We start from the raw sequence: 57671 nt of genomic DNA, 5'->3' as shown, positions 1-57671 counted from the left end.
CTCGGCGATCAGGCGCCGCATGTTGTGCAGAGACGCCAGCATCAGGTACGCGCCTTCCAGATACCCGGCGCGGTTGAGGTCGGCGAGCGCGGAACCGTCCAGCTGGGCCAGGCGGTCACGGTCGATCGCATGCAGGCCGTTGATGCCCACCCGATGACCGGTGTCGATCGTCACATCAAGCGAGACCGGCTGGATGAGTCCGTTCGTATCGAGCATGGAAAACATGTGTGCGCCAAAGGCATGGCCATCGTGGATGCCGCGCAGCACGCCAGCGATATGGTCAAGATAGGGGCTGTTCCCCCCCTGCGGCAGGAACACCGGCTCACCCTGCATCGCGTTCACGCGCGGGTGGTCGAGGTCGACGTGCAGCACCGCTTCCTGGACAGGTGCGCCATCGATCCGGTTCTCCTGGAAGCCGATGAGGAACGGCCCCTTGGCCGCGGCCCCCGGCAGATAGGTGGCATTCCAGCGCCCATCGTGCAGAAACAGATTCTCGTGCTGCTCGAATCCGAGCAGCGCAACGGACTGCCAGTCCCCCGTCGCCGGGTCCCTGCGCAGAAAAATGGGGTACTCGCGCTGCAGCTCGGCGAACTCGCTCGGGTAGGCCGGCACCATGCCCACCGCGTCGCCGAACTCGGGCCCGAAACCGGTGGCCACGCGCAGGTCGCGGTGGGCGATGTTGTTGAGCATTTCGTAACGCGGCATGGTGGTGTCCAATCCCATCAGGAGCCTGGAACGGGTGCCGCTGGCCAAGCAGCGGCACCCTCACGGTTCAGAACCTGTAACGCACGCCAAGCATGTAACGCGGACTCTGATCGGCCAGCTTCACGATCATCTGCGAGGTGCGCGAACGCCAGCGAACGTCCTCACCGGTCAGATTGATCGCCTCCAGGCCGAACGACCAGTGATCATCCAGAGTGTAATTCACGCTGAGATCCCACTGCTCGTACGCTTCCACGTAGTACGGATTACGGCTTGCTCCCTGGTTGGCCAGGATCAGGTACTGGTCACGCCAGTTCCAGGCCAGGCGGACAGACCAGCCGTACTTCTCGTACATCAGCATCGCATTGGCCGTGTCGCTGAGTCCAGTCAGCGAGAACTGGTCGATGCCCGGATCGCCGCCGTTGTTGAACCCCACGTCGCCATTGACAATGGTGTAGTTGGCGAGGATGCCAAACCCCGTGTCGCCGAAGAAGTACTGCCCACCCAGCTCCCAGCCATGCAGCTTGGATTTGTTCTGGTTGATGGGGCGGTTGACGTTGAACAGGTACAGCGGATCGGCCGCGGTGCCGTACAGATCGTACGCGGCCTCGGTGGCCAGCACCTGAGCATCCGTGCCGTTGTAGGCGCCCAGCCCGGCCGGGTTGTTGCGCAGCAGGGCCAGCGCGGTGAACAGCGAGGTGTCGTTGGCCGAGCAGGCTGCCGCATTGGCCGCCCCAACCTGGGTGATGCAGGCTCCGCTGGTCAGGAACGCCAGTGCCGCCTGCGCATCCGGTCCGGAACTCGGGTCGCGCAGGCCGTACAGGTTCTCCTGCACCACGGTGTTGCCCACGAAGTTGTCGACCTGCTTGTTCCAGAAGGTGACCGATACGTAGCTGGCGTCAGCGAAGTACCATTCCAGCGCCAGGTCCAGGTTGTCCGATTCCAGGGGCTTCAGCGCCGGGTTCTGCGCGGTGCCGCTGGCCCTCGACGACGGGTCGATCAGCACCGAACCGAACGGCTGCTGTGCCGTTGGACCGGCGTAGAGATTGCCGATCGGCGCGCGGGCGATGCTCTTGCCGAACGACACGCGCCCCTTGAGGTCGTCCATCAGGTCGATGCTGAAGTCCAGGTTGGGCAGGACGTAGCTGTACGTGGTCTTCTCGGTGAAGGGTTGCTGCTCATCGGACAACAGCACGCGGAAGTCGTTGTTCGACTGCCACTCGATGGCTTCCGGAATGGCGATGATCGAGGTCGACACCACATCGGTGGTCTCATAGCGGACGCCCAGCCGCGTGCTGGTGCGCAGGCCGCCCAGGTCGCCGTCCAGCTCGACCTGGAAGTACGCCGACCGGGTCTTCTCCTCCACCCGGTTGTCGGCGGCGAGCTGCGGGCTCACCCCCAGGCTGGCGCCGTAGTTGTCGGCCGCCCACTGCGCGATCCGGCCGGCATCGCCGCGCCAGGCAGTGAAGCTGTTGGCACTGTAGTCCTTGAACAGCCCGACGATGTTGACCGGCTGCAGCAGGTCCATCAACCCGTTCGCGACGTCCCCGTCAACGTTGGCCACGCCCCAGTCGCCCAGGGTGTTGTAATTCTCTGCGGCCTGGATGCGGTGGGTGGTCTGCTTGCTCGAGTCCACACCAAACTGGAAGCGGCCCTTGTCGAAGCTCCACTCGCCGTCGACGCGCCCCTGCTTGATCTCGCTGACCTGGGTCTGCGAATTGATGCGCAGCACCTGCGAGCCGATCTCGCCTGGCACGAATCCCGGGTTGACCACGCCGTTGGTCTTGGCGATGGCGTCGGCCGTGCTGGGGTACCAGACCTGCGTGCCTACCGGCAGCCCGTTGTTGAAGACCATCTCCTGTACCCAGGACCCGCCGCAATGCGGTCCGGTGGTGCAGTTGTTGGTGCCGGCGATACTGCTGAAGATGGAGCCGCCGCCGGTCAGCGGATCGTTCGGGCGGCTCTCGTTCTTCGAGTCGTGCGCATCGAAGCTGAGCTTGAACCGGTCGGTGACATTCCACACCGCGTTCAGACCCAGCGAGCCCAGCTTGTACTTCTGCATGCTGCGCTGCTGCTCGAGGCCGAAGTCCTTGGTGCCCGCGATCTCACGGATGTAGATCGGCGTGGCAACCGCTCCGCTGGTATCGAACGTGACGTCGGTGTAGTTGCTGTTCTGCAGCCACATGCCCTGTTCGCCACGATTCTCGGTGATTTCGTTGGTCGAGTACGTGTAGTCAAGGGTCAGCGTGATCGCGTCTGTCGGCGCGAACTGCAGCACGGCCTGGCCGTTGATGCGCTCACGTTCGAACTCGGAGAAGGCGTAGCGCAGGTCGTTCGGCCGTGCGTACAGCGCGCCGATCGCCGGGGCGTTGACCACCGTCGGGTTGCCGGGCATCGTGCCGGTCCACGGCTGGATGTTCCAGTAGTTGTCGGTGGCCTGGACCGAGCCGCCCTTGCGCTTCTGGTAGCTCGCACTCACGCCGACGCCGAGGGTCCTGTCGGGGTTGGTGTAGCTGAAGATACCCGACAGTTCCGGGGTCAGGTCGTTGTCGAACGGCTGGCTCCTGTCGGAGACGACTTTGGCCCCGGCACTGGCAACCACGCCCTCGTGGTCGAACGGACGCGACGTCAGGATGTTGATGGTGGCGCCGATACCACCGCTGGGCACGTTCGCCTGGCTGGTCTTGTAGACCTCGATGCCGTTGATCGCTTCTGCGGCAAGCTGGGCGAAGTTGAACGCGCGGGTACCGCCGTCGACACCGCCGATGGCGACCTGCCCCGCTGCACCGAAGGCATCGGCACCGGGCATCTGGCGACCGTTGAGCGTCACCATGTTGAACTGCGGGCCAAAGCCGCGCGCCGTCACCTGGGCACCCTCGCCGTCGCGGCGCTCGATGGAGATGCCGGTGATGCGCTGAAGCGACTCGGCCAGGTTGGTGTCGGGGAACTTGCCGATGTCCTCGGCACTGATTGCATCCACCACACCGGCCGAGTCGCGCTTGATGTCCATCGCCTGGCTGAGGCTGTTGCGGATGCCGGTGACCTGGACGGTATCCAGCTGCGTCGGACTTGGCTGAGCCTGCGACTGGGCGCTGGACGCCGGCGTCGGTGCGTCCTGCGCGAATGCGGGATTGATGACCAGAACGCCGCCTACAAACGTAAACATGGCCCTGGATGTGAACTTCGCCAGCGTCCGGCTCATGAACGAGCCCTCCGGCCTGGGGTACGACGGAAAGCAGCAGCGCTCATGACTCTCCCCTCTGACATACGATCGAATGGATGTACCGCCCCTCCTGGGGGCACGTACGGGCGATGCCCGTCTTCCACACCGAACATCGCAGTGCGCGTTGCGCTCACTGCGACGCCAACTCGCTTTCAGACTTGCCAGAACAGCCGCGTGGTAAAGGGGGGGGGTACCTGGCGGCCTTACTCCGGCCGAGTGGTAGCGCTACCATCACGTCACGGGCGCAGCCTAATCATCCAGGGTTGCGCTTGTCATCATGCAGCGCAGCAAAGGAATCCATGCCGTGAAAAACAGCCACAGAGCGGTCCGTCGAAAGGCAGGCGCAGTCACCATCGATGACGTCGCGGCGCACGCCGGGCTTTCCGCCATGACGGTGTCACGCGTCATCAACGGCCATGCCGGCGTACGCGACGACAACCGCGAGCGCGTCATGCGCAGCGTGCGTGAACTTGACTACCGGCCCAACCTGGCGGCGAGCGCCTTGGCTGCGGCGCAGCACACCTGCATCGCGTTGATCTATACCAATCCAAGCTCCAGCTACCTGCGCGAGCTCCTGGTCGGTGCGTTGCGCGGATCCACCCGTGCAGCGGCGCAGCTGGTGATCGCCACCTGGGATGACCTGGGCGCCCAGGCACGTCGCCACGCGGCACGGCAACTTTCAGGCAGCGTGGCAGGCGTGATACTGCCGCCGCCCCTGTGCGAGTCGCAGGCCATCGTCGACGAGTTCCTTGCCGCAGGCGTGGCCGTCGTGTCCATCGCGTCCAGCCATTTCAGCGACAGGATGTCCTGCGTGCGCATCGATGACCGGCAGGCAAGCCACGACGTGGTGTCGCATCTGATCGCCCACGGACATACCCGCATCGGCTATATCAAGGGCGATCCAAATCAGACCGCCAGCGCCCACCGATGGCAGGGGTATCGGGATGCGCTGGCCGACGCCGGCATCGGCTACGACGACGCACTCGTCCATGCCGGCTATTTCACGTACCGCTCCGGGCTGGACGCCGCAGAACGGTTGTTGAGCGTGGACGCGCCGCCCACTGCGATCTTCGCCAGCAACGATGACATGGCATCGGCCGTGGTGTCGGTGGCGCATCGCCGCGGCCTGGTGGTGCCGGGTGACCTTTCGGTGGTGGGGTTCGACGACACCTCCGCGTCGACGATGGTATGGCCGGAACTCACCACGGTGCATCAACCGGTGGCGGACATGGCCGACACCGCCATCGACATCCTGTTGCGTGAGATCCGGCGCCCCGCGTCTTCGGGGCACCGCACGGTGAACCATGTGCTCGCGCACCGGTTGATCACGCGCGCGTCCGTAGCGCGACCGCGTCCAGTCCCGGCCATCGCGCCCTCGCGCGACCGTGACGCGTCACGCAAACAGCCCTGATGGCCCCTGCCCCCTCAGCGCGCTACGCGCCTTGGCGGGACAACCCGGCCACCCTCTCCCGCGCGGCAATCCGTTCGACCAGCGTAGTGATGGCCGCCTCCATCGCGCGCGCCGTCTGGTCGCCGCTCTGGTTGGTGATGACGAATATGCCAAGGTCGTACTTTGGCAGGATGTACACGTAGCACTGCGATCGGGGCACGCCGCCATGATGCGCGAAGTAGGTGCCCTTCAACCGGTCGCCGCTGACGATGTTCCAGAAATAACCGATGCTGAACCCGGGATCGAATTCGACGAGCGCGCGACGCGACTCCGTCACGACAGACCCGCCAGACAGCTGGAACCGAAGGTACTTCACCATTTCCGGCACGGTCACCTTCGCGTTCCCGGATGCGCCCCAAGGCAGTTGCGGCATCGGCGTGGTGGGCACCGGGTTGTCACTGTGATAGCCGATCGCAAGCCGGCGGGCCTCCTCGTCGCTCAGCCGGATCCTGACGTCCGTCATCCCTGCGGACTCGGCCAGGTAGCCGCGCAACAATGACTCATAATCCCTCTTGTAGACCGTCTCCAGAACATGCGCGGCCAGTTCCGTGCCGGTACTGGAGTATGCGTACTGCTTCCCGGGCATGCGGGGAATCCGGGCGCCATGCAGGTCCCTGAAAAAGTCGGCCTTGCCGTAGTGCGCGTAGATGGCATTGAGCTCGCCGGGCGTGCGCTGGTCCGTGAAGTCCGCGAGCACTGTGTTCGCCTCCGCCGGCAGCATGTTCGGCAAGCCGCTCGTATGCGACAGCAGGTGACGGATGCGGATGGGGTCGCCCTTGTACGCCAGGTTCGGATAGGCGTCGTCGAGATACATCCGGATATCATCGTCCAGACGCACCTTGCCCTCCAGAACGGCATTGGCCATCAGGGTGCCTGCCAGTGTCTTGCTCAACGAGCCGATCTCGTAGAGCGTCGCATCGGTTGGCGGACCCGGCGTCCCCGCCTCCATGTCGCCGCGATGTCGAATGAATGCCTTGCCCCTGTACACCACGGCGATCGAGGTCGAGTGGAGCAGCGGCTGCTCGATCAGCGTCGCGGCGACCTCGTCGATGTCCGCGCCGAGGTCCTTCGCCGGGGTCGTCGTGCCCGTGCATCCCGCGACCAGCAGCGCGGCGGACAGCACGATGCAGTACCGCCGCCGAACACGCTTCGAAGTGGGTTTCATGCGTGGCGCTCGAAGGAAGAGGTGGCAGGGGCGCTTACGATAGCCGATCGTCGGTGGCGCCGCTTGCGCCGGCACGTGCGTGCAACCGCCACGGTTCCCGCGGCGCCTTCGGCCCGTTCCACGGCCAGAATCCTTCGACATCCAGCACCACCGATCAGCTCAGGAAGGTGCGGATGATGCCCAGCAGGCCCAGCGACAGAATCGCCCGGCAGAGTTGCAGGCCCCAACCGTCGGTTGGGGCCTGCAACTCTGCTGGCCCCCTCAGCGGTGGGCCAGTGCGAAATCCAATGCCGCGCACACTGCGGCAACCTGCGCGTCATTGCACTGCGCCGGGGTGGTGAGCGGGCTGTCCGGGTACACCTCGGTGGTGGTGGCAAAGCGCGCATCAGTGAAGCCGGCGCAGGCACCGATCGACCGCGACGCCCCCCACACCACGCCCGGGGACTGCAGCGGCATGCCGACGAGATTGCCATCGGCATCGGCCTGGGCGATATGGGTGATCTTCTCCACCGCTGCGATCAGCGCCCGCTGGAACGCCGGCTCGGGATTCTCGCTGTTGCCGATCACATAGAAGCCATCGGGAATGGTCTCCGGCACCAGCAGCCTGCCGTCGCGCGCCGCCAGCGCCGGGTCGAATTCGTTGGCGTCGCTGTCGGTGGTTTCGTGCAGATCCACGTGGACCAGCAGCGTGTCGCCACGCGCGGCGATCCAGCGCATCAGCGCACCGGCCTCCTCGGCGGTCTCGCCGGGGCGGAAGGCCCGGTTGGTATCCAGTGCATCGGGATTCCAGCGCTGGATGCGTTCGTAGCCCCACGGGCTGACGCAGGGCGCCACCAGCAGGTTGATGCGCCCGGCATAGTCGGCCGCCTTCTGCTCCAGGAACAACAGGGCGCCATGCACGCCACTGGTTTCATAGCCGTGCACGCCACCGGTGACCAGCGCCGACGGCAGCGCGGGGTCCCAGTCACTGCTGATGGCGGCGAACAGCGGGTAATGGTCCGGCGGGTAGTCGAGCTGCCCGTACTGGACGATCTCAATACGATCGCCAAGCCGCTCCAGTGCCGCCACGACATCGTCGTGATAGCTGCGCTGGCGCTGCTGGCGTGCACGCCAGGCGGCGCGCTCGACGTCACCCCACGGCTGGCCGGGAGTCCCGATCGGATAGAAATGCGCGCTGCTCATCGAAGGCTCCCGTACGTTGGACGCGCATTGTATCCGCGCACCACGATCCAGGGCGTGGCCGTGACCAACGCCGCCCGACGCGGCAAAGGCGGGCCGCCACAAAAAAAAGGAGGCCGGTGGTCCGGCCTCCTGTTCTGTACTGCGCAATGGCACCCTACGCGACCTGCACTTCCTCATAGCCATTGAAGCGCATGTCGCTGGACGCGCGCCCCTGGGTCAACGAGCGCAGGGCCGTGGTGTAGCCGGACAGCTTGGCCAGCGGTGCATACCCGAGCACCTCGACCTGGGCGCCGCGGTCTTCGATGGACGCGACCCGGCCATTACGGCGATTGAGATCGCCCACCACGTCGCCGACGTTGGCCGACGGGGCATGGATGGCCACTTCCATCACCGGCTCCAGCAGACGTGTGCCCGCCCTCGCCAGCGCGGCCTTGATCGCCTCGCTGCCGGCGCGATGGAACGCCATGTCCGAGGAATCCTTGGCATGGGTCTGGCCGTCGGTCAGGGTCACCTCGAGCCCCACCACCGGATGTCCACGCGGGCCCTCTTCAAGCGCCGCACGCACACCCTTCCCCACCGCTGCCACGAACGTCTTCGGGATCACGCCACCGACCGTCCGGTCGATGAAACGGATCTCGCCGCCGTCGATGGGCACCACGTCGATCAGCACCCGCGCGAACTGGCCCTGGCCGCCGGTCTGCTTGGCGACCTTGCCTTCCACGCCCTGCACTGCCTGTGCAGGGGTTTCCTGGTAGGCCACCCGTGGCGCCCCGGTGCGTACCGGCACATTCCACTCGCTGCGCAGTCGTTCGACCATCACCTCCAGGTGCAGCTCGCCCATGCCCCAGATCAGGGTTTCCCCGGTCACCGCGTCGGTGGAGACGTGGAACGAGGGGTCTTCCTGCGCCAGGCTCGACAGGCCCTGGCTCATCCGGATCAGGTCCGACGCCTTGTCCGCATTCAACCGCCAGGCCAGTACTGCGTGCTGGGCCTGGATGGCATCAAGCAGCAACGGCGCGGACGGGGCGCTGAGCGTTTCTCCGCTCACCGCATCCTTCCACCCGATCACCGCCACGATGTCGCCGGCCACGGCTTCCTTGATGTCATGGGTCTGGTCGGCCTGCACACGCACCAGCCGGCCGATCCGACGCCCCTGCGCATGCTGCGAACTGGCCACGCTGTCACCCACCTTTACCGTGCCCGAGTACAGCCGGATGAAGCTCAACGCCCCGTGGCTCTGGTGCGTGATCTTGAACAGCAGCGCGGCCAGCGGACCCTTCGGATCCGGCGGCAACAGCACCTCGCTGCCGTCACGCATGGCCACGACCGGCGGGCGATCCAAGGGCGACGGCAGGAAATCGACGACCGCATCCAGCAGCGTGTCGATGCCTTTGCTCTTGAATGCCGCACCGGCCAGCACCGGCACGCCGGCACCGGCCAGCGTGGCCCGGCGCAGGGCCGCGCGCAGCTGCGCATCGTCTATCTCGCGTCCTTCCAGCCAGGCTTCACCGAGCGCGTCATCGTGGTCGGCGACCGCTTCGATCAGGTCCAGCCGGCGGGGCTGCCACTGCACGGCCTGCTCGGCCGTCCAGGCAGTCCGCACCGGCGTGCCGGTGTCGTCCCATTCGACGATCTCGCGGGCAATCAGGTCCACCCAGCCGTGGAACCGGCTTTCCACGCCCAGCGGCCAGCCGATCGCCCACGGACGCGCCTGCAGCTTGTCCTGCAGCTGCGCCAGCACGCGCTCGAAGGACGCACCGATGCGATCCATCTTGTTGACGAACGCAATCAGCGGCACGCCATGACGGCGCGCCTGGTGCCAGACAGTCTCGGACTGCGGCTGCACGCCGTCCACCGCAGAAAACACGGCCACGGCGCCGTCGAGGACGCGCAGCGAACGCTCCACTTCGATGGCGAAATCGATATGGCCGGGCGTGTCGATCAGGGTCAGGCGATGGTCGCCCTCGCCGCGGGGAGACCAGTGCGCCTGCACGGCGGCCGCACCGATGGTGATGCCCCGCTCGCGTTCTATCGCCGAGAAGTCGGTGGTGGCAGCGCCGTCATGGACTTCGCCGACGCGGCGGATCTCGCCGGTTTTCCACAGCAGGCGTTCGGTAAGTGTGGTTTTGCCGGCGTCGATGTGGGCGATGATGCCCAGGTTGCGCCAGTGGGAAAGAGAATGGGTGTTCATGGGGTGTGCTCTCGTCGCCAACATCAAGGAGCCGCACGCCGCCGTTGGCTAACGGGCGTGCGGCCAGGTTTGGGGCTCGGCGGTCTGGTGCATGACACGTTCTCCTTTGCATCGGTTGTGTAACGCGGAAACGAAAAGAGCGCCCGATGGGCGCTCTCTCTGGGGGTCTTCAGGTGACCGGAAACCGGTCAGCCGCCTGATGAGCCGCAGGGCAGACGCGCCCGTCCCGCGTGTTCGCGGGTCTGGGTAAAAAACGTCAGGAGCGGCATCGAGGTCATGGCAGCGGCGGGTGGGGTGCGTGCGCGCATTGTAGGCCTCTGCCCGCGACACGCAAGTGAGTTTTGCGCGCGCCACTGGAACAATGAGTGCAGCTCAACTCATACATTGATCCAGGTGGAACAAATGCGACCCCTTCCGGTCCGCATATGCGAATGGGTCGCAATTGCATATCTTTCCCAACAACTTAAAATGGCAGGGTGACCGCGTCATCCGACGACGGCATCGATGCTGGTGGCGGCCGCTGGCCGTGTGCGTATGGCCAGCGTCTGCGCCCTCTCCTTCCGTGTCCCGAGTTCCGTCCATGTCCCCCACCCCCGTCTCGCCCCGCAGACTGCGTCCCGATCTGCTCGCCCTGGCCTGCGTCTTTGCCTGCCTGCCCGTCGCCTCCGCGTTGGCGCAGAGCGCCACTGAGCTCGATGCCGTCCGCGTCAATGCCTACCGTGCCGCCAACAGCACCAGCGGCGCCACCAAGACCAGCACCTCCCTTGCCGAGACACCCCAGTCGGTGTCGGTGATCGAGCGCGCCGAGCTGGATGCGCGCGGCGTGCAGTCGCTCAACGATGCAATGCGCTATGTGGCCGGTGTCAGCCTGGAAAGCAGCGGCATCGACAATCGTGTCGACGATTTCCGCATCCGCGGTTTCGACGCCGGCAGCTGGGCCAACAACGTCACCCTCGACGGGATGCGCGCGCCACAGGGCAGCCAGTGGAACCGCAGCATGTTCGACAGCTGGAACCTCGAGCGTGTTGAAGTGCTCAAGGGTCCTTCGGCCGTGATGTACGGCCAGGTGGCCCCAGGCGGCATGGTCAACCAGGTGAGCAAGACGCCCACCCCCGACCAGGTGCAGCAGCTGCGTCTCGGGCTGGATGCCCACGGCCAGTACAGCGCCGCGTTCGACGTCGGCACCGGCAGCACCGGCAACGATCACCTGGTACGCCTGGTGGGCCTGTACCGCGACGGCGATACGCAGATCAAGCACACCGCACAGGAGCACTGGTTCCTGGCACCGAGCTACACCTGGCAGATCGCCGAGCACACCCGCCTGACCCTGCTCGGGCTGTATCAGAAGGACAACGGCGGCTCGACGTACCAGTTCCTGCCGATGGCGGGCACCCTCGACGCCACGCGCTACGGCCACATGAAGAACAGCACCTTCATCGGCGAGCCCGACTGGAACACCTTCAACCGCACGCTGTGGACGGCTGGATGGATGGTCGAGCACCGGTTCAACGACCACATCACGCTGAGCCAGAGCGCGCGCCGGACCCATGTCGATTCGCTGTACCGCGGCGTGGTCACCTTCGGCGCGCTCAATGCCGATGGCCGCACGCAGAACCGCCGTGGTGTGCAGGGCACCGGCGATTCCGACGGCGATACGTTCGACACCCGCCTGCAGGCACGCTTCGCCACGGGCGGCGTGGACCACACCCTGCTGTTCGGCTGGGACTGGCAGCGTGCGGACTGGGAGGGCGTGCGTACGGCCATGTCCAGCCCGCGCCCGATCGACATCTTCAACCCGGTCCATTCCCCCTACCGGCCCACTGCCACCACGGAAACGCCGACGGCCGGCGTCAACCGCCAGAGCGGTGTATACCTGCAGGACCAGATGTCACTGGGCCAATGGCGCCTCACGCTGGGCGGCCGCTACGACTGGACCAAGGACGACGCCACCAGCGCCAATCGCAACATCGCCACCGGCATCTCCCAGCCCGGCGGGCGCAACGTGATCAAAAGCGAGGCGTTCACCGGCCGTGCCGGCGTGCTGTATGTGTTTGAGAACGGCCTGACGCCGTACATCAGCTATGCCGAGTCCTTCCAGCCCTCGACCAAGTCGCCGCTGGACAGCTTCACACACACCGCCTTCGAGCCGGTGACCGGTTCACAGTGGGAAGCGGGCGTGAAGTACCAGCCGGCAGCCGTGGATGGCCTGGTGACTCTGTCGGTGTATGACCTGCGCCAGCAGAACATGATCGTTGACGATCCGATTGCCAGCCATCGCAACTGCGGTGCAACCGGCACCGCGACCTGCTCCATCCAGGGCGATGAAGGACGTGTGCGCGGCATCGAGCTGGAGGGCCGCATCACGCCGATCGAGGGCTTCAGTCTGATCGGCGCGGCATCGCGCATGGATTCGGAGATGATCCGTTCGGCGCCCTACAAGGGCAGGCAGCTGGCGATGGTGCCGGACTACACCGCCTCGTTCTGGGCCGACTACACCGTCCAGGGCGGCGCGCTCGCCGGGCTGAGTCTGGCGGCGGGCGCGCGCTACAACGGAGCCAGCTACGGCGACAGCGCCAACCTGTACCGGATTCCGTCGTACACCCTGTTCGATGCGGCGATCCGCTACGACCTGGGTCAGGTTGGCAGCACCCGCGTGCTGCTCGCGCTCAATGCGAGCAATCTGGCCGACAAGCGCTTCGTGTCCACGTGCACCGGAGTGTCCTCGTGCTACTACGGCAGCGGACGCAGCGTGATGGCCACAGCCACGTTCGGCTGGTAACCGCCGCGCTTCCGGTAGCGCCGCCCTCTGGTCGGCTGCTCTGGACGGTGATCGTGTGTCGGTAGCCGCAGCCGGGCAGAGCCCGGCTCTACGGGGTGACGGTGCGTCGCGCTGGTGTAGAGCCGGCCTCTGGTCGGCGGCTGTGGACGGTGATTGTGCGTCGGTGGCCGCAGCCGGGCAGAGCCCGGCTCTACGGGGTGACGGCGCGTCGCGCTGGTGTAGAGCCGCCCTCTGGTCGGCTGCTGTGGACGGTGATTGTGCGTTGAAGGCCCCAGCCGGGCAGAGCCCGGCTCTACGGGGTGGCGGCGCGTTGCGCTGGTGTAGAGCCGCCCTCTGGTCGGCTGCTGTGGACGGTGATTGTGCGTTGAAGGCCGCAGCCGGGCAGAGCCCGGCGCTACGGGGGTGGCGGTGCGTCGTGCTGGTGTAGAGCCGCCCTCTGGTCGGCTGCTGTGGACGGTGGTCGTGCGTCGGTGGCCACAGCCGGGCAGAGCCCGGCTCTACGGGGTGACGGCGCGTCGCGCTGGTGTAGAGCCGCCCTCTGGTCGGCTGCTGTGGACGGTGATAGTGCGGCGGTGGCCGCAGCCGGGCAGAGCCCGGCTCTACGGGGTGACGGTGCGTCGCGCTGGTGTAGAGCCGCCCTCTGGTCGGCTGCTGTGGACGGTGATAGTGCGGCGGTGGCCGCAGCCGGGCAGAGCCCGGCTCTACGGGGTGACGGTGCACCGCACTGGTGTAGAGCCGCCCTCTGGTCGGCTGCTTTGGACGGTGATCGTGTGTCGGTGGCCACAGCCGGGCAGAGCCCGGCTCTACGGGGTTGGCGGCGCGTCGCGCTGGTGTAGAGCCGCCCTCTGGTCGGCTGCTGTGGACGGTGATCGTGCGGCGGTGGCCCCAGCCGGGCAGAGCCCGGCGCTACGTGGGGTCTGCTACTACTACCAGGGGTACGCCGCGCTGCGGATGCTGCAGCACGATCACCGGTTGCTGGTAGACGCGACCCAGCGTCGCCTCGGTCAGTACGTCGGCCGGGGCGCCATCGGCCGCCACCCTGCCCTGCTCCAGCAGCACGATGCGGTCGGCATGGCCCGCCGCAAGATTCAGGTCGTGCAACACCACGATCACGCACGCACCGGCGTCGGCCAGGGCGCGCACGCTGCGCAGCGTGCGCTCCTGGTGGCGCAGATCCAGTGCCGCGGTAGGTTCGTCCAAAAGCAGCAACGGCGTCTGCTGGGCCAGGACGCGCGCGAAGGTGGTGCGTGCCGATTCGCCGCCCGACAACTGCTGCACCTCGCGCAGGCGGAGGGCCTGCAGTTCGGCGGCGTCGATGGCCTGCTCCACCTGCGCATCATCCACCACGGGATCCGGCGGATGCGGCAAGCGCCCCATCGCCACCACCTCCTCGACGCTGAAGGCGAACCGCACGCCGTGCTCCTGCGGCATCACTGCACGCTCGCGGGCCAATGCGCCCGCCGTATAGCCGGCCAACGGCCGACCCTGCAGCAGCACCTCCCCCGCGTCGGGCCGCAGGTCGCCTGCCGCCACCGCCAGCAATGTCGATTTGCCGGCGCCGTTCGGACCCACCAGGGCGGTCACCGTGCCTGGCACGAAATCCAGCGCGATGCCGTGCAGAATCTCCCGCTGCTGGCGGCGCACGATCACTCCGCGCATCCGCAGCAGCGCGCTCATGGGGTGTCCTTGCGGCGCTGCTGCAGCACCAGCCACAGGAAGAACGGCGCGCCCAGCGCGGCCGAGAACAGTCCAAGCGGAATCTCCGCCGGCGGATCCAGCGTGCGCGCGGCGGTATCGGCAATCACGATCAGCACCGCGCCGAGGATGCCCGATACCGGCAACAGCCAGCGATGCCCCGGACCCACCAGCATCCGCGCCACGTGGGGCACCACCAGTCCAACGAAGCTCACCGAGCCCGCGAAGGCGACCGCCGCGCCAACCAGCAGTGCGCTGAAGGCCACCAGGCGCCGCCGCGTGCGTGCCACGTCCAGCCCCAGGTGCTGCGCCTGGCGCTCACCGAGAGCCAGCATGTCCAGCGGCGTCGCCAGACGTTGCAGGGCCAGCGCACCGATCGCGAAGAACGGCACCACCGCCACCACATCAGGCCAGCTTGCGCGCGCCAGTGAACCCATCTGCCAGAACACCAGCGACTGCAGCTCGCTTTCGCTGGCGATGTACGTAAGGAATCCGATCAGTGCCGAGCAGAACGCCGCCATCGCGATGCCCACCAGCAACAGCGTGGCATTGCCACTGCCCTTGCCCGGCCGCGCCAGCGCGTAGGTCAGACCGATGGCCAGCGCGCCACCGACAAAGGCGGCTACCGGCACGATCCACCCCGCCGCCCCGGCCGCGCCCAGCACGATGGCGGCCACCGCGCCCAGCGCCGCGCCCTGGCTGACACCCACGATGCCCGGATCAGCCAGCGGGTTGCCGAACAGGCCCTGCAGGCTCGCGCCGGCCATCGCCAGTGCCGCGCCGACCATCGCGCCGAGCAACGCGCGCGGTATGCGCAGTTGCCAGACCACCGCGAGATCCCGGGCGCTGACCGATTGCGGGTCCGCCAGCCCCAGCTTCACGCCGATCGCCTGCAGCACCTCCAGCGGCGGCAAGCGCAACGGCCCCACCGCGAACGAGGCCAGCACGGCCAGCAGCAGCGCCGCGGCAGCCAGCAGCAGCATGCCGCGGCCCCGGCGACGACGGCGGTCGGCAGGACTCATGCCGGCGGCAGCGCCGCCAACGCCTTGGCCAGCGCAAGCGCCCCGACGCCGGACCCGACGCTCGCGTACTTGAGCTGCACGTCCGGCATCACCCAGACGCGATTGGCCTGCCCGGCCGGCGTCTGCCTGAGCGTGGGATACGCCTTCCACAGGCCCTCGGCGCCGCCGAACAGGGCCAGATCGTGCCCGGTCACCAGAATCACCTCAGGTGCCGCCGCGAGCACGCCTTCATTGCTCAATGCCGAGTAATTCGCCACCCCGGCCTCGGTGCCGATGTTGACCCCACCGGCCAGCGCGATCAGTCTGGCCGACGCGCTGTCCGCACCGGCGACGGTCGGTGCGCCACCGGCACCGGTCGCCGATACATGGATGACCCGCGCGGCGCGGCCGCTGGCCGTGCCGATGGCGGCGGCCTCGTCCAGCTGCTGCTGCACCTGACCGGCCAACTGCACACCCGCGTCGGCCAGACCGACGGCGGCGGCAATCTTGCGCACCTTGTCCGGCGCGGCCTGCAGATCGTCCACCACCACCGCCGGCTCACCGACCGCACGCAGCTTCTGCGCCAGTTCGGTATGGCGGCGCAGACTGTTGCCCAGGAACAGCGAGCCCTGCAGGCTCAGCACGCCCTCCACACCCGTGGTGCGGTTGAACAGGAACTGATGCGGCGCGGCGCGACCGCTTTCCGTGGTGGTGTTCTTCGGTGCGGCAAACACCTGCTTGCCCAGTCCCAGCGCATCGAGCACCGCGATCACGTCGTCGCCGCCCACAATGATCCTGCTGGTGTCGTCGACCGTGACCGTGGCACCGTCGTCGGACTGCACCGTGGCCGGCAATACGGCGGCCTGCCCCGCCAGGGTCGGCAGCGCCCCGCCGTCCACACGCGTCCAGCCCGCCGGCAAGGCGCCGGCATCTTCGGCCGTCGTCGCCTGGGGCGTGGCGGCAGCCGTATCGGCCGCCGGCGGCGTCGCCGTTCCACCACAGGCCGTCAATGCGACTGCCAGTGCAAGCGGCAGCAGCCGCATGGAACCCATCGTTTTCATCATTGCTCCTTCGGCAGGGCGGCCGGCGGCCGCCCTGCACGGTAGTTACTGGCTGCGCAGAGCAAGGCGCGTGATGCGGTCGCCCTTGGGGTCTTCGGCGCCACGCGACTTGTTCACAGCGAACACGTTGCCCTTGCCATCGGCACGCACATGGTTGGGGAAGGTGCCACCGTCGAGGTTGCCGACGATCCTGCCCTCGCCATTGACCACGGTCACCGTGCCGGCACCGCGATTGGTCACATAGGCCAGGCCGGAAACCGGCTCGAAGGCCACGTTGAGCGCGCCTGCACCCACCGGCACGTCATGCAGCACCTTGCCACTGGCGACATCCACGATCAGCAGGTTGTCGCTGCCCTGCGAGGCCACGAACAGGCGATCGTGCCTGGCGTCATAGGCGACACCGGAGGCGCTGATCGAATTGCCGAGCGCGATGACCTTGTCGACCTTGCCGCTGGCCACATCGATGACCGCCGCTTCCGGCGTGCCGATGCTCACGGTGAACAGCTTGCCGCTGGCCTCGTCGAGCACCAGACTCATCGGCACGAACTTCGCGTCGTCCACGCCAGAGGCCAGCGTGATCGGCTCCAGCGCCTTGAAGGTTTTCGCATCGAACACCGACAGATGGTCTTCGCCGGTAGCCGAGGCGATCACCTTGCCGCGTTTGGTGTCCACGACCACGTCGCGGGCGTGCGGCACGGTGCCGACCGGGAACTGGTGCACCAGGCCCAGATCCGACTGCCGGTACACCGCCACGGTATCCTGGCGGGTATTGGTCACCCAGACATGTCCATTGGCATCGTCCACGCCCACGCCGTACACGGCGAACACGCTGCCGCCCTTGGCGTCGGGCACCTGCGCCGGGGTGATCGCCTTGATCACGTTCAGACGCGTCGGGTCCACCTTGAGCAGCTGCGACTGGGTGACCGGCGGGCGGCCGACTGCCGACGTGACGAACACGGCGTTGCTGGCCGGGCTGTATGCGCTCTGATACAGCCCCTGCACGAGCTTCGCCGACGACTGGTTGAATGCCTGCTGGCCACTCAACGGCAGGTTCGGCGACACCCGCAGCGACAGCACGGCCGCCGCATCGGGCTGGCTGGCGCGCACCACCACCGGGTGCTGGCCCGGCACTGCGTCGGCCGGGATGGCGATGGTGGCCTTGAAGTTGCCCTGCTCATCGACCACGTACGGGGTTGCGTTGAGCACGGTGTCGCCGCGCAGCAGGGTCACCCGCTGGCCCGGCACGAACTGGCGACCGGTCACATCGGCCTGGGTGCCAGGCACCACATTCTCGCCGCGGCTGCTGACCTGGCCGCGGAAGCCATTGGCAGGCGTGTCGAACACCGGCTGCGCGAATGCGCTGCTGGTGGCCATCGACAGCGCGAGCGCAAGGGTGGCCAGGCGCGGCAGGGAGTTGGGTTTGTACATGGCAGTAACCTTCTGTTGGGGGCGCGCATCCGGCGCGTTGTCACAGGGATTGCCTCGGCGTGGCCGCGATCCGTTGCGGCGGTGGCACGGGGCCACGGGTCTGCCTGGGTAGGAAAGACTCAATCGTCGGTGTGCGTCGCCGGCGTCGCCGCAGGCATCGCGCTGCGGTCGGCGATGCCGTACAGCGCGGTGAGCGCGGCCTTCAGGGATGCCGGCAACATCGGGCCGTGGCCGAGACCGGCGAACTCGCGATACGTGACGTGAAGGCCAGGCACCTCCTCCAGGCGTCGGCTCAACTGGTACGCCGCGTCCGGCGCGGCCCCCCCGATGCGGCGCAGATGCGCCACCACGCGGGGGTTGGTGAGATCGCGCACACCGCGGTTCCCGCGGCGCTCATCACCGCCAAGCATCAGCGTGAGCTGCGCCGGCGTGCCGCGATAGCTCCCCAGGAACTGCTGCTCCATCGCACCCTGCGGTGCACCCTGGCTCCACCACAGCGAGGGGCTGGCACTGATGTAGTGCTGGAATGCGGTCGGGTGCGTGTACAGCGTGCTGAGCACGAACAGGCCGCCCAGCGAATGGCCCCAAAGCGACTGCTGCTGCGTATCGATCGGCGTGCGGCGCTGCACCTCGGGCTTGATGCGCTGCGCGATCACGTCGTAGAACGCGGCCGCGCCTCCCCCAACGGATTGCACGCTGCCGTTCCCGTCGTCGGCCGTATCGACCCAGGCCGTGTAATCGAGCGTGCGTGCCTGTGAATCGATGCGCAGGTCGTTGTCGTAGCCGATGAACACCAGTACGGGCGCCTTGCCCGCGGCCAGCTCGCTGAGAATGCCCTGGTCGAACACCATCGCTGCAGCGTTGCCGTCTAGCATGTACAGCACCGGCGCGGGTGCGGTCGACGATGCCGTCGGCACCCCCAGATGGATACGCCAGCGACGGGTGTGGTCGGCGTTGTCGATCACGAAACGCTCGAAACGATAGCTCTGCGCCGGCTCGTCCAATACGGTGTGGCCGACCTTCTGCAGCGGATTGCGCTGCTGGGCCGCAGCGGGGGTCGAAACCGACAGGCCGATGGCGCACGCCAGCACGGCAAAGCAGTGCCATGCGGCCAACGGGGCAATCAGGATTCTGGACACGACAGGACACTCGTTCAGGGGCGCGGATCGCACCGCCCGCCGTGACGCGCGAGCGGAATTCATGACGCCAGTGTAACCCAAATGCGAATGGGTATCACTGGCATCGATGCAATCACGGTGGCGGCGTCATGCCGTGTTCACCCGTTCATCACGACGACGCGCGCATTAGTCTTCGCGCCTGCCGGGGGGAGGCGTGCCACACCTCGCTCATCTTCGAGCGACGCGGCACAGCATCGCGTCGCCGACATCACTGTGCACCGGTCGTTCTTGTCATCAGGAGCCCGTCGTCATGGTACCAGCGCACCCCCGTTCCCCCACACGCTCAATCACCCGGGACCTTCGCCCCATGCGCGGATGCACCGCGCTTGCCTCGGCCATTGCCCTGAGCCTCGTCTTCGCACACAAGGCAGCCGCCCAGGCAGTGGTGGTGCAACCCGGCCAGACGGTCACGCTGGTACCGGGCAGCGCGAATGAAGGGCGCGACTTCAACGTGCTCGGCACCCTCACCGTTCGTGGCGCACGCGTCGGTGCGATCGAAACCATCAACGGCAGCGGCGCGGTTGTGACCCTCGATGGAGCCACTGCCAGTGGCAGGGTAGCGTCCTATCAGGCCACGGTGACCGTTCGGGATTCGGTCATCACCACCACCGACACCAGTCCCGGGATCAGCGGCTATGCCACCATCACCCACGGCCTGGCAAGCGGCGGCGCCGACGCGCCCAGAAGCGTCCTCACGCTGGTCAACAGCCAGATCACCGGCGGCACCGGCGGGCTGCAGTTCGCCGCCGGCGGAATCGTCAACGTGGCGGGCAGCACGCTGACCGGCGGCGTCAACGGCGCCCGTGCCATTGCAGGCTCCGCCGAGTTCCGCGCGGGCTCCAGGGTCATCGGCGGCACCAACGGCCTGCTGATGACGGTCACGGCCAGAAACCAGCCCATCAATTCCACGCCCGACGACTGGTACGTGCTCGTCGATGGCAGCACCGTGCAGGGACAGACGGGCAGCGCCATCCGGGTCAACCCGAACCTCACGCCGGAACTGGCGCGCATCACGGTGCAGAACGACGCAACACTGCTGGGCGGGAACGGCAACCTGGTCGAGGTGGCCGCCAATGCAGCGCTCGACTTCACGGCACGCACCAGCACACTCGCGGGCGATTTCATCATGGATGCCGCCGCCGGCGACACCACGCTGCGGTTTCTGGACGGTCTGCGGCTGACGGGCCGCGTGCGGGGTGGCGCAGACGTCATCGTCGACCAGGGCGGCCGCTGGCTGCTCAGCGGGAACAGCAACACCGGCAACCTGACCCTGGGCGCAGGCAGCGACATCCTGCTGGGCGACGCGGGCCAGTTCGCACAGCTCACCGTTGTGGGCAACTACATCGGCCAGGGCGGCACGCTGCATTTCAATACCGTGCTTGCCGACGATGCGGGCGACACGTCCACGTTGCGCGTGACCGGTGCGACGGGCGGCACCACGCAGGTCGCCGTGACCAACATCAACGGTGCCGGCGCACAGACCGTCAACGGCATCCGCCTGGTCCGGGTCGAAGGAGCCTCCAACGGTCGATTCGTGCTGCAGGGACGTGCCATCGGTGGCATGTACGAGTACTTCCTGCACAAAGGCACCGATGCCGCGCCGGCCAATGGCAACTGGTACCTGCGCTCGACCTATACCGGCAACCCCTGCGATATCAACCCGGATGCGCCGGGTTGCGTGCCGGTGATACCTGTCGATCCGGTGGATCCCGTCGATCCGGTGGACCCCGTGGACCCCGTGGACCCCGTGGACCCCGTCGATCCAGTAGATCCGTCGGATCCGGTCATCCCGGTGGATCCCGTCGACCCCGTTGATCCGGTCGACCCCATTGACCCCGACCCTGCCGACCCCGTTCCGGTGCTCCGCCCCGAACCGGGGGCGTACCTGGCCAATCAGGCGGCCGCTGTGCAGATGTTCCAGCTGCGCCGCCACGACCGCGGCGCGCCGGGGCTGGATGGCGAAAGCAACGGCACCTGGATCCTGGGCAGGCGCGATCAGCTGCAGGCCACCATCGCCGGCCAGGTGGACACCACCACCCACACCGACGCAGTGCATCTGGGTACCGATCTCTGGCGGTGGGGCCAGCGCGGACGCGGCCAGATCGGACTGATGCTGGCCACCGGCCAGGCACGGACCGAGGCGCGCTCGCAGCTCTCCGGTTACCGCACCCGCGGCAAGGTCCGCGGCGACGCGGTCGGCCTGTACGCGGGCTGGGTGCAGGACAGCGACAGCCGTCGTGGCGCGTATGTGGATGCCTGGGCCCAGTACGCGCGCTTTGACAACGAGGTGCAGGGCGACAGCCTGACGAAGGAAACCTACGACGCCCGCAGCCGCAGCGCATCGCTGGAAGCAGGCTACGCCTGGCGGCTGCACGCCTCGGATGAGGGCGAACTGTATCTGCAGCCGCAGGTGCAGCTGGTCTATACCGACATCACCAGCGATCGCGTGCAGGAGGCCAACGGCACCCTCGTCGAAGACGACACCGCTGGCGGCCTGCAGAGCCGCGTGGGCCTGCGCCTGTTCGGCAATCGCATCGGTGCGGGCAACCGGGTCCAACCGTTCCTGGCGATCAACTGGCTGCACAGCGCCCGCGCTGAAGTGCTGCGTTTCAATGCCGAACGTCTCGATGCGGATCTGCCTGACAGCCGCTACGAGGCCCAGGCCGGCGCCCAGCTGCAGCTGGGTCAGCGCTGGCTGGCGTGGGGTGACCTGCGGGTTCAGCGCGGCAACAACGGCTATCGCGATGCCGCCGCGCAGATCGGCCTGCGGGCGGCATGGTGACGTGAACGGCCGGAGCGTGCGCGCTCCGGCCAACATCATTGCGCAATCCAGACGCCGTTATGGATCCGCGTCGAAGATCACGGTGACATCACCCCGATAGTGGCTTCCGGGATGATCCAGCATCCGCAGTACAGGCGCCCCGTTGACAGCAAAATCCAGGCGCGAGGGCCGACGGATGACGAACGAATCGGCGGCAAACACCGGTGCGGTCATGATGCTCGTCAGGGGTACAAGCACAGCTTCCTCACCTGCGCCGAGGCGATGGAAGCCTGGCATTGTCAGCCGGATATCGAGCGGGACATCGTCAGCGGCGACCGTCTGGTTCCGCAGCGCGCATCGCCCGTCAGGGAACACGTGTTCGCATGTCAGCGAAACACTGAACCGGCCCGAGCTGCTGATCTGGAATGGAAGCTCTTTTTCCAGTGCCTTGGGCGCGATGCCGTGGTCGCTCCACTGGGTCCACCCTCCTCGCGGCATCAGAACGGCGCGGTCGCTGCCCGGCGCAAGGTCGAGCTGGAAGGCGTGGCGGACCTCCAATGAAAAGTGGATGTTGACGACGGAATCATCGAGCACCACCCCGTCGCCAAGATCGAAGTCCGCGCCCTCCCCTGTGCCGCCGACCCGGAACGTCGTCTGTCCCGTATAGAGACCGCTACGCATCGACAACGGAGCAGGCGTGGTCAGGCTGTAGGTGATATCGAACTGGTTCATGTCGTAGTTGTTCGCCGTGATCCAGTCCAGCCCACAGGCCACGCTCCCTTCGCCACCGTCGCGACGAAGCAGCATCCGCATGATCGTGCGGTTGTGCGAATTGGTATTTCTCAGCCCGAACGTGCAGTTGCGTGCCCCACCGGTCGATGCCGGCTCCGTCGGGCCATCGCCGTCCGTGTCCCGAAGTCGCATCGCTGCACCGATGATCCGGAAGGTAAGATCGAAGCTGTGGGCACCATCCTCCGACGTGACGCGTACGATGCGCGGCGGGGGCATGCCGATGTAGAACGACCCTCGACCATAGCCACTGCGCCCATCCCCCTGCTTGGTACCGCGGATCTTGGTGTCGATGCTCCACCAGTTGCTGGCGATGCAGGAGGGAAGATGCGTGCCCGCGCATACCCCCGACCAGGGGGTCGTGTTGACGAACTGACGCTGGTCGGGATTGCCGATGTCCGGCTTGAACTCGGCGCTGATGTAAATATCGGCCGCCTGTGCGGCAGTCAGGAACAAGCAGATCGGCAGGGCGACCAGCACGCGCGCCAGGCAGCGCATCAGCGTGCGGGATGGTTGGGGCCGGTTCATGGCAGCGCGTCTCCTCGGGAAGCATCGGATGCGACGGTGGTCGCGGTGAGGCGGTTGTCCGGACACTGGAGAATGCCGGCCATCCAGGTATCGTGAGGCGGTCGCGTGGCCGTTCCATCCAGCACGAACGTACAGTCCTGCACGCGCGGGTGGCGCACCTGCAGAGCAGGAGAACGCACACTCAACTCCAGTGTGAAGAAGCCATCGGCTTCGGCGACGCTGCGCCCGGCGTGGTTGTGGATGTGCGCGCCGGCGAGCGGCTGACCGCTAGCATCCTGCAGCCGTCCCATGACAGTGACGGTCGAGACGATATCGACCTTTCCATAGGCCACCCCACCCTTGTTGAGATGGTAGGACAGACGGCCGGGCTGGATAGCGGCGGCCGGCGCGGCGCGCCCCTCGAAGTCGATCTGAAGCGCGCCACTGCCGTAGGCGGCGACCGGCACGAAATTGCGTCCCGGCCGCAGAACATGCGAGCCACCCCGACTGTCGTCCGCGCGAAGCGCTACGTCGGGAAGGTCGGAGCTGACGTCCACGATCATGCCCGTGTCGGCGCTTCCGCCCGGTGCCGCGCCGATGACCGCCAGCCGCCCGGCACCGAGGGCGATGGTGCTCTCCAGATTGAGCCCACCCCCGACATGCCCTTCCTGCGACGTCCTCTGCGCGTACACATCGCCGTGCACGAGCGGGTGTTCAAACCGCGCGTTGCCGCTGAGCCCAAGGCCCTCGCGGTCCACCGTGGCCTGCCCGGCGAGACTGCGCAGCGTATGCGCCTCGAAGGTCTGCTGGACACCGGCCGCGGCGTACAGGTCCCGGCCGCCGGCGGTACCGGTGCGGCTGCCAAGGCTGCCGCTGTAGCGGCGCCCATGCTCGCCCAGCGCCAGACTGAGGGTGAAGTCAACGCCGCGATCCCGTCGCGCGCCGGTGCCGAGGTTGGCCGGGCGCTCGAAGATCGATGTCCGCCACGTCGCGTCCGTGCCGAACAGCTGCTGACGCCGGCTGAAGGACAGGTCCATCCCCACGCCCCTGCTCACACCCTGATGACGCGATACGCGGCCGGAGAGATGACTGCGGTCATCAACGCGATGGCTCACACCCACTGCACTGGTCTGCAGCCAACCCGCTCCGCGCTCCTGCACGGGCAGCGCCGCCGGGGATGGATCGTCTGAGGACCGGCGCGCCTGCCAGCTGCGATTGTGTGATGCCGTCACGGTGCCACGCCGGTAGCGCAGCAGCCCGTGGATATCCAGCCCCCGCCCTTCGTGTCGCGTGGCGTAGGCATTGGTGTACAGGTTGGCCCAGTCGTTGGCGTGCCAATCCACCGACGCGGCCACTGCCGCGTGATCGCCCACCTGGTGGGCGGACAACCCGAGCACTGCCCGCGCATGGGCCAGATAGTTGACGATGGCACCTGCCGCCAGACGCCCCCTGTCCGGGTCTACCGCACTGTCGAACAGGCTCCGCTGCTGTCCAACGAACGCGCTGTAGCGCCAACGCCGGCTCGGATCGCCCCAATGGCTCGGCTTGTGAATCAGCGCGGTTTCGCGGGAGGTTTCGCGCCCGTCTTCGATGATCCGCAGCTCGACGTCGTAGATGCCCCCCGGCAACCGGCGGGTGTCGACCTGCTGGAGGCCTGGCTGCAAGGCCTGGGACAGGATCAGGGCACCGTCGCGGTACACCTCGAGCGCGCCTTCACGACTGGCGGTGACATACACCGGATACAGGCTGGGCGCCCGGGTATCCACCACGAGGCTGTCCGAGGAGCCGGCCATGACACCGATGGCGGTATGGCGGCTGCTGCCAGGCCCCCGCGGCTGCCGGGTGACCCCTTGGTAGGTCGGCAGAAAGTAGCCCGCGCGCACGAACGCATCGCCCAGCTCGCGCTGGGCGTAGAGGCTCTGCACTGCATGGCGCATGCCGTTGCGCGCTTCACTGCCACGGTCCGCCTGGTAGGCACCCACCGTGGTCCATGCGCCGAGACTGCCCTGCAGATCCAGGGCATAGCGGCCTGCGGCATCGGCACCCTCGCCAGCGTGGACATTCAGCTGGTGCCGCAGGATAAGGCCGCGACTCCCGCCGTCCGGCAAGGCATGGTGCCGCGGCCGCTCCGATGCGCCACCCTCACGGGTCGCGATGGACACCAGCGAGCTTTCCAGGCTGTAGTGAAGCCGCTCCAGGCCTTCCCGGCAGTCCCGATGGCACGGACCGAGCGGTCGTGGATCGCGCAGGACGGCCAGCCAGCGGGCGCGTTCCGGCTCCGGCAAGGGGCTGTCGTGGCTCGCGGCGAAGTCGATCAGCGACAGGGTGTTGTCGCGCGAGACCACTGCCCGCGCATCACCGAGATGGCGGCCATCCTTCTCCACACGCACCACCAGAGGAACGTCGAAAAAGTGATCGCGGAAGTCGTCGGGGAGCGTGCCGGCCTGGTCCATCACGCTGATGCTCTCCAATGCAGCCGGCGCCGCCTGTGCCGCCGCGCAGCCGCAATACAGGATCGCAGCGGTGGCAAGGGGACGAAGACGCAGCAGCATTGGAGTTCCTCTGAATGGAGGGAGGGGCGCATGCGCCCCTCCAGACGGGCAGCCGAAGCGGCCCGGGTGACGCGGCGTGCCTTACGGGGTGCCGCTTTCGAACATCATGAAAACGTTGCCCTGGTAGTTGCCCTGCGCGTACTCGGCACCAGCGGGTGCTGCGGCGGCGATGACCACGGCGGCGCGCTTGCTGGCCGATGCTTCGATCGCACTGGCGACCTCGACTGCGTTGGCCGCGCCGACCTCCAGCGCCTGACCGGCCACGGTCACGGTCATGTCGATGCTGTCACCGGCACTGACCAGCATCGCGTCGGTGCTGAGGTAGGCATTGATCGCCCCGAGGCCGCTCTTCATGTCGAGCTGCTGCTGGATCGGGTCCAGTCGCTGCGCGGCGATATCCCAACGCATGGCCTGGACCTGGCCCGCCCAGTCGCCGACCGGCGAAATCTGCAGGCCGGTGGCGGAAGGAACGATGGCTTCGACGGTGACCTGCAGCGGGAACTGCTCCGGTGCGGCCATTGCAGCGGACGGGGCCATGATCATGGCAGCCACGAGAGACAGGGTGGTGGTGTTGATACGCATTGCGGTGTTCTCCAACGGTGGAATGTGCCGCCGGTGCGTCCGGACGGCGGATGATGGTTCCTCCCGGAACCTACGGGTTGAGCAGGACGCGCTTACGTGCGTCCCCCTCGACGATCTCGAAGCGATGCGTCTGACCGGGACCGTGCGAGAAGGTCTCCACGCGCTGCGGCAGCAGGTGGATCCTGCGCGGCGGTGAGCAGGACTCGGCTTTGCCGTCAATGCCGCACTGACGCACGTCGTCAAGCACCACGGTGGTGTTGCCGGCATTGCGGACGACTGTCTGAGCGTCGCTGGCATCCACGCGCGTGTCGTAGGTCGTGCCATCGGGATGCACAATCACGAATACCCCGTATCCGGTAAGCACATTGACCCCCGCCAGCAACCCCTTGCGGTAGTCGTCGGCCTCGGCGTCGGTCAGCGCGAACTCGTCCTCGCGCTTTGGCATCACCGGAACGAAGCGCACCCGGTAGTAGCGTTCGGCGGAGCGATCACCCTGGAACAGCAGGCGGGTAGCCTGCTGCCCCTGCGCAGGGACGATCAGACGCGACGGGCTGGCAATCAGAGCGTTGCCCTGCCCGTCCACGCGCGTGGTATCGACCGGGACTTCGGTTGCCTTGCCATCGGGTCCGTAGCGCACTTCAGCAATCTCCACCCGCACGAACGCGGTGGCATTGCCGGTGTTGCGTACGCGCTTGAGCAGCGCGCCCTGTCCGGGAGCGGCGTACTCGTACATCGCACCGACATTGATCGACGGCGTGCCGGCAAGCGACGGCGCAGCCAGCACGGCCGAGGCCGCGAGCAGAAGGAGGCGCTTCATGGGTGGAAACTCCACGAAAGAGAAAGAAGTCGATGCAGGCCGGCGCACGGCGGCAGCCTTGCCAAGGAGCGCCACGGTACGCCCCGCCCCGGCGGGTGCGTATGCAATTTGTTTCAACGCGCACTGCAACTACTTGCAAGTCCGGCGAAGGCGTTCACGTCAGGCAGCCAGAAAAAAAACGCCCCGCAATGCGGGGCGTTGGCGCGTTCCAGCGGCTGTGGCAGTCGTCGGCTATTGCGTGGCGTCCTTCTTCCATGCTGCAACGTCGGCACGCACTGCGGCGAGCAGCGCATCCAGTGCCTCGCGGTCGTACATCCGGCCGCGCAGGACCACCGAATCGATGGCACGCGTGGCGGAAATGTCCTGCAGCGGATTGCGCTCCAGCAGCACCAGGTCGGCGGCCTTGCCTGCGGCCACGCTGCCGTAGCGGTCCAGCCTGCCAAACCACGCCGGGCCGGCGCGGGTGGCGGCAGAGAATGCCTGTGTCGGCGTCAATCCTTCCTTGACGAACAGCGCCAGTTCCTCGTGCAGTCCGATGCCCGGATAATTGAAGGAGTTGAGGAAGCCGGCATCGGTGCCGGCCATGAGCGTCACGCCGGCCTCCTGCAGCAGCGGCAGCACGGCGGCCACCTGGTGGTACTCCCGATGGCGCGCCTCGATCTGCGCCGGCGTCGCCTTGGCCGCACGCTCCACGCGCCAGGCATAGGTGGCCTGCAGCTTTGGGCCGATGTAGGCCAGATACGGATCGTGCGCGTGGTCGTCCTCATCCAGGAAGTCGAGAATGCGCCCGCCGTTGAGTGTCGGGGTGACATACACGCCCTTGGCGGCGAAAGCGCGATAGGCCGCCATTGCGGTGTCACGATCAAATCCGGCCGCGAGCCGGCGGTTGGCTTCCGCACGGTCGATACGCTTGGCGGCAACGCCGGCCGCGATGGCCGCCTCATCCTTCACGCCCGCCTTGTACGCATAGTCGAGGTGCTCGATCGAGCTGATCCCGGCATCCACCGCCTGCTGCACGGTCAGCGCCATCGGGATATGGCCCGATGCACGCAGTCCGTTGGCGCGCGCGCCCCGGACGGCGGCCAGGAACAGGTCCGGGGTGAGCGTGCTGTCGGTGATCTTCACGAAATCCACTTGGTCGCGCTTGAGCCGCACGAATGCCGCATCGAGATCGGCCGGGCTGCCTACCTCGATCGTGCCCTTCCAGACCGGCTTGATGCCCTCGATCTTGGCGCCGGAGGTGAACAACTGCGGTCCCGCCAGCTCCCCGCGACGGATCTGCCCGCGCCACGCCAGCACCTGCCCGGGCAGATCGCCGGAGGCATCGCGCACGGTGGTGATGCCGTGCGCGATGTACAGCGGCAGCAACGCCTTGTTCTCTTCGATCAGCGCAGGACCGCCACCAAAGTGCACGTGCATGTCCCACAAGCCGGGAATCAGGTAGCGTCCCCTGCCCTCGACGCGGCGCGACGCCGTCCACTCCCTGGCGATGGCACGGTCTTCACCGACCGCCACGATGTCCTCCCCGCGCACCACCACGCTCTGGCCGGGGATCGTGCGGCCGTGTTCGACGTCCACGATCGTGGCGTGCTGGATCATCAGGTCGGCATGTTCGGCCGCGGCGGCCGAGGCGGACAGCGTGAGCAGGACAGGCAGGGCAAGGCGGAATGTGGCGTTCATGGCTACCGGGAAAGAAGACTCCCCGGCACCTTAAAGCGCCGGGGAGGCCATTCACCAGTTAAATTTTGCACTGCTGCATATTCAGCCAGCCACTGCGCTTACGCTTCGCCCTGCATCGCCGGGCGCGCCTGAACCTGCGCCAGCCAGGCCTGCACATGCGCATGCCCCTCCACGCCCGCCCCCACATACGTGCCATAGCCGACCACCTGCGCAACCACCAGATCCGCCAGCGAATAGGCCGGCCCGAGCATCCACGGCCTGTCTGCCAGGCGCGCGTCGAGGATGTCGAGCAGTTGCCGTGCGTCATGCAGCGCTACGGACGCGTGGTCGGCACTGCGCAAGGGGCCGTCCATCGTCGCCAGCCGCAGCGCGTGGATGGCGGCCATGTAGGTCACATAGGCCCATGCACACCAGGACATCGCCTGCAGACGCTCCGGCGTGTCCTCGGCCGGCCACAATCCCTTGGCCACGCCGAATCGCGCGCCGAGCCACAGATGGATGGCCAGGCCTTCGAAGATCGGGGTGCCATCCACCACCAGGCAAGGCACCTTGCCGTTGGGATTGATCGCCAGATACTCCGGGGTGCGCTGTTCGCCGTTGCGGATGTCGATGCGCACACGGTCATGCGGCACATCCAGTTCGGCCAGCGCGCAGGCCACCGGGGTGGCGCTGGACATGGGGTGCCAATAGAAGACGAGGGACATGCAGAACTCCTGGGTCAGGAACGGAGGAAAGGTGCGCCGCCGATGGGCTTGCACCGCCAGCACAGGCTAGCGACCATTGCGGACAGCTTTTGTCCTCGATAGGCGGCACCCTGCCACCATGCTCACCACCTCCGCCCGCCTCCTGCGCCTGCTCGCGCTGCTGCAATCCCGCCCGCATTGGACCGGCGCCGGCCTCGCCGAGGTCATGACAGTGCACCCGCGTACCCTGCGCCGCGATATCGACCGCCTGCGCGCACTCGGCTACCCGATCCAGGCCAGCAGCGGAGTGGCGGGCGGCTACGCTTTCCGTGCCGGTCGCGCGCTTCCGCCGGTGCTGCTGGATGACGAAGAGGCGCTGGCGGCAGCACTGGCACTGCGCACCGCCGTCACCGGCACCATCAGTGGCATCGAGCAGACCGCGATCACCGCGCTGGTCAAGCTGGAACAGGTGATGCCGCCGCGGCTGCGCCGGCGGCTCGACGCGCTGCGATCGACGATCCTGCCGCTGGGCCAGCGCGGCCCCGTGGTGGATGCCGCGCTGCTGGCCACCCTGGCCGGCGCCTGCCGCGACCAGCTGCACCTGCACTTCGACTACGCCGACAAAAAGGGCGACGCCAGCCATCGCTGCGTCGAACCGCACGGCGTGGTCAACGCCGAACGCCGCTGGTATCTGGTGGCCTGGGATACCGCCCGCACCGACTGGCGCACCTTCCGCATCGACCGCATCACCGCGGCCCCATCGGTCGGCGCACACTTCCGGCCCCGCCCCCCGCCCGACGATGGCGACCTGCGCGGATTTGTCGATCGTGCGCTGACGCTCGGCGGCCGCAGCGACGGTGCCGAGGTGATCCTGCATGCACCGCTGGCGGAGATGCGCCAGCGCATTCCCGCCTCGGCCGGCGTGCTCGACGCCGTGGATGCGCAGCGCTGCCGGCTGCGCTGCACGGCCTACCCGATGGGCGAAGTGGTGTATTGGCTGCTCGCCCTGGAGCTGGAGTTCGAGGTGGTGGGCCCACCGGCGCTGCGCGAGCGTCTGCGCGAGGCGGGTGACCGCGTGGCGCGCAGTCTCGCGGACGCCGCAACAGACGCCAGCCGCTAGCTGCGCCGCCATTTGCTGCCAGCCGGTGCCCATGCTAGAACGCAGGCCCATGCCGAAGTTGGATGCCACCATGTCCGCCAGTGCGAAAGCGAATCGAACGCTGTTCGACCTGGATCTGCTGCGGGCGATGGTCACGGTCGCCGACTGCGGCAGCTTCACCACCGCCGCCGCGCGCCTGCACTCGACCCAGTCAACCGTCAGCCAGAAGATCCGTCGCCTGGAAGACATGGCCGGGCATGCCCTGTTGATCCGGGCCAATCGCGACGTTCATCCCACCGACGCCGGCCAGACCCTGCTCGCACATGCCCGCCAGATGCTGGCCCTCAACGATCAGCTGCGCGAAGCGCTGGCCGGCGCCACCGTGGCGGTCACCGTCCGCCTCGGCGTGCCCGAGGACTTCGTCAGCGCCCGCGTCACACAACTGCTGGGGGCCTTCAACCGCCGGCACCCGCAGGTGAAGCTGGAGGTGACCAGCGGCCTGAGCCGGGATCTGGCCAACGGCTACGACCACGGCGAACTGGACCTGGTGCTGGTCAAGCAGCGCCGGCACGCCCGCGCCGCGAACGCCTGCTGGCCCGAGACGATGCGCTGGGTGGACAGTGCGCGCAGCCCCTGCTTCCAGCAGGATCCTGTGCCGCTGGTGACCTTTCCGCCGCGCGGCCTGTACCGTGACGAACTGATCGATGCGATCGAAGCGCTGGGACGCCGGTGGCGCATCGCCTTCACCAGTTCCAGCCTTGGCGGCATCCAGGGCGCGGTTGCCGACGGCATGGGCATCAGCCTGCTGCCGGCCCGCGCGGTCACCCGTGAGCACACTCCGCTTGGCGCCCGGCAGGGGCTGCGCACGGTGGACAGCATCGAAATCGCCATGCTGCACCGGACCAACGCCGACCCGCTGGTGCTGGCGCTGGCCGACCGGCTCGCCCGCCTGCTGGAACGCCCGTCACGCTGATGCGATCACGCATCTGCATCGTCCCGATGGGTGCGGATACGAAGTGCTTCCTGCACAAGGCGCAAGCACTTGGACAGTGACGGACACCTCCTTTAGCACATAGGAATCGTCCTAAAGTCGCTATCGGGCGTCTCGGGGATCGGGCGGAAAAGGGAGAATGTGTCACCTCCCAGATCGCGCGACCCCCTTGTCCAACGACATCCTGATCGCATGAACGGACACCCTGCCGACGCCACACTCAAGATCGCCCTGCTGGACGATCACGACGTCGTCCGCCACGGCACCCGCATCCATCTGTCCAACGACTGGCGCTTCGACGTCGTCGGCAGCCACGGACACAGCAACGCACTGCTGACCACACTGGCAAGCCGCCCCGTGGATGTCGCCATCGTGGATTACGCGCTGTCGGCCACCGATGTCGAGGGGCTCGCGCTGGTCCGGCAGATCCGTCAACGCCATCCCCGGGTCGGCATCCTGGTGTTCTCGGCGCACGTCAACCGGGTGATCATCACCAGCGCACTGCACGCCGGCGCCAATGGCGTAGTGACCAAGAACGACCGCCTGGACGAGCTTGCCCGCGCGATCGTGCAGATCACCCAGGGCGAGAGCTACCTGCCGCCCGAGTATGGCTGCGACCCCGACGAGAGCCACCTGTCCAACGCCGAGCGCGAGGTGCTGCAACTGTGCATGACCGGCATGACAGTGTCGGAGATCGCACTCAAACGCCACCGCAGCATCAAGACCATCAGCACCCAGAAGCACGCCGCGTTCCGCAAGCTGGGGCTGCGCAGCGATGGCGACCTGTACACCCTGCGGCACCAGCTGGGCAACCTGTGAAACAGGCATTGGCCTGCTGGCTCCTGCTGCTGGCGGCAGGATGCTCGCGCGATGCGACCGAGACCACCACCGCCGGCCGGCGCGAGGTGAACGTGGCAGTGGACCCGGCGCAGCGCAACCTCCTGTCCGCGCCGGATGCGCCGGCCAGGCACGCCAACCTCGCTGACGGCTATGCACAACTGGTGGCAGCCCATACCGGCCTTCGCTTCATCGAACGACCTCAACCGGATTTCAACAGCGCCGTGCAGTCCATCTGCGACGGGACGACCGATGTGATGCTCCTGGTGGGCCCGCTCGACGAGCACCCGTGCAGCGGCCTGCTGTTGTCCACCCCGTACTACCGTGGACGCGCGGTGCTGGCCGTCCGGCGCGGAACCACCGTGCCTGCGTCGCTGGAAGCGATGACCACACAGCGGATCAGCGTGGTCAAAGGCGGCCGGCACGAAGCATGGCTGCGACGGCACCACCCCGCTGTCCAACGGGTTCCGCTACCCGACCTGCGCGCAACGCTGGCGGCGGTGGAGGCCGGCGCCGTGGATGCGAGCATGGGCCTGGACGCAACCACCCATCCGATCGTGCGCCGCGACTACGCCGGCAGCATGACGCTGGAGCTTCTGCCCGATACGGTGCCGGCGAGCCTGTACCTGCTGATGCACGACCGCAACAGGGACATCAAGCGACGCATCGAGGTGGCAATGGCCGCCATCACCCTCGAACAGCACACCGGACTGCTGCATCACTGGTCGCAGGCCACGCACATGATGCCGCCGACCTCGACGGCGGTACTGCATCATTTCCGTTGGGCGCTGATAAGCATCGTCTGCGCGGTCCTGCTCCTCGCTGCGGCCACCCTGTGGCTGCATGTCACCCAGCGTGCCGCGCTGCGCTCGCAACGCCGCCAGGCACGCTTCATCGGCGTGATGAGCCACGAAGTGCGCAACGCCAGCCAGGCACTGGTCAGCACGATCGACCTGCTGGGGCAGTCGCGGCTGGACCAGACGCAGCGGCAACTGGTGGATGCCGCCCACGCCGCAGGCGCCGGCCTGCGCAGCCTGCTGGGGCATGCCCTGGACTATTCGCGCATGCGCAGCGGGCGATTCCAGCCGTCCCTCGGCAATCATGACGCGCAGGCGCTGGCCCGGCAGTGCGTGATGTCGGTGCGCCCGCTCGCCGAGAAGAAGGGGTTGATCCTCACATTGAATGTGACGCCCGATCCCCTGCCCACGCTGAAGCTGGACGCCGACAGCCTTCGCCAGCTCCTGAACAACCTCCTCGGCAATGCCCTCAAGTTCACCCATCAGGGCCGGATCGTGGTGAGCCTGGCACTGCAGTCGCCAACCACCGGCATGCAACTGCGGCTGAGTGTGAGCGACACCGGCATCGGCATCGCGCCGGACCGGTTGCCCCGCGTATTCGAGGCATTCACCCAGGCGCACGATTCGGATGCACTGACCAGCGGCGGCTCCGGCCTGGGCCTGTCGATCTGCCGCGACCTCGCCCGCGCGCTCGGCGGCGAAATCCTCGCCCACAGCGAGCCAGGCCAGGGCAGTCGCTTCGACGTCGTCCTGCCGGTGTCGCTGGCCAGCGACGCCCTCGAAGCCACCCCGGGACCGGACCTGTCGCTGCCGCTTTCGATGCGCACACTGCTGCTGGTGGAAGACCACGCCATCAACCGCGCGGTCGTGGCCGAGCAGCTGGCGGCGCTCGGCGCCCGCGTCACCTCGGTGGGCGAAGGCACGGCTGCGTTGGCCGCGTTCGCGGTCACCCCGTTCGCTGCGGTCCTGCTCGATTGTGGCCTGGCCGACCTCAGCGGGTACCACGTCGCCACCACCATGCGCGAGATCGAGCGTCGCCTGGATCGTGCGCCGTGCCGGATCGTGGCCTTCTCGGCTGCGCGCTCCTCCCGCCACACCACACGCTGCGAGGATGCCGGGATGGACGCCGTGCTGTGCAAGCCACTGCATACCGCCGACCTGCTGGCGGCGCTGCAGTTGGCCGACAGCGACAATCCCGCGGCCGCATGCCTGCACCCGCAGACCCAGCTGCTGGCGCGTTATGCCGCGTCGATGGAGGAGGATGCGGCGTCACTTGCCCAGGCGGTGGAAACAGGTACGCTGCCGCTTCTTCGCTACCGCGCCCACCGGCTGGCGGGCGTGCTGCGCATTCTGGGGCATCCCGATCTGGCCGATGTCGCCAACGACCTGCATGAGCTGGATGCGGACGACCCGGCGTTGTGGGCCGAGTCGGCGCGCCTGTGCAGCTATCTGCAGCCGCGCATCGCCGCGCTCGCGGACGGCGCGATCACTTCAGCTGCAGCGGGTACCGCTGCCACAGCACATGTACCAGAAACCCCGTGAGTTCCGGGTCCTTGCTGCTGATCGCTGCGCGGATCTTGTCGAGCAGAACCATGTCGCTGCAGCTGCGCACATCCGCGTGATCGGCCTGGCCGGCGCGGCGCGCGCGGTAGCGTGCCGCACGCTGGGCATCGGTCATGGCGTAGCCGAACGTGGGCGGACGGCCGCGCTTGCGCGGCAGCATCAGCTCCAGGGTGCCGGGGTCTTGTTCATCGCGCATGACGGACGAGGATGCGAACGGGGGCGCGCACGATATCGTGAGACATCACTTTAATCCAGCGTTTCGCGCGCTTTTTTTCATCCCGCCGCCGTCAACGCCACGTCTCGGCCACGCGCGCGCCCGCCCACACCAGCAGCATGCCGCCGGCCAGGCTGATGCCGAGGTACAGCGGCACCATCGGACTGCGGTCGGCGCGGACGAAAACCAGGCTTTCCAGCATCATCGAGGAAAACGTGGTCAGCCCGCCGACCATGCCCACGATCAGGAACGCGCGCCAGTACAGCGCCGCGCTGCCGCGGCTCTGCAGCCAGATCATGACGTAGCCGGCCACGAATGCACCCACCAGGTTGACCGTCAGCGTGCCCCACGGAAAGCCGGCACCAAACTGCCTCAGCATCGCATCGCCGAGCATGAAGCGCAGTGCGGCGCCGAGAGCGCCGCCCGCCATCACCAGCCCAAGCTGCTGCCACCACACGGACATGCCACTCATTGCCCCGCCTCCCTGGCGGCGCGCGCCTCGGCACGCGCGGCGCGCAGGCGGTCGAGCTTATCCTTGAGTTTGATCTCCAGCCCGCGCGGTACCGGCTCGTAGTACACCCGTTCGCCCATCGCGTCGGGGAACCCGGTCTGGTCCAGCGCGATACCGCCCTCGGCGTCGTGGTCGTACTGGTAGGTCTTGCCGTAGCCCAGTTCCTTCATCAGCTTGGTCGGCGCGTTGCGCAGGTGCAGGGGTACTTCCTGGGTGCCGGATTCCCGGACGTCCTGCCGGGCACGGTTGAAGGCGGCGTAGCCGGCGTTCGACTTGGCGGTGCTGGCCAGGTACAGCACCAGCTGCGCGAAGGCCAGCTCCCCTTCCGGACTGCCCAGGCGCTCGTAGATATCCCAGGCCTCCAGCGCCATCGACTGCGCACGTGGGTCGGCCAGGCCGATGTCCTCGATCGCCATGCGGGTCAGGCGGCGCGCCAGGTAGGACGGATCGCAGCCACCGTCCAGCATGCGCGTCAGCCAGTACAGGGCCGCATCCGGGTTGGAGCTGCGCACGGACTTGTGGAGTGCCGAGATCTGGTCGTAGAACTGCTCACCGCCTTTGTCAAAGCGCCGCGTGCGGTCGGCCAGCACCTGCAGCAGCATCTCCGGCGTGATCCGCCCGTCGTCGCCAACCGCCAGTTCGGCCGCGATTTCCAGCAGAGTGAGTGCGCGGCGGACATCGCCGTCGGCGGCCGTGGCAATCTCCAGCAGGGCGTCGGGCGATACGTCCACGGCCTCGCTACCGAGGCCGCGCCGATCGTCGCGCAGGGCGCGCTCGAGCGCGTCGACGATGTCGCCCGGCGACACCGCCTCAAGCACATGCACGCGGCACCGCGAGAGCAGCGCCGAGTTCAGTTCGAACGAGGGGTTTTCAGTGGTGGCGCCCACGAACACGATGGTGCCGCGTTCGATGTGCGGCAGGAACGCGTCCTGCTGGGCCTTGTTGAAGCGGTGCACCTCGTCGACGAAGAGCACGGTGCGACGGCCGTCGGCGAACCGCTGCGCGGCCTCCGCCAGCACCTGACGTACCTCCGGCAGGCCGGACAGCACCGCTGAGATCGCCCGGAACTCGGCGTCGGCATAGTGCGCCAGCAGCAGCGCCAGCGTGGTTTTGCCGCATCCCGGCGGCCCCCACAGAATCATCGAGTGCACGTGACCGGACTCGACAGCCCGGCGCAGCGCGCTGCCAGGCGCGAGCAGCCGCTTCTGCCCGACCATTTCGTCCAGTGTCTGGGGGCGCATCCGCTCGGCGAGCGGACGCAGCGTGTCACGATCCACGGTCAGCAGATCGGGTCCATTGAATGTCGTTCGGTTTCTGGCCACGCCCCATTCTACCGTGGCAGGCCAGAGACCCTCACTCGCCGATGACGTCGGTACCCTTGGCTGGCGTGAAGCTGAAGGTGCCGGCGGCAAAGCCCGGGTTGCGCTTCCAGCCGCTGAAGGTGATCACCGTCCGCTGCCCCACCGCGTCGACCACTTCCATCCGTGCCAGGCCCTGGGTGTTGAAGCCGAGCGCGGCGTACTGGAAGGCGGTGTCGGTTTCACGCTTGGGGGTCAGCGACAGCCACTGAAGGCCATCGCGTGCGACCGCTTCCTCGCTGACGTCGTACTGGCGGTCCAGCAGCGCCGGATTGATCAGCGCGGTCAGCGGGCTGTTCTGCTCTTCCTGGCCCTGCGCACGCACCGTCGCCTGTTCCAGGTCCGGCTCGTAGACCCACACCTTCTTGCCATCGGCCACGATCAACTGCTCGTGCGGCTTGATGTACTCCCAGCGGAACAGGCGCGGAGCCGACAGCGCCACGCGGCCACTGGTGGTTTCCTTGACCTTGCCCCTGCTGTCGAACACCTGCTGGCTGAACTGGCCATCCAGCCCCTTCAGGCCTTGGGTGAACCGGTTGAGGTCGTCGCGGGCACCTGCCCATGCAGTGGCCGAGCCTACGCTGGCGCAGACCAGGGTGGCGGCGACGAGGTAGCGACGGAGCGTGGTATGCATGCGGGTATCCGGACGTGTGAATGGGTTGGGGCCAGTGTGCCCATTCCATCCTGAATGGGCGATCAGGCGGTCATTATGCGCTGCGCCGGCAGTGACGTCTCGTCTCCGCGCGCCACCGCCCTGACGCGCGTTGCTGCAACGCAACATATTGCATGGCCCGCCGCGTGATGTCGCGGCACCCTGCTCTCCCCGCCGCGCTTTACCCGCGCAGCCGCACGCCCACAGACGCCAGCCCCCCACGCAGTGCAGAGCATCCTCGATCGACTTGACGCCCAGGAGCAGATGCTCCACGCCCTCCGGGGACACATCGCCGGCCTGGACCACGCGTTGCGCCTGCTGCTGGCCGGCTGCCCCGACATTCACATCATCCGCGCGGCGTGGGAGGAGATCGCGATCGAGATGCTGGCGCGCGCCGATCCCGCCGAACCCGCGCTCTACCGCCATGCGCTGGACCAGTGCATGGCCCGCATCGCCGATCAGCTCAATGTCGCCACGCTGCAGCGCACGACCAGCACCGACGCCTGAGCCGGCTCTCAGGGCGAGGCCTGCACCGTCCCCAGGTCGCCATACACCACCTGGCCGCGGAAGCCGCGCCGCACCTGCTGGTACAGCGCGCGGAACGCCGGATAGTCCGCCGGCTGGCAGAGCGCGTCGGCACCGCGCACCGCGCGCTGGTGCAGGCGGTGGTGCACACGGATGACCTGGCCCTCGCGCGACCAGTCCACCTGGTACTCCCCCGCCGCATTGCCGAACTGCTGGCTGCGCGGGATCGCCACGATCGGCACGCCGTCCGGGAACACCAGCCGGTAGGTCTCCTCGCGCAGGCTGTCGTTGCAGTAGAACGGCGTTGCATTCTGCGCCGCAGAGGTATTGGCATACAGGTCGCGGAACGATTCGCCACCCGGGGCATCGGGGAGTTTCATGCCGCCGACCACACTGAAGTCCACGTAGTCCTCGGCCTTGAAGTCGTAGCGGTAGTTGAACGGCCGGGCCAGGTCCTGCGGATCGCCCAGCAGGGTCAGCGACCCGCTGCCGTCGAAGCCGGATGCCGCCATGATCGATTCCTCCACCCGCGTGCGGTTCTGCGCGTTGAGCCGCGCGAACGAGCCGCGCATGGCAATTTCGGCCACCTCGCCGGGCACCTGCTGCGTCTGCCCGACCAGGTTTCCGTGGCGGTCGAACTGGAACGCCACCGACATCGCCAGGCCATTGCGGCGCGCGTCGTTGTCCGGCGTGCGCGCCAGTACCGCTTGGCGGGTGTGCAGCACCGGCGCCCCCAGGTCCCCCTCCGGCAACTGGCCGAAACGCGCGTAGGGCGTGGTCGAGTCGAGGTACAGGTCGAATTCGGGCACGTAAGTGATGGCGTGGTTGAAGCGGCCGAGCAACGGAATCTCCGGCAGGCTGGGCCCTCCGCCGGCGCCGATCAGCACCGGCGTGCTGTCGATGCCGCGCGCGGCCAGCAGCGCCTCCAGGATCACCACGTGGTCCTTGCAGTCGCCGTAATGGTTGTCGAGGATGCTCTGCGCCGGGTTCGGCTCCAGCCCGCCGTTGCCCAGGTACACGGCGACGTAGCGGATGTTCTGCGCCACCCAGCGGTAGAGGGTGGCCGCCTGCTCACGCCGGTCGTCGATGCCGGCAGTGAGCTGGTCGGCCAGCGCTTGGATGCCCGGGGTGACCGCCGCCGCCTCACCACTTTTCATCTGGTAGGCCCGCCCCACCTGCGCCCACTCCTGGTAGGTGCTGGCCATGATGGTGGGACTGAACTCCCACGCGGCCGCCGACCAGTTCTGCGCCTGCAGCGCCTCGGCACGCTGGTAACGCCACTCCCACCGCGCGACGCCATCGCGGACGACCGGCGCCTGGCTGCCCTGCACGCCCCGCTGGCGCACCTGCATCGGCAGGGCGGCCGGTGCCGTGAGCGTGACCCGGGCATCGTCGTACTGGGCAAACACGCTGAACGTCTCCCACAGGCCGAAATAACCCGGGAAGTACGGCGTATTCTGCACACGCCGGGTGCGGTAGACCACGCGCGTGCCGGGCGCCAGGTTGGGGAACACCACCACCTGCACTTTGCGGTCGGCGTACATCGCCGCGGCGGCGCTGGAATAGCTTTCCTGGGTGTAGATGCGGTCGGCGGGCACATCGCGGCGCTGGCCGTCAGCGGCGAGCGTATAGGCCTCCAGCACGTCCAGCGTTTCCATCTTTTCGCTGTAGCTCAGGCGCACCTGGCTGAACTGCTCGACCGCGGCCTTGGTCTTGAGCAGGATCTCGTACGCCTCGGTCTGGGTGCTGCCGGCGTCGGCACGCACCTCGTAATCGGCGCGGTACCGCACGAAGCTGAAGCTGGTGGTTGCCTCGGCATCCTGGCCGGCAACGGGCGCCCCGGCGGCCGGCGTCGCGTCGGCCGCGGCCGGGAACGACAGCGTCACCAGCAGGCCCAGCGCTGCCCACGACATGCTCGTCATGACGACATCCTTTCGCGGCCACCGGGCCGCCGCCGTGCTGCGGTTACTTCGGAGGGGGCGGCGCCAGCACGCTGCGATCGCCATTGTGTTCGGGCGGGCTGACCACACCAGCCGCTTCCATCGCCTCGATCAGGCGTGCGGCCCGGTTGTAGCCGATCTTCAGTCGCCGCTGCACGCCGGAGATCGAGGCGCGGCGCGTTTCGGTCACGATCCGCAGGGCCTCGTCGTACAGCGGGTCGGACTCGTCGCCGGCACCGCCACTGGCCTCGGGCAGGCCGCCGGGGCCCACCACCACGCCATCGCCCATCATCTGCACTTCGTCGAGCACGCCGCTGATGTAGTCGGCCGGACCGCTGGCCTTGAGGTGCTCCACCACGCGATGCACTTCCTCGTCGGAGACGAAGGCGCCGTGGACACGGTCCGGCAATGCCGTGCCCGGCGGCAGGTACAGCATGTCGCCGTGGCCGAGCAGGGTTTCGGCGCCGGACTGGTCCAGGATGGTGCGCGAATCGATCTTCGAGCTGACCTGGAAACCGATGCGGGTCGGGATGTTGGCCTTGATCAGGCCGGTGATGACGTCCACCGACGGGCGCTGGGTCGCCAGGATCAGGTGGATGCCGGCCGCACGGGCCTTCTGCGCCAGGCGCGCGATCAGCTCTTCGACCTTCTTGCCGACAATCATCATCATGTCGGCGAATTCGTCGATGAAGATCACGATGAACGGCAGCGTCTCCAGCGGGCGCGGCGCTTCGCCCAGCTCCGGGTTGGGCTTGAACAGCGGGTCCATCAGCGGCTGCCCGGCGTCCTGCGCATCCTTGACCTTCTTGTTGAAGCCGGCCAGGTTGCGCACGCCCACCGCGCTCATCAGCTTGTAGCGGCGCTCCATCTCGGCCACGCACCAGCGCAGGCCGTTGGCGGCCTCCTTCATGTCGGTCACCACCGGCGCCAGCAGGTGCGGAATGCCCTGGTAGACGCTCAGTTCGAGCATCTTCGGGTCGATCATCAGCATCCGCAGGTCTTTCGGCGACGCCTTGTACAGCAGGCTCAGCACCATCGCGTTCACTGCCACCGACTTGCCCGAGCCGGTGGTACCGGCGACCAGCAGGTGGGGCATGCGCGCCAGATCGGCCACGGTCGGGCGGCCGGCGATATCCTTGCCGAGCGCCAGGGTCAGCACGCTGGCCGACTTGTCGTACTCCTTGGAGCGCAGCAACTCGGACAGATAGATCATTTCGCGGGTGACATTGGGGATTTCCAGCCCCACCACCGACTTGCCCGGAATCACATCGACCACACGCACCGACTTCACCGACAGGCCGCGCGCGATGTCCTTGTCCAGCGAGCTGATCTGGCTGACCTTGATGCCCGGCGCGGGCTCAATCTCGAAGCGCGTGATCACCGGGCCCGGATAGGCGCCGACCACCTGGGCCTCGATGCGGAAGTCCTTGAGCTTGAACTCGATCTGGCGCGACAGGGTTTCCAGCGTTTCCTCGTCATAGCCCTTGGGCTGCGGCTTGGGATCGTCCAGCAGCGCCAGCGGGGGCACGTCCGACCCATCGCCGTTGACGCCGCGGAACATCGGGATCTGGGTTTCGCGTTTGGCGCGGTCGCTCTTCTCCAGCACCGGCTCGGGACGCGGCTCGATCTTGACCGGCTCACGCTTGGCGCGCACCTCGGCATCGACCTTGCGCACTTCCTGGCGCTCCTCGCGCAGCGCACGGGTCTGCTGCCATTCGCTGGCCTGCTCTTTTTTGCGGTTGAGCAGCGGCGGCAGCGCCAGCACGGCCCGGCCGATCTTCTCCATCACCGTGAACCACGACAGGCCGGTGGCCAGGGTGATCGAGGCCAGCAGCAGCACCAGCACGAACAGGTTCGCGCCCAGTTCGCCAAACCCAACGGTCAGCGAGGTGCCGACCAGCTTGCCGAGAATGCCGCCGGCGCTGGCCACATCCACCTGGTTGTACAGCCGCAGGTGCATGAAACCGGTGCCGGCGATCAGGAAACCGACCAGACCGATCAGGCGCAGCGCCGGGTCCAGGTCGTGCTCGCCCTTGCCTTCGCGCTTGAGCCCGAACATGGCGATCCACGCCAGCGCGCCCAGCACCACCGGCAGCACGAACGCGATGTAACCGAACAGCTGCAGCAGCACATCGGCCACCCAGGCGCCCACCCGGCCGCCCATGTTGTGCACCGGCGCGACCACGCTGCCGGTATGCGACCAGCCGGGATCGGTGGCCGAATAGGTGAACAGACTGGCCACCAGATACAGCAGCGCCGGCGCCACGGCGATCACGCCAAGATCCCGCCACAACCGCTGCCGGCGCGGATTGTCCGCGCTCGCGGCCTTGCGCGACGGCGCCTTGTTGTCGGGAGACTTGGATCGTTCCGGGACCTGTTTCGCCACCTTAGACCAGACCTTGGGAATGCACTGTTAGTGCTTGATAATAAACGACTCACCGCCCTGTCGATAGGTGCAGATCCAGGGTCGGCACCGTAGAGCGGCCTCCAGACCGTCAAATCCCCGGCGCAGGGCAAGGAGGACACCTCCCCTGGCCCGCGCCGTTCCATCGGCCGCCTTGAATCGCCCCGCCCCTGCCGCCACTCTATGGCGTGCCACGGACGCCAGGCAATCATCGCCCGCGTACCGTCCCATCACCTCAACGCGAGTCTACATGAGCAATTCCACGCCCTCCCGCCACCAGAAGCTCGTCATCCTCGGCTCCGGCCCCGCCGGCTGGACGGCCGCCGTCTACGCTGCCCGCGCCAACCTCAAGCCGGTGGTCATCACCGGCCTGCAGCAGGGTGGCCAGCTGATGACCACCACGGAAGTGGACAACTGGCCGGGCGACGCGCATGGCCTGATGGGTCCGGACCTGATGGCGCGCATGCAGGCACATGCCGAGCGCTTCGAAACCGAGGTGATCTTCGACCACATCCATACCGCCGACCTGTCCCAGCGTCCGTTCAGGCTGATCGGCGACAGCGCCGAGTACACCTGCGATGCGCTGATCATCGCCACCGGCGCCACCGCCAAGTACCTGGGCATTCCCAGCGAAGAGGCGTTCAAGGGCCGCGGCGTGTCGGCCTGCGCCACCTGCGACGGCTTCTTCTACCGTGACCAGGATGTGGTCGTGGTCGGCGGCGGCAACACAGCCGTCGAAGAGGCACTGTACCTGTCCAACATCGCCCGCAAGGTCTACCTGGTCCACCGCCGCGACACCCTCAAGGCGGAGAAGATCATGCAGGACAAGCTGTTTGCCAAGGTTGCCGCCGGCAAGATCGAGACCGTGTGGCACCACCAGGTCGACGAAGTGCTGGGCAATGATGCCGGCGTCACCGGCGTGCGCGTGAAGTCCACGCTGGACGGCAGCACCCGCGACATCGAGGCGCACGGCTTCTTCGTGGCGATCGGCCACCATCCCAACACGAGCCTGTTCGAGGGCCAGCTGAGCATGAACAACGGCTACCTCGACATCCGGTCGGGCCTGGGTGGCAACGCCACGCAGACCTCGGTGGAAGGCGTGTTCGCCGCAGGCGACGTCGCCGACCAGCACTACCGCCAGGCGATCACCTCGGCCGGGTTCGGCTGCATGGCCGCGCTGGACGCAGAGCGCTACCTGGATGCGAAGGGCGACCTGGCCTGATCGGCAACGCCGCATCCCGGGCCACCCCACGAGGCCGACGGAACCTCCGTCGGCCTTTTTTGTACCCTATCCTCTGACCATGCCCGCCCCCCGCTTCCTGCACCGCCTGTCCGATGTCTCCCCGGCCGCCTGGGACGCACTGCATGATGGGCGAAACCCGTTCGTGTCCCACGCGTTCCTGCACGGCCTGGAGGCGTACGGCTGCCTGCGCCCGGAATGGGGCTGGCGTCCACGCCATTTCACCTTGTGGGAGGGCGACTCCCTGGTGGCGGCCATCCCCGGCTACCTCAAGGACAATTCGCACGGCGAGTTCGTGTTCGACCATGCCTGGGCGCATGCCTACGCGCAGTACGGCCGCGATTACTTCCCCAAGTGGCTTGGCGCGGTGCCGTACTCGCCGGTGACCGGGCCGCGCCTGCTGGCGCATGACGATGCACATCGCACTGCCCTGCTGGCGGCGCTGACCGTCGAGGTGGGGCGCAGGGGCTGGTCCTCGGCGCATCTCAATTTCCATCCCGATGCGGAGAACGCCGTGTTCGGCGCTGACTGGATGCGCCGTGAGGACATCCAGTTCCAGTGGCACAACCCTGGCCACTGGCACTGCTTCGAGGAGTTCCTCGCGGCAATGGACCACAAACACCGCAAGAACATCCGCCAGGAGCGCGCCAGGCTGGCCCGCCGTGGCGTCACGTATCGGATCGTGCACGGCGACGAGGCGAGCGAAGACGACCTGCAGGCCATGCATGGCTTCTATCTGCAGACCTTCGCCGAGTACGGCAACTCCCCGGCGCTGACGCTGCCGTTCCTGCGTCACCTGGCCCGGACGATGCCACGCCACCTGGTCATCTTCCTGGCCCTGCACGACGGGACGCCCATTGCCGGCGCCCTGTGCCTGCGCGGCGCGGACACGCTGTATGGCCGCTACTGGGGCGGTGCCACCCTGCCCGGCCTGCATTTTGAAACCTGCTACTACCAGGGCATCGAGTACTGCCTGCGCGAAGGCGTGGCCCGGTTCGAGCCCGGCGCGCAGGGCGAGCACAAGCTCGCGCGCGGCTTTCTGCCCCGGCGCGTCTACAGCCACCACTGGATCGCCGAGCCGGCCTTCGCCGCTGCGTTGGCCGACTGGTGCGCGCACGAGCGCGCCGAGGTCGATCGTTATGCACGCACGCTGGCCGCACACAGCCCATTCAAGGCGCCGGACGCATGAGCCGACGCCTGCCCTGGCAGCTGGACCCGCGCCCTGATGCCCCTTTCCCGCCGGCCGAGACCGCGCTGCGTGAGCCGGATGGCCTGCTGGCCATCGGCGGCGACCTGCACCCGGTGCGCCTGCTCAATGCCTATGCCAGCGGTGTGTTTCCGTGGTTCTCCGACGGGCAGCCCCTGTTGTGGTGGTCGCCGGACCCGCGCATGGTGTTCCGCACCGATGGCGTGCACCTGTCCAGCCGGTTCCGCCGCAGCGCGCGCGGCAGCGGCTGGGTGGTGCGTGCCGACACCTGCTTTGCCGACGTGATCGCGGCCTGCGCAGCCAGCCCACGCCCGGGGCAGGACGGCACCTGGATCACGCCATCCATGCAGGAGGCCTACGTGGCCCTGCACCGGCTGGGCCATGCGCATTCGGTCGAGGTGTTCGCCGGCGACCGCCTGGTCGGTGGCATCTACGGGGTTGCGATCGGCCGGATGTTCTTTGGCGAAAGCATGTTCAGTGCAGCCAGCGGCGGCTCCAAGGTGGCCTTGGCCGCACTCGCCCGGCAACTGGCCCTGTGGGGCTGGCCACTGATCGACGCGCAGGTGGAGAACGATCACCTGCTGCGCATGGGCGCCGAGCATTGGCCGCGCGCGCGGTTCCTGGAGGTGGTGCGCAGACAGGTGGCTGTTCCAGAGCCCCCCGGGTGCTGGACCGAACGCTTTGGGGCGCTGGCAGCGTCTTCACTGGTGTAACGCTGTCGCCAGGGTGCCTGCCATTTGCCAGGAGCCGGCGCCGCGCCGGCACTGCCGGGGCGGCGCGATTAACACAAACTTTGCATCCAGGGGGAAGAGCGCGTAAAATGCCCGCTCTTAAGGCCAGCTCGGCCGTTTACAGAACTGCACAGGACTACATGTCGAAAGACGACTCCATCGAGTTCGAAGGCACCGTCAGCGAGACGCTGCCGAACACCACTTTCCGCGTCCGCCTGGAAAATGGGCATGAAATCATCGCCCACATCTCCGGCCGCATGCGCAAGAACTACATCCGCATCCTGACGGGCGACCGTGTCAAGGTCGAAATGACGCCCTACGACCTGACCAAGGGTCGCATCACGTACCGCATGAAGTAAGCGGTTCGGGGCGGCTTCACTAAAGAAGCCCCGCCAGAAGGCCAGCCAGGAGCTGGCCTTTTTGCGTGGGCGCAATTCAGGCCGTCACCCCTGCCATGCGGCACCCTGACCGTACGCACCCTGACATCGGTCAGCCTGCCTTGCTGCAGATTCGCCCTGGCGGGAAACGGCCGAAGCTGGCAGCCGGTCCAGTCCGGACCGCCACCCCTGCCCCTGCCATGAAGACCCTGATCGCCACCTGCCTGCTCGCCCTTGCCGCCATCGCCCCGGCGCAGGCCGCCGAACCCGCCGCCGCGCCGGCGGACTGCATCACCCTGTCGGCCGACCAGCAACTGGTGCGCGCCGGCGCCAGCCGCAGCATCCTGCTGCGTAATGCCGACCAGCATTTCGTGGTGCACTTCCGCAACAGCTGCGACAGTGCCGCCATCTCCCCCACGCTTGTCTTCGAGACGCCCGGCCAGGAAGGCCAACTGTGCAGCGCCGCGGGCAGCGTGCTCAAGACCCGCACCCAGAGCTGCGAGATCGCCTCGCTGGAGCCGATCTCGGCCGAGAGCTACGCCCGCAAGGCCCGCAACCGCCGCTGACGCGGGCTGGCGAAAAAGCAGAAGCCCCCGCAGAGCGGGGGCTTCGCTGTCCTCACCGACAGCCAACGGCCGTCGTCATGCCACTCTTACTCCACCGTGGCCGGCAGGCGCCGCTCCGGTTCGGCCTGGGTTTCGATGAACAGCTCGTCGTCGCGCACGTCGATGCTCACCTTGCCGCCGTTGATCAGCTTGCCAAACAGCAGCTCGTCGGCGAGCGGACGCTTGATCTTGTCCTGGATCACGCGTGCCATCGGGCGGGCACCCATCAGCGGATCGAAGCCGTGGTGGGCCAGCCAGTCGCGCGCGGTCGGCGTGGCCGACAGGCTGACGTGCTTCTCCTGCAGCAGCATCTCCAGCTCGATCAGGAACTTGTCCACCACACGCAGGATGTGCTCGAAGCCCAGCGGCTGGAACTGCACGACCGCATCCAGGCGGTTGCGGAACTCCGGCGTGAAGCTCTTGCGGATGACCTCCATCGCGTCGGTGGCGTGATCCTGGCGGGTGAAGCCGATCGAGCGCCGGGCGGCCTGGGCCGCGCCCGCGTTGGTGGTCATCACCAGCACCACGTTCTTGAAGTTGGCTTCGCGTCCGTTGGTATCGGTGAGCACGCCGCGATCCATGACCTGCAGCAGGATGTTGAAGATGTCCGGGTGAGCCTTCTCCACCTCGTCCAGCAGCAGCACGCAGTGGGGAGTCTTGACGATTTTTTCGGTGAGCAGGCCGCCCTGGTCGAAGCCGACATAGCCCGGAGGAGCGCCGATCAGGCGGCTGATCGAATGCGGCTCCATGTACTCGCTCATGTCAAAGCGCACCAGCTCGATGCCCAGCTGCAGCGCCAGCTGCTTGGTCACCTCGGTCTTGCCGACGCCGGTCGGGCCGGCAAACAGGAAGTTGCCGATCGGCTTTTCCGGATTGCCCAGGCCCGAACGGGCCAGCTTGATGGCCGAGGCCAGCGACTCGATGGCCGGGTCCTGCCCGAAAATCACCATCTTCAGGTTGCGCTCCAGGTGCTGCAGCACATCCTTGTCGGTAGCACTGACCTGCTTGGCCGGGATGCGCGCCATCTTGGCGATGATCGTCTCGATCTCCTCGATGTCGATCAGCTCCTTGCGCTGCCCCTCGGGCATCAGGCGCTGGCGGGCGCCGGCTTCGTCGATCACGTCGATGGCCTTGTCCGGCAGCAGCCGGTCGCCGATGTGCTTGACCGACAGGTCCACCGCCGCCTGCAGTGCATCGTCGGCGTAGGTCACGCCGTGGTGCGCCTCGTACTTGGGCTTGAGGCCCTGCAGGATCTCGTAGGTTTCACCGACGGTGGGCTCGACGATATCGATCTTCTGGAAGCGGCGCGCCAGGGCGCGATCCTTCTCGAAGATGCCGCGGTACTCCTGGAAGGTGGTCGAGCCGATGCAGCGCAGCTCGCCCGACGCCAGCGCCGGCTTGATCAGGTTGGAGGCATCCATCGTGCCGCCCGACGCCGAACCGGCACCGATGATGGTGTGGATCTCGTCGATGAACAGCACCGCGTTGGGGAGCTTCTTCATGGCGGTCAGCACGCCCTTCAGGCGCTTCTCGAAATCGCCGCGGTACTTGGTGCCGGCCACCAGCGCGCCCAGGTCGAGCGAGTAGATGACGGCATCGGCCAGCACGTCGGGCACCGAGCCTTCCACGATCCGCTTGGCCAGGCCTTCAGCGATCGCGGTCTTGCCCACGCCGGCCTCGCCCACGTAGAGCGGGTTGTTCTTGCGGCGGCGGCACAGGACCTGGATGGTGCGCTCGATCTCGTCGGCACGGCCGACCAGCGGGTCGATCTTGCCACTGCGGGCCTGCTCGTTGAGGTTGCTGGCGAACTCGGCCAGGGCATCGCCCTTGCTTTCGCCCTCGCCCCCTTCAGCCCGGCCCTCGCCATCGGCCGACGGCGGCACCTCGCCCTCCTCGCCCAGCTTGGCGATGCCGTGGGAGAGGTAGTTGACGATATCCAGCCGGGTGACGTCCTGCTGGTTGAGGTAGTAGACCGCGTGGGAGTCCTTCTCGCCGAAGATGGCGACCAGCACGTTGGCGCCGGTGACCTCCTTCTTGCCCGAGGACTGCACGTGGTACACCGCGCGTTGCAGCACGCGCTGGAAGCCAAGGGTAGGCTGGGTATCGCGCCCATCGTCTTCGGCCAGGCGCGAGACAGAGGCCTCGATGGCCTGCTCAAGCTCCTGGCGCAGGCGCTCGGCATCGGCGCCGCAGGCCTTGAGCACGGCCTGGGCGGAAGGATTGTCGAGCAGTGCCAAAAGCAGGTGTTCCACCGTCATGAACTCATGCCGGGCCTCACGGGCGCGCTTGTAGCACTGTCCGATGGTGTGTTCGAGGTCTTTACTGAACATGATCAACTCCGGCGGCAGTTGGGAACAATATGCGGCCAACCTTCACGATTTCCATCACCCTAGCGGATCGGTGCGTTCAGACGGCGTTAGCACTCCACCGATCGCCCTTCTCTGCCTGCGAGACCCATGATGCCCGAACTTCAGCTCACGAAATGGCAGCTTGCACGTGATGGCGACGTCATCACCACCCCGCATGCCCGCGTGTGGCCGGTCCGCCTCCCCGACGGAATGCCGGCAATGTTGAAAATGAGCACGTGTCCAGAGGAACAGAACGGCCACCGGCTGCTGCGCTGGTGGGACGGCGACGGTGCGGTACGGGTACTGGCATGGCAGGACGAGGCGCTGCTGATGGAGCGCGCCGTGCCCGGCACCTCGCTGAGGGAGATGGCCCGGCACGGGCAGGACGCGGCGGCAACGGCGCGCCTGTGCGACGTGCTGGCCCGGCTGCATCGCCCGCGCGGCGCACCGCCACCCGGGCTGGTGACACTGCAGGCCTGGTTCGCCGATCTGCTGGCGCCGACCCTGCCACTGTCGCCATTGCTGGAACAGTGCAGATCACTCGCGATCCATCTGCTGGCCAGCCAGATCGAGCAACGGCCCCTGCATGGCGATCTGCACCATGACAATGTGCTGGATGGCGGTGCGCGCGGCTGGCTGGCGATCGACCCCAAACGGCTGCTGGGCGATCGCGCCTTCGACTACACCGTGCTGTTCTGCAACCCGGACCTGTGCGGGCCGGACATCCACGTGGCCACCCGGCCGGAGATATTCGACGCCCGGGTCAGCCAGGTCTGCGTCCTTGCCGGGATAGAGCGGCGCCGCCTGCTGGCCTGGATCGCTGCCAGCGCTGGCCTGTCGGCGGTATGGTTCCTGGCCGATGGCGACGACGCGGCGGTGGATCTGGCGGTCGCGGACCTGGCGCTGCAGCGGCTGGCGCAGGCCTGAGCACGGGCCGGTGGCTCAGGCGCCGGTCTTTTCCATCGTGCACAGCAGCGGATGCTGGTTCATGCGCGAGAATTCATTGACCTGGGCGACCTTGGACTCGGCCACCTCGCGGGTGAACACCCCGCATACCCCGCGACCCCGGGTATGGACGTGCAGCATCACCTGGGTGGCCTTGTCCAGGTCCATCGCGAAGAAATGCTGCAGTACCGTCACCACGAAATCCATCGGTGTGTAGTCGTCGTTCAACAGCATGACCTGGTAGAACGGCGGCGGTGCGACTTCCGGGCGCGCAGGCTCCAGCAGTACGCCGTGGTCGTGGTGGGGGTCGTGGGAAGGCTCTCGTGGCATCGGACCATTATAGGGCCCTGCCTGCAGGATTGGACGTTGCCCCCCGTGGCCCTTCACAATCTGCACCTTCCCACACCCGCTTTCACAGGACTTTCATGAAAAGGATTGCAGCCGCGCTGTTGCTGACCGCCGCCACCTTCGGTGCCCACGCAGCCGACCCCGACAAGGTTGTCGGCGCCACCCTGGATACGCTGGAGTACACCTACGAGGTTGACGAGGACGGCGACTACAAGCTGGTCTTCGATGTCGAGGACGGCCGCAGCCAGCTGGTCTACGTGCGCTCGGCGGTCGAGGAGTTCGGCAGCCACAAGATCCGCGAGATCTGGTCGCCGGGCTACACCTCTCCGGGCAAGCAGTTCCCGGCCGCCGTGGCCAACCGCCTGCTCGAGGATTCCCAGGACGCCAAGCTGGGCGGCTGGGTCAAACAGGGCGAGCTCGCCATGTTCGTGGTCAAGGTCGACGCCAACGCCTCGTCCGATGCCTTGAGCGACGCCATCGACGCGGCGATCCGCACCGCCGATGCGATGGAAAAAGAGCTCACCAAGAAGGACGACTACTGAGGTGACTGCCGTGCCGGTCCCCCGCTGGGCGCCCCACGTCACCGTGGCCACGATCGTGGTCCGCGACGGGCACCTGCTGCTGGTGGAAGAGCGGATCGACGGGCGGGCCGTGCTCAACCAGCCCGCCGGCCACCTGGAGCCCGGCGAGTCGCTGGCCGAGGCGGCGGTCCGCGAGACCCTGGAGGAGACCGGCTGGCAGGTACACCTGACCCACTTCGTCGGGGCCTACCAGTGGACCGCGCCGGATGGCACGCCGTTCGTGCGGTTCGCCTTCGCCGCCGAGCCCCTCGCCCATGACCCGGCCCGTGCGCTGGACACCGGCATCGAGCGTGCCCTGTGGCTGTCCCCGGACGCGCTGCGCGCCGACCCGGCGCGGCTGCGCAGCCCACTGGTGTGGGAGGTCGTGGCCGACTACCTCGGCGGACAGCGCCATCCGCTGTCGCTCGTGAAGGTGACCGCATGAGCGCACCGCGGATCATGGTCGGGGTCTCCGGCGGCGTGGATTCGTCCGTGGCCGCGTGGCGGCTGGTGCAGCAGGGCGAGCCGGTGGCCGGCCTGTTCATGCAGAACTGGGCCGACGACGGCAGCGGCGACTGCCGCGCCGAGGACGACCGCCGCGATGCGGTGGCCGTCTGCGGCCTGCTCGGCATCCCGTTCCACTTCCGCGACTTCTCCAGCGAGTACTGGCAGGGCGTGTTCGAGCACTTCCTCGCCGAGTACGCGGCCGGACGTACCCCCAACCCGGACGTGCTGTGCAACCGCGAGGTGAAGTTCAAGCACTTCCTGGACGCGGCACGCGAACTGGGCGCCGAGCGCATCGCCACCGGGCACTACGCGCGGATTGCCCGGCAGGGCGGACGCTGGGCGCTGCTGCGCGGCGCCGACCGCAGCAAGGACCAGAGCTACTTCCTGCACCAGCTGGGACAGGAACAGCTGGCCGCCACGCTGTTCCCGATCGGCGACCTGCAGAAGAACGACCTGCGCCGGATCGCCCGCGACGCGCGCCTGCCCACGCACGCCAAGAAGGACTCCACCGGGATCTGCTTCATCGGCGAGCGCGACTTCCGCGAGTTCCTGGGCCGCTATCTGCCCGCGCGCACGGGCGAGATCCGCGACCCGGACGGCGTGGTCATCGCCGAGCATCCCGGCGTCTTCTATTTCACCCTGGGCCAGCGCGAAGGCCTGAACATCGGCGGCGTGCGCGGCCGCCCGGCCGCGCCGTGGTATGTGGTCGGCAAGGATGTGGCCAGCAATGTGCTGTATGTGGACCAGGACCGCGACAGCCCGTGGCAGCAGTCCACCCGCCTGCACTCGGAGGTGGCGCACTGGATTGCCGGTGCCCCGCCCGCCCGCCGGTTCGACTGCACCGCGCAGACCCGCTACCGCCAGCCGGACGAGCCGTGCACGGTACAGGTGCGCGACGACGGCACCGTGGAGGTGCGTTTCGTGCGCCCGCAGCGCGCCGTCACCCCCGGTCAATCACTGGTGTTGTATGACGATGAGGTCTGCCTGGGTGGCGCGGTGATTGCCGCCACCGACGCGCCGCTGGAGCAGCGCCTGCGCACCACCCCTTCTCCTTTCGAGGTATCTGCTGCATGAGTTTTTCCATCGACGACCGCGTTCTCGCACTGGCCGGCATTGCCCAGGCCCTGCAGCAGGTGCGCCGCATCGCCGAAACCGGCCACTCCGAAGCGGCTGTGGTCCGCACGGCGGTGGACAGCGTGTTCCGCATTGATGCCGACAGTCCCCAGGAGATCTACGGGAGCGCGGCCAACGTCGCTCCCGGCCTGCGCCTGCTGCACAACTACCTGCGCAGCCAGGGCCAGGACGAGATGCTGCCCCGACTGGCGCTGGCGGTGCTGCAGCTGGAACGCCGGTTCGTGCGTGAGCACGAGGTGGTCGAGAAGGTCAGCGCCGGCATCGAACGCGCCCAGGCCCAGGCCGTGTCGCTGGGCGACAGCGCCCACCCGGATGTGCTGGCCACGCTGGGCGGGGTGTATGCCGACACGATCAGCAACCTGAAACCACGGGTGATGGTCCAGGGCAATCCGCACTACCTCGGCCAGGCCGGCGTGGTGGCGGAGATCCGCGCACTGCTGCTGGCGGCCGTGCGATCGGCGGTCCTGTGGCGCCAGACCGGCGGCCAGTACTGGGACTTCCTGTTCTCGCGCAAGGCGATGATCGAGGCGGTGGACCGGCAGCTGCGCTGAGGACAGCGCAGTCACATCGATGAATGTGCGTGTGACGGCTAAAGCAAACGGGGGTACGGCCGATACATTCTCCGTGCACTTCCCGAGAACGTCCATGTACTCACGCATCTTCATTCGTCTGGCCGCCCCCCTGGTCCTGACCCTTCTGCTTCCTTTCGCCATCGGCTTCGAGTGGCCGGCCGCCCTGCGTTGGGCGATCCTGACCACGATGACGCTCAGCTGGCTTGGCTTTGCCTGGTGGACCACGCGGGCGCAGACCCAACGGTCGCCGGAACACGCCCGCATCCTGCGCGAGCAGGATCAACTGCTGACCGAGCTGCGCTCGTTCGTGGCCAACGAGGTCGAAGGCTCGCGCGGCGAAGTCGAGCGCGCCCGCGATCTGATCCGCCACGCCGTCAGCGGCCTGGGTGGCAGCTTCGATGCGATGAACCGCAAGTCCCGCCAGCAGAGCCAGGCACTGGCCCGCATCGTCGACCGCGCCGGTGAAGACGGTGGCGCCGGCGTCGACGTGGCCCGTTTCGCCCAGCACGCCAGCCACCGCATGGAACAACTGGTGGAAGCGCTGGAGCAGGTCAGCGGCCAGAGCAGCAACACCGTGCAGCACATCGACCAGATGGCGCAGCACCTGGACGGCATCTTTGCCCTGCTGGAAGACGTCAAGTCGATTGCCGACCAGACCAATCTGCTGGCACTCAATGCCGCCATCGAAGCCGCCCGTGCCGGTGAAGCCGGTCGCGGCTTCGCGGTGGTCGCCGACGAGGTGCGCAACCTCTCCGAACGGTCCACCACCTTCAACGAGCAGATCCGCAAGCTGGCGCACAGCTCCAAGGACGCCATTGCCAAGGTGCGCGAGACGGTCTCGCACATGGCCTCGCGCGACATGGACCGGTCCCGCGAAGCCCGCCATGAAGCGGCGCAGATGCTGGACAACGTGGCCCAGATCAATGCCTCGCTCGGCGACGGCATGCGCGAGATCTCCGAGTGCGGCCGTGCCATCGACAGCAGCGTGGCCGAGGCCGTCCGCGCCCTGCAGTTCGAGGACATCGCGACCCAGGCGCTGGGCGGCGTTCACACCCACCTGGACCGCCTGACCGCGATCAACCGGGAGGCGGTGGCCCTGCAGGAACTGCTGCACCGTAACGGCGGCGTGTTCGACGAGGAAGTCGTCACTGCCCTGCAGCGCACCGGCAGCCGCCTGCGCGAAATGCGCAGCGAGTGGGAGCGCCCGCCGCACAAGGCGGTGGCCCAGCAGAGCATGGCCGCCGGCGCGGTCGAACTGTTCTGATCGACATGTCGCGTGCCGGCCCCCATACCGGCACCTGCAACGGCCCCGGCATCCCCGGGGCCGTTGCGCTTGCATCACCCGCCCACGTTGCAGATGATCGTCCGATGCTGTTGAACGCCTCCGTAGCTGCCGTCGCGTCCCTCCCCACCACCGATCCCGGCCCGGTGGCGCAGCCCCTCATGGGCGGCGACCCGCGCCCTGCCCGGGCAGCGCCCTCGCCGCCGCAGGGCCGCGCCCTGATCGCCTGTCTGGAACAGCTGGCGCAGCGGGAGCTGGCCCAACTGGCCACCCGCTCCATGCCCGGACCGGCCGCACTGCCACATGCCCTCGACCCGGCACATGCCAGCCTGGCCTGGGACCTCGGCCTGACCGGCGACGCACTCGACGCCACCCGCTGAACCGTACCGCCGGGCGCGGGGCTGTTTTCGTGCACGACGCGCAGGATGCTCCTGGTGCCGTACCAGGACCGCTCACGCCATCAACTACCCGCCTGAAGCGGCGGGCGCTGCATATCGGGGACTGGGCGCGGAGGCGGGGTTCGGCACCGGTCTCGACGGCCCCCACCAGGCCATTGCCCATCTCGGCCAGGTCCAGATCGACACGCTGTCCGTGGTCCAGCGGGCACACCCCCACGTGCTGAGGAACCGGGTGCCCGAGGACGATCCGTCCGGTCCGAGCCGCCTGGTCGGCGACAGGATGATCGTCGAGCACGGTTCCACGCTGCGCCCATGCGCGACGACCGTTGCGCGCTGCCACGGCGCGCCATGCGCGATGCTGTCCGTGAGCGGCTTGACGCCTGCATCGTCCAGCGGCTGCAGGGGACCGGCGATCTGGACGTCCACGTGGACGCGGCTGCCGCAAAGCGCACGCCGGCCCTCCCCGGGCGCGTCACGATCCTCCCGCGGTTGGACAACCGGATCATCCATCGCGAACGTCTGAGCGCGCTGTTCGGCTTCGACTACCGGATCGCGCGCATACCCCGGCGAACAGACGCAGGTTGGGCTGCTTCTGCCTGCCGGTTCTGCATGGCGAGGGTCGGGTGGCGCGCATCGACTGCAACGCGCACCGCCGCGAAGAGCGCAGCGCCTGCGGCGTCGAAACGGACGGCAGACGCCTGCGGCGCGCCGTGTTGCCGGCGATCAGGTTACTGCGTGCGCCGCTGGCTGCAGGCGCTCGCGCGGGGCGATCTGCGCTCCGCCCTGCTTGAGCCATTGGGCCAGGTCGCGCGGTGTGAGCGGACGGGAATACAGGTACCCCTGGATTTCGTCGCACCCTTGGCGGCGCAGCATGGCTTCTTCCTGCTCGGTTTCCACGCCTTCGGCCACGACCTTCATGCCCAGCGCGTGGCCCAGGTGCACGATGGCCTGGGTGACCTCGGCGGTGCCGGCGTCGTGCAGCATGCCCTGCACAAAGCTGCGGTCGATCTTCAGGCGGCCGACCGGGAACCGGTTGAGGTAGTGCAGGTTGGAGAAGCCGGTACCGAAGTCATCCACGGCCAACGGTACGCCGTGGCGCTCCAGCACGTCGAAGCAATGGCGCAGCAGGTCGGTGTCGCGGATCAGCGCCGATTCGGTCAGTTCCAGCTCCAGCCGCTGCGGTGGCCAGCCGTGGGCATGGCAGATGTCGATCACGCGCTCGGCAAACCCGCGATCACGCAGCTGCACCGCCGAAACGTTCACCGCCACGCGATCAAATTGCAGCCCGGCCTGGTCCCACGCCGCTGCCTGACGACAGGCTTCGGCAAGGACCCAATCGCCGATCCGTACGATTTCCCCGCACTTCTCGGCGATGGGGATGAACTCGGCCGGACTGCAGTAACCAATACCGGGACGATGCCAGCGCAACAGCGCTTCGATCGCCGGCGGTGCGCCGTGGTCGGCGTGCAGCAGCGGCTGATAGGCCAGGCTGAACTCCTCCCGCTCGATCGCCCCCAGCAGGGCATGTTCGATCTCCAGCTTGCGCTGGATCCGCAGCAGCGCGTCCTGGCTGTAGTACTGATACGTATTGCGCCCCGCCTCCTTGGCCGCATACATCGCCGCGTCGGCTGCGCGCAGCAGCGAATCGAAATCGCAGCGTCCGTCGTCGAGCATCGCGATGCCCACGCTGGCGCCCACCTTCAAGGTGGTCTCGCCACGGTGCAGCGGTTCGGCCAGCGAAGCGATCAGCTTGCGTGCGACATGGCCGGCGTCTTCCGGGTCGGCAAGGTCGCGCAGCACCACGATGAACTCGTCGCCACTGAAGCGCCCGAACAGATCGCTGTTGCGCAGGTTCTGGTGCAGGCGCGCGGCGGCCGCCTTGAGCAGCGCATCCCCGGTGGCATGGCCGAAGGTGTCGTTGATGGTCTTGAAACCGTCCAGGTCAATGAACAGCATCGCCAGCGGCGCGTCGCGATCGCGGGCCTCTTCGATCGCATCGGCCGTCTGCTCGCGCAGCAGCATGCGGTTGGGCAGGCCGGTCAGCAGGTCGTAGTGGGCCAGCAGCTCGATGCGCTCGTTGGCCTCGCGCTCGCGGGTGATGTCACGGAACAACACGACAAAGCGCGTCGGCAGGCCGTCGCGGTGGTCAAGCTCGATCAGCACCTGTACCCAGATGCGCAGTCCGGACTGGCGGTAGAAACACAGGTCCAGCTGCTCGGGCAGGCCGCCACCGGCGATGCGCTCCAGCGCCGCCTCGAAGGCGTCGCGCGAATCCTGGGTGTACAGCGCCAGGGCCTGGTCGAGGCTGATCGGCTCCTTGCGCAGGCCGTGGATGCGATAGCACTCCTCGGTCCACTGCATGCTGCGCGTGGCCACCTCGATCTCGCAGCCACCGATGCGTCCCAGGGCCGAGACGCGGTTGAGCAGTTCGGTGCGCCAGCGGATCAGCGCGTCGGTCTGATGCTGCTCGGTGATGTTCTGGACCTGGCCCAGCAGGCGCTGCATGCGCCCGTCCGGCCCGACCAGGGGCTGCATCCAGACCCGCAGGTGCAGCGCGCCCTCCCGCGGCCGGGGCAGTTCCAGTTCCAGCGTGGTGGCACGTCCATCACGCCACATGCGCCGCCAGGCGCTGCGCAGCTGGCCGCGCGAGCGTGGCTCGAGCCGGCGCAGCCAGTGGCGGCCAACCGGCATGGGATCGTCGCCCTCGCCCACCAGCGCGCGGAACTCCGGCGACCACCAGAACTGGCGCGCCTCGGGGTCCCAGGACCAGCTGCCCATGCTGGCGATGCGCTGCGCTTCGCGCAGGTGCACCTGCTGTTCGCGCAGCTGGGTTTCCATCTGCTTCTGGGCCTGGATGTCGGTGTGGGTGCCCACCATCCGCAGCGGCTGGCCGTCGGCCGTACGGCTGACCACACGGCCACGGTCGAGCATCCAGCGCCAGTCGCCATCCGGGTGGCGGACGCGGAACTGCGCGCTGTAGACAGCGCCCTCGCCACGCAGATGCGCGTCCAGCGCGGTGCGGACATGCGCCTGGTCATCCGGGTGCACGTGGTCGAGCAGCGCGCCGGCGGCGTCGCCGCGGCCCTGCTCGTCATCCATC

45 protein-coding genes (2 of these 45 running past the window's edge) are annotated in these 57671 nt (G+C 67.6%); 20 read left to right on the top strand and 25 right to left on the bottom strand.

The window, feature by feature from the left end:
* On the bottom strand, window positions 1–705 hold the 5' portion of the coding sequence (locus OC534_RS03745; protein WP_208020029.1) for a SapC family protein. It extends 54 nt beyond the left edge of the window; the window shows 705 of its 759 coding nt (coding positions 1–705); the start codon lies at window positions 703–705; its stop codon lies off the left edge, out of view.
* A gap of 67 nt (window positions 706–772) precedes the next feature.
* Window positions 773–3904, bottom strand: a complete 3132-nt coding sequence (locus OC534_RS03740) for a TonB-dependent receptor (RefSeq protein ID WP_262071385.1) — start codon at window positions 3902–3904, stop codon at window positions 773–775.
* A gap of 298 nt (window positions 3905–4202) precedes the next feature.
* Here OC534_RS03740 and OC534_RS03735 point away from each other — a divergent pair, with 298 nt between their 5' ends.
* Window positions 4203–5336 (top strand): LacI family DNA-binding transcriptional regulator, encoded by a 1134-nt coding sequence (locus OC534_RS03735; RefSeq protein WP_262071384.1) that lies wholly within the window; start codon window positions 4203–4205, stop codon window positions 5334–5336.
* A 22-nt stretch (window positions 5337–5358) separates the two neighbouring features.
* Here the strand turns inward: OC534_RS03735 and OC534_RS03730 are convergent, their stop codons facing one another.
* The 3 genes from OC534_RS03730 to fusA all read right to left on the bottom strand — a co-directional run bounded on the left by OC534_RS03730 (window position 5359) and on the right by fusA (window position 9913).
* Complete coding sequence (locus tag OC534_RS03730; protein WP_262071383.1) at window positions 5359–6540, bottom strand: serine hydrolase domain-containing protein; 1182 nt, start codon at window positions 6538–6540, stop codon at window positions 5359–5361.
* A gap of 261 nt (window positions 6541–6801) precedes the next feature.
* Window positions 6802–7722 carry a M14 family metallocarboxypeptidase gene (locus OC534_RS03725; protein WP_262071382.1) on the bottom strand — a complete coding sequence of 307 codons (921 nt, stop codon included), beginning with the start codon at window positions 7720–7722 and terminating at the stop codon, window positions 6802–6804.
* Between the two features lie 154 nt (window positions 7723–7876).
* On the bottom strand, window positions 7877–9913 hold the full coding sequence (gene fusA, locus OC534_RS03720) for an elongation factor G (RefSeq protein WP_262071381.1): 2037 nt from the start codon (window positions 9911–9913) through the stop codon (window positions 7877–7879).
* A 580-nt stretch (window positions 9914–10493) separates the two neighbouring features.
* Between fusA and OC534_RS03715 the strand changes: the two genes are divergently transcribed.
* Window positions 10494–12692 (top strand): TonB-dependent siderophore receptor, encoded by a 2199-nt coding sequence (locus tag OC534_RS03715; protein ID WP_262071380.1) that lies wholly within the window; start codon window positions 10494–10496, stop codon window positions 12690–12692.
* 906 nt (window positions 12693–13598) lie between these two features.
* Here the strand turns inward: OC534_RS03715 and OC534_RS03710 are convergent.
* From OC534_RS03710 to OC534_RS03690, 5 genes are all read right to left on the bottom strand, one after another.
* Window positions 13599–14369, bottom strand: coding sequence for a heme ABC transporter ATP-binding protein (locus tag OC534_RS03710; RefSeq protein WP_136004143.1), 771 nt, complete (start codon window positions 14367–14369; stop codon window positions 13599–13601).
* Window positions 14366–15409, bottom strand: coding sequence for an iron ABC transporter permease (locus OC534_RS03705; protein ID WP_136004141.1), 1044 nt, complete (start codon window positions 15407–15409; stop codon window positions 14366–14368). Before OC534_RS03705 ends, OC534_RS03710 begins: the two co-directional genes overlap by 4 nt.
* On the bottom strand, window positions 15406–16449 hold the full coding sequence (locus OC534_RS03700; RefSeq protein WP_136004139.1) for an ABC transporter substrate-binding protein: 1044 nt from the start codon (window positions 16447–16449) through the stop codon (window positions 15406–15408). Before OC534_RS03700 ends, OC534_RS03705 begins: the two co-directional genes overlap by 4 nt.
* Window positions 16450–16494: 45 nt before the next feature.
* Window positions 16495–17877, bottom strand: coding sequence for a YncE family protein (locus OC534_RS03695; RefSeq protein WP_153164124.1), 1383 nt, complete (start codon window positions 17875–17877; stop codon window positions 16495–16497).
* Between the two features lie 119 nt (window positions 17878–17996).
* Window positions 17997–19016 carry an alpha/beta hydrolase-fold protein gene (locus OC534_RS03690; protein ID WP_243746347.1) on the bottom strand — a complete coding sequence of 340 codons (1020 nt, stop codon included), beginning with the start codon at window positions 19014–19016 and terminating at the stop codon, window positions 17997–17999.
* A 346-nt stretch (window positions 19017–19362) separates the two neighbouring features.
* Between OC534_RS03690 and OC534_RS03685 the strand changes: the two genes are divergently transcribed.
* Window positions 19363–21837 (top strand): autotransporter outer membrane beta-barrel domain-containing protein, encoded by a 2475-nt coding sequence (locus tag OC534_RS03685; RefSeq protein WP_262071378.1) that lies wholly within the window; start codon window positions 19363–19365, stop codon window positions 21835–21837.
* Between the two features lie 57 nt (window positions 21838–21894).
* Here the strand turns inward: OC534_RS03685 and OC534_RS03680 are convergent, their stop codons facing one another.
* The 6 genes from OC534_RS03680 to OC534_RS03655 form a co-directional block, all read right to left on the bottom strand.
* The gene (locus OC534_RS03680) at window positions 21895–23133 is read right to left on the bottom strand and encodes a hypothetical protein (protein WP_153164127.1); all 1239 of its coding nucleotides are present in this window, start codon (window positions 23131–23133) and stop codon (window positions 21895–21897) included.
* Window positions 23130–25664 (bottom strand): TcfC E-set like domain-containing protein, encoded by a 2535-nt coding sequence (locus OC534_RS03675; protein WP_262071377.1) that lies wholly within the window; start codon window positions 25662–25664, stop codon window positions 23130–23132. The genes OC534_RS03680 and OC534_RS03675 overlap by 4 nt, the downstream gene beginning before the upstream one ends.
* Before the next feature lie 81 nt (window positions 25665–25745).
* Window positions 25746–26246, bottom strand: a complete 501-nt coding sequence (locus OC534_RS03670; RefSeq protein WP_136004128.1) for a CS1 type fimbrial major subunit — start codon at window positions 26244–26246, stop codon at window positions 25746–25748.
* Between the two features lie 70 nt (window positions 26247–26316).
* A complete protein-coding gene (locus OC534_RS03665; RefSeq protein ID WP_262071376.1) occupies window positions 26317–27063 on the bottom strand; it encodes a CS1 fimbrial subunit B flags: Precursor in 747 nt (248 codons plus the stop codon).
* 231 nt (window positions 27064–27294) lie between these two features.
* Entirely contained in the window at window positions 27295–28743 is a 1449-nt protein-coding gene (locus tag OC534_RS03660) for an amidohydrolase family protein (protein ID WP_262071375.1), read from the bottom strand.
* Between the two features lie 98 nt (window positions 28744–28841).
* Window positions 28842–29447, bottom strand: coding sequence for a glutathione S-transferase family protein (locus tag OC534_RS03655; RefSeq protein WP_262071374.1), 606 nt, complete (start codon window positions 29445–29447; stop codon window positions 28842–28844).
* A 118-nt stretch (window positions 29448–29565) separates the two neighbouring features.
* On the opposite strand from OC534_RS03655, the gene OC534_RS03650 reads away from it, so the two are divergent.
* The 4 genes from OC534_RS03650 (at window position 29566) to OC534_RS03635 (ending at window position 34692) form a co-directional block, all read left to right on the top strand.
* On the top strand, window positions 29566–30546 hold the full coding sequence (locus OC534_RS03650; protein WP_153164130.1) for a WYL domain-containing protein: 981 nt from the start codon (window positions 29566–29568) through the stop codon (window positions 30544–30546).
* A gap of 70 nt (window positions 30547–30616) precedes the next feature.
* Window positions 30617–31498 carry a LysR family transcriptional regulator gene (locus OC534_RS03645; RefSeq protein ID WP_153164131.1) on the top strand — a complete coding sequence of 294 codons (882 nt, stop codon included), beginning with the start codon at window positions 30617–30619 and terminating at the stop codon, window positions 31496–31498.
* Window positions 31499–31708: 210 nt separating this feature from the next.
* Window positions 31709–32335, top strand: coding sequence for a response regulator transcription factor (locus tag OC534_RS03640; protein ID WP_153164133.1), 627 nt, complete (start codon window positions 31709–31711; stop codon window positions 32333–32335).
* An 8-nt stretch (window positions 32336–32343) separates the two neighbouring features.
* Window positions 32344–34692, top strand: a complete 2349-nt coding sequence (locus tag OC534_RS03635; protein ID WP_262071373.1) for an ATP-binding protein — start codon at window positions 32344–32346, stop codon at window positions 34690–34692.
* Here the strand turns inward: OC534_RS03635 and OC534_RS03630 are convergent.
* From OC534_RS03630 to lolA, 4 genes are all read right to left on the bottom strand, one after another.
* Window positions 34637–34909: a hypothetical protein gene (locus OC534_RS03630; RefSeq protein WP_038688374.1), complete on the bottom strand. Its 273-nt coding sequence runs from the start codon at window positions 34907–34909 to the stop codon at window positions 34637–34639. The genes OC534_RS03635 and OC534_RS03630 overlap by 56 nt on opposite strands.
* Before the next feature lie 91 nt (window positions 34910–35000).
* A complete protein-coding gene (gene crcB / locus OC534_RS03625; protein WP_136004117.1) occupies window positions 35001–35399 on the bottom strand; it encodes a fluoride efflux transporter CrcB in 399 nt (132 codons plus the stop codon).
* Window positions 35396–36679, bottom strand: a complete 1284-nt coding sequence (locus OC534_RS03620; RefSeq protein WP_262071418.1) for a replication-associated recombination protein A — start codon at window positions 36677–36679, stop codon at window positions 35396–35398. Before OC534_RS03620 ends, crcB begins: the two co-directional genes overlap by 4 nt.
* A 112-nt stretch (window positions 36680–36791) precedes the next feature.
* Entirely contained in the window at window positions 36792–37430 is a 639-nt protein-coding gene (lolA, locus tag OC534_RS03615) for an outer membrane lipoprotein chaperone LolA (protein WP_153164140.1), read from the bottom strand.
* A 282-nt stretch (window positions 37431–37712) separates the two neighbouring features.
* Here lolA and OC534_RS03610 point away from each other — a divergent pair, with 282 nt between their 5' ends.
* The gene (locus tag OC534_RS03610) at window positions 37713–37955 is read left to right on the top strand and encodes a hypothetical protein (RefSeq protein ID WP_262071372.1); all 243 of its coding nucleotides are present in this window, start codon (window positions 37713–37715) and stop codon (window positions 37953–37955) included.
* 8 nt (window positions 37956–37963) lie between these two features.
* Here OC534_RS03610 and OC534_RS03605 read toward each other — a convergent pair whose 3' ends face one another.
* Together OC534_RS03605 and OC534_RS03600 are read right to left on the bottom strand one after the other, a co-directional pair.
* Window positions 37964–39895, bottom strand: a complete 1932-nt coding sequence (locus OC534_RS03605) for a DUF3857 domain-containing protein (RefSeq protein WP_262071371.1) — start codon at window positions 39893–39895, stop codon at window positions 37964–37966.
* Window positions 39896–39938: 43 nt separating this feature from the next.
* A complete protein-coding gene (locus OC534_RS03600) occupies window positions 39939–42299 on the bottom strand; it encodes a DNA translocase FtsK (RefSeq protein WP_136004111.1) in 2361 nt (786 codons plus the stop codon).
* Between the two features lie 268 nt (window positions 42300–42567).
* On the opposite strand from OC534_RS03600, the gene trxB reads away from it, so the two are divergent.
* The 5 genes from trxB to OC534_RS03575 all read left to right on the top strand — a co-directional run bounded on the left by trxB (window position 42568) and on the right by OC534_RS03575 (window position 46438).
* On the top strand, window positions 42568–43539 hold the full coding sequence (gene trxB / locus OC534_RS03595; protein ID WP_166472974.1) for a thioredoxin-disulfide reductase: 972 nt from the start codon (window positions 42568–42570) through the stop codon (window positions 43537–43539).
* Window positions 43540–43618: 79 nt separating this feature from the next.
* On the top strand, window positions 43619–44746 hold the full coding sequence (locus OC534_RS03590; RefSeq protein WP_262071370.1) for a GNAT family N-acetyltransferase: 1128 nt from the start codon (window positions 43619–43621) through the stop codon (window positions 44744–44746).
* On the top strand, window positions 44743–45477 hold the full coding sequence (gene aat / locus OC534_RS03585) for a leucyl/phenylalanyl-tRNA--protein transferase (RefSeq protein WP_017354416.1): 735 nt from the start codon (window positions 44743–44745) through the stop codon (window positions 45475–45477). Before OC534_RS03590 ends, aat begins: the two co-directional genes overlap by 4 nt.
* Before the next feature lie 158 nt (window positions 45478–45635).
* Window positions 45636–45854 (top strand): translation initiation factor IF-1, encoded by a 219-nt coding sequence (gene infA / locus OC534_RS03580; protein ID WP_005409596.1) that lies wholly within the window; start codon window positions 45636–45638, stop codon window positions 45852–45854.
* A gap of 218 nt (window positions 45855–46072) precedes the next feature.
* Window positions 46073–46438 (top strand): hypothetical protein, encoded by a 366-nt coding sequence (locus tag OC534_RS03575; protein ID WP_017354417.1) that lies wholly within the window; start codon window positions 46073–46075, stop codon window positions 46436–46438.
* A gap of 86 nt (window positions 46439–46524) precedes the next feature.
* Here OC534_RS03575 and clpA read toward each other — a convergent pair whose 3' ends face one another.
* Window positions 46525–48807, bottom strand: a complete 2283-nt coding sequence (clpA, locus tag OC534_RS03570; protein ID WP_017354418.1) for an ATP-dependent Clp protease ATP-binding subunit ClpA — start codon at window positions 48805–48807, stop codon at window positions 46525–46527.
* Window positions 48808–48936: 129 nt separating this feature from the next.
* On the opposite strand from clpA, the gene OC534_RS03565 reads away from it, so the two are divergent.
* Window positions 48937–49752 carry an aminoglycoside phosphotransferase family protein gene (locus OC534_RS03565; protein ID WP_153164599.1) on the top strand — a complete coding sequence of 272 codons (816 nt, stop codon included), beginning with the start codon at window positions 48937–48939 and terminating at the stop codon, window positions 49750–49752.
* A gap of 15 nt (window positions 49753–49767) precedes the next feature.
* Here the strand turns inward: OC534_RS03565 and clpS are convergent, their stop codons facing one another.
* Complete coding sequence (gene clpS / locus OC534_RS03560; RefSeq protein WP_017354420.1) at window positions 49768–50100, bottom strand: ATP-dependent Clp protease adapter ClpS; 333 nt, start codon at window positions 50098–50100, stop codon at window positions 49768–49770.
* Between the two features lie 95 nt (window positions 50101–50195).
* Between clpS and OC534_RS03555 the strand changes: the two genes are divergently transcribed.
* From OC534_RS03555 to OC534_RS03530, 6 genes are all read left to right on the top strand, one after another.
* Window positions 50196–50660: a hypothetical protein gene (locus OC534_RS03555; protein ID WP_017354421.1), complete on the top strand. Its 465-nt coding sequence runs from the start codon at window positions 50196–50198 to the stop codon at window positions 50658–50660.
* A 1-nt stretch (window position 50661) separates the two neighbouring features.
* Window positions 50662–51123, top strand: coding sequence for an NUDIX hydrolase (locus tag OC534_RS03550; RefSeq protein ID WP_017354422.1), 462 nt, complete (start codon window positions 50662–50664; stop codon window positions 51121–51123).
* Window positions 51120–52259, top strand: a complete 1140-nt coding sequence (gene mnmA / locus OC534_RS03545) for a tRNA 2-thiouridine(34) synthase MnmA (protein WP_017354423.1) — start codon at window positions 51120–51122, stop codon at window positions 52257–52259. The genes OC534_RS03550 and mnmA overlap by 4 nt, the downstream gene beginning before the upstream one ends.
* Window positions 52256–52870 carry a high frequency lysogenization protein HflD gene (hflD, locus tag OC534_RS03540; protein WP_017354424.1) on the top strand — a complete coding sequence of 205 codons (615 nt, stop codon included), beginning with the start codon at window positions 52256–52258 and terminating at the stop codon, window positions 52868–52870. The genes mnmA and hflD overlap by 4 nt, the downstream gene beginning before the upstream one ends.
* Window positions 52871–52964: 94 nt before the next feature.
* Window positions 52965–54155 (top strand): methyl-accepting chemotaxis protein, encoded by a 1191-nt coding sequence (locus OC534_RS03535; RefSeq protein ID WP_017354425.1) that lies wholly within the window; start codon window positions 52965–52967, stop codon window positions 54153–54155.
* A gap of 104 nt (window positions 54156–54259) precedes the next feature.
* The gene (locus tag OC534_RS03530) at window positions 54260–54553 is read left to right on the top strand and encodes a hypothetical protein (protein WP_262071369.1); all 294 of its coding nucleotides are present in this window, start codon (window positions 54260–54262) and stop codon (window positions 54551–54553) included.
* Between the two features lie 741 nt (window positions 54554–55294).
* Here the strand turns inward: OC534_RS03530 and OC534_RS03525 are convergent.
* A protein-coding gene (locus OC534_RS03525) for a bifunctional diguanylate cyclase/phosphodiesterase (protein WP_136004104.1) crosses the window boundary here: on the bottom strand, window positions 55295–57671 show its 3' portion. Its footprint extends 416 nt past the window's final position; only the last 2377 of its 2793 coding nucleotides appear in the window; its start codon lies off the right edge, out of view — the gene reads right to left on this strand; its stop codon occupies window positions 55295–55297.

The sequence above is a fragment of the Stenotrophomonas sp. Marseille-Q5258 genome (assembly GCF_946900935.1).
Classification (GTDB): Bacteria; Pseudomonadota; Gammaproteobacteria; order Xanthomonadales; family Xanthomonadaceae; genus Stenotrophomonas; species Stenotrophomonas nematodicola.
Note: the sequence above shows the minus strand (reverse complement) of the source record. Positions and strands in the feature narration are given on the sequence as shown.

Coding starts and splice junctions, on each gene's coding strand:
- OC534_RS03740 (WP_262071385.1), bottom strand. CDS start 3,904: ATGAGCCGGACGCTGGCGAAGTTCACATCCAGGGCCATGTTTACGTTT.
- OC534_RS03735 (WP_262071384.1), top strand. CDS start 4,203: ATGCAGCGCAGCAAAGGAATCCATGCCGTGAAAAACAGCCACAGAGCG.
- OC534_RS03730 (WP_262071383.1), bottom strand. CDS start 6,540: ATGAAACCCACTTCGAAGCGTGTTCGGCGGCGGTACTGCATCGTGCTG.
- OC534_RS03725 (WP_262071382.1), bottom strand. CDS start 7,722: ATGAGCAGCGCGCATTTCTATCCGATCGGGACTCCCGGCCAGCCGTGG.
- fusA (WP_262071381.1), bottom strand. CDS start 9,913: ATGAACACCCATTCTCTTTCCCACTGGCGCAACCTGGGCATCATCGCC.
- OC534_RS03715 (WP_262071380.1), top strand. CDS start 10,494: ATGTCCCCCACCCCCGTCTCGCCCCGCAGACTGCGTCCCGATCTGCTC.
- OC534_RS03710 (WP_136004143.1), bottom strand. CDS start 14,369: ATGAGCGCGCTGCTGCGGATGCGCGGAGTGATCGTGCGCCGCCAGCAG.
- OC534_RS03705 (WP_136004141.1), bottom strand. CDS start 15,409: ATGAGTCCTGCCGACCGCCGTCGTCGCCGGGGCCGCGGCATGCTGCTG.
- OC534_RS03700 (WP_136004139.1), bottom strand. CDS start 16,449: ATGAAAACGATGGGTTCCATGCGGCTGCTGCCGCTTGCACTGGCAGTC.
- OC534_RS03695 (WP_153164124.1), bottom strand. CDS start 17,877: ATGTACAAACCCAACTCCCTGCCGCGCCTGGCCACCCTTGCGCTCGCG.
- OC534_RS03685 (WP_262071378.1), top strand. CDS start 19,363: ATGCGCGGATGCACCGCGCTTGCCTCGGCCATTGCCCTGAGCCTCGTC.
- OC534_RS03680 (WP_153164127.1), bottom strand. CDS start 23,133: ATGAACCGGCCCCAACCATCCCGCACGCTGATGCGCTGCCTGGCGCGC.
- OC534_RS03675 (WP_262071377.1), bottom strand. CDS start 25,664: ATGCTGCTGCGTCTTCGTCCCCTTGCCACCGCTGCGATCCTGTATTGC.
- OC534_RS03670 (WP_136004128.1), bottom strand. CDS start 26,246: ATGCGTATCAACACCACCACCCTGTCTCTCGTGGCTGCCATGATCATG.
- OC534_RS03665 (WP_262071376.1), bottom strand. CDS start 27,063: ATGAAGCGCCTCCTTCTGCTCGCGGCCTCGGCCGTGCTGGCTGCGCCG.
- OC534_RS03660 (WP_262071375.1), bottom strand. CDS start 28,743: ATGAACGCCACATTCCGCCTTGCCCTGCCTGTCCTGCTCACGCTGTCC.
- OC534_RS03655 (WP_262071374.1), bottom strand. CDS start 29,447: ATGTCCCTCGTCTTCTATTGGCACCCCATGTCCAGCGCCACCCCGGTG.
- OC534_RS03650 (WP_153164130.1), top strand. CDS start 29,566: ATGCTCACCACCTCCGCCCGCCTCCTGCGCCTGCTCGCGCTGCTGCAA.
- OC534_RS03645 (WP_153164131.1), top strand. CDS start 30,617: ATGTCCGCCAGTGCGAAAGCGAATCGAACGCTGTTCGACCTGGATCTG.
- OC534_RS03640 (WP_153164133.1), top strand. CDS start 31,709: ATGAACGGACACCCTGCCGACGCCACACTCAAGATCGCCCTGCTGGAC.
- OC534_RS03630 (WP_038688374.1), bottom strand. CDS start 34,909: ATGCGCGATGAACAAGACCCCGGCACCCTGGAGCTGATGCTGCCGCGC.
- crcB (WP_136004117.1), bottom strand. CDS start 35,399: ATGAGTGGCATGTCCGTGTGGTGGCAGCAGCTTGGGCTGGTGATGGCG.
- OC534_RS03620 (WP_262071418.1), bottom strand. CDS start 36,679: ATGCGCCCCCAGACACTGGACGAAATGGTCGGGCAGAAGCGGCTGCTC.
- lolA (WP_153164140.1), bottom strand. CDS start 37,430: ATGCATACCACGCTCCGTCGCTACCTCGTCGCCGCCACCCTGGTCTGC.
- OC534_RS03610 (WP_262071372.1), top strand. CDS start 37,713: ATGCTCCACGCCCTCCGGGGACACATCGCCGGCCTGGACCACGCGTTG.
- OC534_RS03605 (WP_262071371.1), bottom strand. CDS start 39,895: ATGACGAGCATGTCGTGGGCAGCGCTGGGCCTGCTGGTGACGCTGTCG.
- trxB (WP_166472974.1), top strand. CDS start 42,568: ATGAGCAATTCCACGCCCTCCCGCCACCAGAAGCTCGTCATCCTCGGC.
- OC534_RS03590 (WP_262071370.1), top strand. CDS start 43,619: ATGCCCGCCCCCCGCTTCCTGCACCGCCTGTCCGATGTCTCCCCGGCC.
- aat (WP_017354416.1), top strand. CDS start 44,743: ATGAGCCGACGCCTGCCCTGGCAGCTGGACCCGCGCCCTGATGCCCCT.
- infA (WP_005409596.1), top strand. CDS start 45,636: ATGTCGAAAGACGACTCCATCGAGTTCGAAGGCACCGTCAGCGAGACG.
- OC534_RS03575 (WP_017354417.1), top strand. CDS start 46,073: ATGAAGACCCTGATCGCCACCTGCCTGCTCGCCCTTGCCGCCATCGCC.
- clpA (WP_017354418.1), bottom strand. CDS start 48,807: ATGTTCAGTAAAGACCTCGAACACACCATCGGACAGTGCTACAAGCGC.
- OC534_RS03565 (WP_153164599.1), top strand. CDS start 48,937: ATGCCCGAACTTCAGCTCACGAAATGGCAGCTTGCACGTGATGGCGAC.
- clpS (WP_017354420.1), bottom strand. CDS start 50,100: ATGCCACGAGAGCCTTCCCACGACCCCCACCACGACCACGGCGTACTG.
- OC534_RS03555 (WP_017354421.1), top strand. CDS start 50,196: ATGAAAAGGATTGCAGCCGCGCTGTTGCTGACCGCCGCCACCTTCGGT.
- mnmA (WP_017354423.1), top strand. CDS start 51,120: ATGAGCGCACCGCGGATCATGGTCGGGGTCTCCGGCGGCGTGGATTCG.
- hflD (WP_017354424.1), top strand. CDS start 52,256: ATGAGTTTTTCCATCGACGACCGCGTTCTCGCACTGGCCGGCATTGCC.
- OC534_RS03535 (WP_017354425.1), top strand. CDS start 52,965: ATGTACTCACGCATCTTCATTCGTCTGGCCGCCCCCCTGGTCCTGACC.
- OC534_RS03530 (WP_262071369.1), top strand. CDS start 54,260: ATGCTGTTGAACGCCTCCGTAGCTGCCGTCGCGTCCCTCCCCACCACC.